Source organism: Nocardia sp. NPDC058705 (assembly GCF_042749305.1).
In the GTDB taxonomy this organism is placed as follows: Bacteria; Actinomycetota; Actinomycetes; order Mycobacteriales; family Mycobacteriaceae; genus Nocardia.
The window spans coordinates 302,578-357,909 of record NZ_JBHYRN010000002.1 but is presented as its reverse complement, the minus strand read 5'-3'; the positions used below and the strand labels follow the sequence as shown (position 1 = coordinate 357,909).

Genomic DNA, 55,332 nt, shown 5'->3' with positions numbered 1-55,332 from the left:
ACCTCGGGTTCCTGCGGGCCGGACCGGGCGCGACCGTCGACAACGTCACCCTGCAGAACGGCTGTGAGCAGGACATCTCCGATCACTTGACCATGATGTATTCGCCACGGGCGACCTCGATCGCGCTGCGTGCTCTGGATCCGGAAGGTAGTACCGCCTTGGCGTGCACATTCAACCCCTGGTTCTTCGGAGGCGGCGGCAGCCTATGACCGGCGACGCAGTGACCTGGCGCGACGCGCCTGAGCTCTCGCCCGACGACCCGTTCTGTGCCACCCCACCCGGCATCGACGCGCTCGCGCCGGGGACGGTGGTGCGGTCGCGGCCGGTGGACGTCGCGTTGTTCGGTGTGGTGCGGCAGCGGATCACGGCCTGGCAATTGCTCTATCGCACCTGTGATCTCGACGGTGCGCCGGAAGTGTCGGTGACGACGGTGCTGCTGCCGTGGGGTGCTCGCGGTCCCCGGCCGCTGGTGTCGTTCCAGTGCGCGATAGATGCTGTTGCGCCGCAGTGCTTTCCGTCCTACGCGCTGCGGCGTGGTGCGTCGACGATCGGTTCCATCGCGCCGCTCGAGTTGCCGATCATCGCGATGGCGTTGGAGCAGGGTTGGGCGGTGTCGGTACCCGATCACGAGGGGTTCGGCGGTCGGTTCGGGGCGGCGCGTGAGCCCGGATACCGTGCGCTGGACGGGATTCGGGCCGCGCTGAACTTCGCGCCGATGGCGTTGACATCGACAACACCTGTTGCCCTGTGGGGCTATTCCGGTGGCGGACTGGCGACCACGTGGGCGGCGGAACTGGCCGAGGAGTACGCGCCGGAGCTGAATATCGTCGGCGCGGCAGCGGGTTCGCCGGTGGGTGACCCGGCCGCCGCGTTCGTGCGCCTCAACGGTGGTTGGTTCGCCGGGTTCCCGGCCGCGTTCGTCGCCGGATTGCGGCAGGCCTATCCCGAACTCGGGCCGATGCTCAACGATCACCTCGACGAGCGGTATCGCGGTCTGCTCGGTGAAGCCGAGGAACGCAGCACCTTCGCGCTGCTGCTGCGGTTCGCCCGCCGCGACATCACACGTCACCTGCGCGGCGGGATGGGGGCGCTGCTCGCCGAACCCGTGCTGCGCCGCATCCTCGCCGACATCGAACCCGGCACTCGCGCGCCCGCCGCACCGCTGCTCATCGTCCAGGGCGTGTACGACGAGGTGATCGCCGTCGCCGATATCGACGCCCACGTGCGGCGCTATCAGCGGGCCGGGGCGACGGTGCGCTACCTGCGGGTACGCCGCGGCTCGCACCTGCCCCTCGAATTCCTCATCGTGCCCGCGATTCTCGACTGGCTCACCAACAGGTTCGCCGCTCTGCCCGCACCGACCGGGACCTGCACCGTCGACTCCGTCGCCCGTTCGCCGCGGGCCCTGCGCACGCACTTCGCGTTCGTGCGGCTGGTGGTGCGCATGCTCGCCGGTCTGCCGATCGGCGGGGGGTTACCGGAACGAACCAGCTTGTGTCACAGCGATACCGAACATGCGCACGTTGTCGATGATGCCTCGATCGCCGTCCGATGTTGAGGTCGTGCACCCGCGGAGGTGGGTGGTGGATCGTGGCTGGGCGATAGTTGTCTTCGGTCCGGTTCGGTCGGCGGCGTGGGTGTCGGTCGAGCTCACAGGTCCGCCACATACCGATCGTCTTCGGGATTCGCTTCGACCGCAGCGAGGTAGGCGTCGAGGCGACGCCGCAACTCGTGCACGGCCGACTCCTGTGCGGCCACCAACTCGTCGACCGTCACGCCACCGATGGAGTGCACGGTCGGCCGGTACGCACAGAGATCACCGCGGTCCGCCTCGATCAGCAATCGCTGCGCGGCATGCTCCTGCTTGTCGATCGCGGCGCCGCGTTGCCGGTTTCGGGTGTCCTCGTCGAGCCGATGCCGGGCCAGTGCGGCGATCAGCGAGTGCCGCCGCCGATCCGCCGCATCGATCTCATCGTCACACCGCCGCCGAGCCTCGACATCGTCGGCAGCCTCGGCCCGAGCGTTGGCAGCGGCCACACTCTCGCGATGCTTCGCCTCACCATCGGCGAGCAGCAGTCGCGCCTGCGCTTCGAAAGCCTCAGCCGTCGTGCGCAAACCGGCTCTCGCATGCGCACTCACCTGAAACACCATCGCCGCGGCGACAGCGAGCCTGCGCGCTGCGTCGTTCCTCGAAGGTGTCATTCCCGCGTTTCCTCACTACCGGCCCGATCCGGGGCCGTCGAGAACATAGATGCGCCACGGCCCGGCAACGGTTCGCCGCGAACCGATCCGCGCCCGCACGGCATCAGTGTCGGTGAGGGGTTTCACCGACGTCGGCGCCATCACCGCGCCGGCCTCGGTGAAGTACTACTGCCCCTGGGAGTGACGGCCGCGCCGACACTGGCCAGGTGGAGCCGCAGGGGGGTTCCACCAGGTCGGGCGCGCCCTCCCAGGGCTTTCCTGAACCCGATTGTCGGACAAGCGCTTTCGGCAATCGGGTTCCTCAGCTCAAACCGGCGACGATCGCGGCCCGCACCGGATCACCGGCGGGCAGGCCCTTGGCCACCCGGCGCCACGCGTTGCGCCCGGCCGTGAGCGAGCAGCGCACCGCGTCGGTGACCGCGGCCGTGTGCGTGGTGCCGAGCGAGGCACCCGGCAGCAGCGAGATCTCGAGATCCTCCGACATCGTGAGCGCCCTGGTAACGACCTGGCCGGTGAGCGTGCCGTCGTCGTCGGCATAGAGCACGACGAGTAATTCGGCGCGCTCGCCACCGACGCTCACCGCCACTCGCACGATGTCGCCCGCCGTGGCCCTGGCGCCGAAGGAGTGCACCGAGATTCGCGTTTGCTCCGCACCGGCAGGCGAGCGGGTGAACTCGATCCCCAATTCCCGGTCGAGCTGTTTCTGCACCGCGCGCGGCGCCGTCGTGTCCGCTTCCGACGAGGCCGCGAGTGGTTGCACGGTCCAGCCGGGCACCGCCATCACCGCCCGGCGCGCACCGAGCTCATCCGAGCCGGTGCCGCCGCGCAACAGCCGCTCGGCGATCCGCGCCCCGGCGGCCGCCGACTCCGCATCGACTTCGGGGCCGTCGGACTCGGCGAAAGCGATCAGCACATCGATATCGACCGGCAGACTCAGGCGGTCCGCCTCATGATCCGGCACCGTCACGACGTCTCCTCGTTGTCCAGGTCGCGGGCGTCGAGCTGTGCGCGCACGGCCGCACGCAGCAACTTCGCGCCCGCCGCGCGTAATCGCTTGACCTTCTCCTGGCTGAACCGCAGATCGCGCGCCACCTCACCGGTGGTCTGCACATCGGTATAGCTGCCGTCCGCGGCGATCACGAAGGTCGCGCGGAGCACCGCCGCGGTCTCCTCGTGGGTGATCGAGGCCAGCGCGTCGCGCAGGACGGCGCGGTCGGCGAGCCGGTTCTCGGTATCGCCGCACCGATGATCTTCCAGGACCAGCACGGCCGATTCGTAGTCGACCCGCTGGCCGGGGTGGCGCTTCTCGGCCGTGCGGCTGCGTCGATCCTGCAGCACCTGCCACTGAAGCTTCTTGAGCACCAGCGCTTTCCAGTGCCGGATCCGTTCGGGGGGCAGCGTCGCGGTGAGTTCGACCATCGTGTCCTGGGCGACGTCTTCGAAGTCGCTGCGCATGTCCGGGTCGATCCGTTCCACCACATACCGCGCCTTGGCCGCCGCGTAGCTCGACATGGTGATCAGATCGGCGCCGAAGATGTGTTCGACGACCGCGGGCCGCAGGTAGTCGGGGACCTCGCTCCACGCGGCGCCGAGCCAGCGATCCAAGGGATCGGAACTCACCTGACACCCCCACTCGACCGCCGACGGGCACCGCATGGCTCGCACTATTGACGCCGTCGATCGTACCCGCGCCGCAGGCCGGGGCCGTGCCAGACCATGTTGCATCGCGGACCCCTCCTCCTCTGCGCCGATGGGCTCCTACACAGATGCGGTTCTCGGCCCGACCGGTTCGTGGGAGTACTACGTGGGGCAGGCGGGGGAGGCGACCATGAACGAGAAGGCGATCTGGCAATACCAGGCCTTCTCGACCTTCCATTTCCCGCCCTCGTCGACGAAGTTCACGATGAGCGGATGCGGCGGACCGTTGTTGATCGAGGCGGTGCCGTCGGCGAGCATGCCGGGCGGTGCGGTCCGGGTTCCCGTGATGGTGATCGCGACGGTGGCGCCGCCCTGGCGGGGTGCGTCGGCGACCCGGTTCGGCAGTTCGGGATCGCTCTCGATGCCCTGGACGAGCTCGAGCTTGTCCGCGTTCGAGACGGACGTGTCGAGCAGGCGCTGCATCAGCAGCCCGACCTCCTCGGCGCTCGGCAGCGGCGGCGGCGCGGAAATCGTTTGCGCTGGCACTGTTGTGGGTGCGGCGGTGGTTTCCCCGCCGGACGAACAACTCGCCGTGATCGGGATCGCGACGAGCAGTGCCGTCGCGATCGAGCTGCGTCGGATGATGTGTCGTCTCGACAACGTGGTCCCCTGGGTAGAACGGTGGGTGCTGAGATGCCATCGTATCGGGGCATGTTCGCGAAGGGTCGGGTGATATCCGGCGGGAGACGGGGGAACGATGACGGTCGAAACGACCGCCCAGCCGGATGACGCGCAGTCCAGCGACGACGCGGTACTGATCGAGCTCACCGGTGCGCCGCAACGGTGGCTCGCCCTGTGCCGCGATGCCGTGGCTGCCGGACCGGAGGCCACGGGCCGGCTGCTCGAACACCGGCGGGAGACGGGTGTGCTGGCCCGGCAGTCCCTCGCCCGGTGGAAAGACCTCGCCGCCGACGACGATCTGCTCGAGGAAGAAGCCGAGGATCCCGACGCGCAGGGCCGCCGGATCACCGCGGATCTGTCCGCCGCACGGGCGATGGCGGTGCTGGCGCAGGCACTGACCGGTTCGATCGACATCGACGATGCGTGCGAGGTCTTCCTCGATCACGCCGAACGCGCCGGTCTGACCTCGGTCGGCACCCAGCTGCTGCCCGCGGGCATTCCGATCACCAGCGACAACGCCCCGCTCGGCGACATCGTGCGCCACCTGCTCGGCCAGGGCGGTCGGCCCGCGCGCGGCTACGCCATCATGGCCGCGCTGGAGCTGGCCGGGCATCGGCTGCCCGTGGTGCGCAGTAGCCGGATCAGCGTGCTGTTCCTGAACTTCGGCGGCGGCGGCGAGGTGGGTGTGCTGCGCCTGGACCAGGTTCGCGGCGGGCCGAGCGGCCTGCATCCCGACCCGGCCAGGACGGGGTTCCTGCAGGCCGATCGCGAATTCACCGACAGCCTCGAAAATGCCTGGCGGATCAGTAGTTTGGCGGCCACCGACGCCTGTGTGCTCTGGTCGGTGTCGACGCACGGCAGCACACCGGCCAACGACATCAACGGTGCGTCGATGGGCGCGGCGATCGCGGTCGCCCTCGACGACCTCGCCCCACGCCACGCGGTGCTGCGCACGCTGCGCCCACGGCGACTCGACCCCGAATGCGCGGTGACCGCCGGACTTTCGGGTGCGAACCTGACCGCGGTCGGTGGCTACGCGGGCAAACTGTCTGCGGCGCAACGCTCATCGCTGCGAGTGGTGGTGGCGTCGGCGGCATATCGCGAAGCCGCCGAGGAAGCACCGCAGAACTACGCCGACCGGATCTCGGCCGCCCGCACGGTCACCGAGGCGATCGCGCGAACCCGCACGCGGGTGAACCTCGCGCTGTGGCTGGTGTCCGGTGCGGCCGTGCTTGCCGTGTTGCTCGCGGTGGTGTCGGTGACCAACCTCGTCCAGCTGCGGATCGAGAACGCCGCCGCGCGGGCGGAATCGAATTCGCGCCTGTTCGCCGGGGTAGCGCGCGGCGGTGGCAACCTCAATCCCGCTCTGTCGCAACAGATCGCACTCGCCGCCTATCGAACCGCCCCGACCGAGGAAGCGCGCTCGGCGCTGTTGGAGAACACCGCGACGAACGCGCCGATCCGGATCAGCCCCGGCGTGGTTCTGGGTCGCGGGGTGATCTTCGACCCCGACGCACCGCGCATCGCGACGACCGCGCGGGGCGATGTGATCGCGATCGGCGAAGGCGACGGCACCGTGGAATTGGTTCGGGTGACCGAGGCGGGCATCGACCGGTGGCCGCGGTTCGACACCGGGAGCGGACACATCCGCGGGATCGCGATGAGCGCTGATCACGAATTATTGGTCGTCGCAGGCGATCTGGGCTCGACACTGTGGAACATTGCCGACCGGGGCGCGCCGCGGCAGATGGCCCAGCTTCCGCTCGCAGGCCGGTTGCCCGCCTCGGTCGCGGTGAGCTCCGACCTCGTCGCCATCGGTACCCACAGTGCGACCGTGTCGGTCTGGCGCCTCGGCGACGATCCCGCGCACCCGGTCGCGTTGCCGACGCTCACGGTCTCGGGACAGCGCGCGGAGGTCGCGCTCAGCGACCGCACCCTGGCCGTGGCGGCGCCCTCGCTGTTCGGCGGGATCTGGACAACCACGGTGCGCGGCTGGAACGTCGACACCCTCGACCGCGATCAGACGCCGGTGTTCGACCGTCGCGTCGAACGACCCGGCGGTGCGGAGGCGCGATCGGTCGAATTCGACGGCGACGGCACCGTGCTGGCCGTCGGCCTCAATCCCGGCGAGGTCGCCCGCTGGAAAGTCGGCGCGGCCACCTTCGAACCGATGCCCGCCGTGACCAGGGGCGCCAACGAATACATCGACGTGTCACTGACCGAGGACGGCCGATCCGCGGTGATCGTCGGCGGCGATACCCGGGCCCGCATCCGCGACCTGGACAGCGGCGAGGAGGTGGTCACGCTGCCGATCGACATGGTCGCCCGTGCGCGCTTCCTACGCGGTGGAAGATCGCTGGTGACAACGAGTTTCGACCACGCGGTGCACGTCTTCGAACTCCCGGGTCCGGTTGTGCCGACCAGCCCGCTGACGCTGTTCCGGTTTCCGCTCGACCAGCCCGTCCTCCCACAGGAGCTGTTCCCACACCTGCGAATGCTGGCCAGAACGCCGTTCGCCACCGACCGGGCGCTGCTCGACGGCGACCCCGCCGGCCTGGTCGATGTCGTCGCGATCGCTCCGGACGCGACCAGAGCGGTGACCAGAACCGAATCCGACATCCAGGTGTGGGACATCGCCGACCCAGCGGCTCCGCGTCGCATCGGCGCCCCGCTCAGCGCGGCCGGTGTCGACACTCGCGCCGTCGTATTCAGCCCCGACGGCAGCCTGGCCATCGGCCACAGCTTGACCCAGAACGTCGACATCTACGACGTCACCGGTGAGCCCAGATTGCGTTCGAGTATCCGGTTCGGTCGTGGCTACCCGACCTCGCTCGCCTTCAGCCCGGACGGCCGCCTGCTCGCCGTCGGCAGCCATCGCACCGGCAATGTCAGCGTCTTCCCGGCCACGCCCGGCGCGGCGGCGATTGCCGAGCTGTCCGATCTGCAGACCCCGGGACAGACGATCTCGCTGGCCCTGAGTTCGCGCGGCATCCTCGCGGTCGGCACCCTCACCGGCGCCTTCGTCTATGAGCTCGGCGCGCCGGGCACTGCGCCGCGCGCCCTGCGGGCCCCCGCGGGCGCCAACGGTTCCGCCGGATCCGTGGCCTTCGACCCCGGCGGAACCCGGCTCGCGATCGACGACATCGTCAGCGGCACCATCCTGCTCTGGGACTACACCGACCCCGTGCATCCCACTGCCTACGCCGCCATCGCCCGAGGCCAGCGCCACCGGCAACCCACGATGCTGGCCTTCGCCGCGGACGGCGCCGTCCTCACCGAGTCCGCGGTCGACGGCACCCTGCGTCAATGGCGCACCGATGCCGCCGTCGAGGCCGACCGTATCTGTGCCAGCGGCACCACCCCGATCACCCGCGAGGAGTGGGCCGTCGCGCTGCCCGGGCACGCCTATGTGAACCCGTGCCCGACTGATTGATTCCTCCGCGACCGACGAGAAGGCCCCACACCCGATGGGTGTGGGGCCTTCTCTCGTCAGTGAGTGTGGGGTGTCCGGGCGGAGGTGTGCTTCGGGCCGCGGGCGTCGCCGCACGGGTGGGAGTCGCGGTTGCCGATGTCGAGGACCTCCGGGCTCGCGTGATCGACCTGCAGGGTGACGTGCTCGATGTGATGGTCGTGGTCGAGCATGTGGGCGATGTCCTCGCGGACCGCGTGGCAGTCGTGGCCGGGCTCGACCAGGACGTGGGCCGACAGCGCGGGGGAACCGGACGTGATCTCCCAGACGTGCAGGTCGTGGATTCGGACCACGCCGTCACGTGCGCGGATGTCGGCGTCGATCTGGGTCGGATCGAGGTAGTCGGGTGCGGCCTCCAGGAAGATTCGGCTCGACGCCTTGATCAGCCCGATCCCGGCCTTGATCATCAGCGCGACCACGATCAGCGTGGCGACCACATCCGCCTGGACCCAGCCGGTGAGGATGATGACCAGACCCGCGACGGCGGTGGCGATGAACGCGAACAGGTCGTTGAGGATGTGCTGGTAGGCGCCCTCGACATTGAGACTGGTGCGATCGGCACGGCTGATCATCCAGGTGGCCAGCACGTTCACGGCGACGCCGACCAGTGCGGTGATCAGCACCAGCCAGCCGTGCACCTCCGGCGGCTCGAACAGCCTGCGGATCGCCTCGTAGCCGAGCCAGAGTGCCAGCAGGAGCAGCGTCAGCCCGTTGGCCTGGGCCGACAGGATCTCGGCTCGCTTCCAGCCGAACGTCATCCGCCCGGTCGCCGGTCGCGCCGCGAGCCGGATCGCCCACAGCGCCAGTGCGATCGAGGCCGCGTCGGTGGTCATGTGCGCGGCATCGGAGAGCAGTGCGAGCGAATCGGCGATGATGCCGACGACTACCTCGCCGATCAGGAAGGTGACGATCACCGCCAGCGCTCCAGCCAGCCAGCGTCGATCGCTGTCGGCCGAAACCTTGTGGTCGTGCCCGTGCCCTGCGCCCATCGCGTTCCCCTCTTCTGCGGTCCGATCGCTCGCAATCATATGCACACATCGCTATGTATGCAATTTGTTCTTGATCGATCATGATCGTCGCTGGTCACCGGTTTGTGGCTTGGTCTGATCCAAGCCTAGGCGCGGGGGCGACGCGGTGGTGCGGCGCGGGTCAGGGGCGCCAGCCGGAGGCGGCCAGCCAGGTCGGCAGATCCTGCAGACCGGGGTGCTCCGCGCGCAGGGCGGCGATGTCGAGTGCCTCGTCGGGGCGCTCGTTGAAGAAGGCGAACATCTTGGCGACCTGCTCATCGAAGGCGCGGACCGCCTCGATCGGCACCTGGAAACTGCGCGCGGGCAGGCTTGCGGCAGCACCGAGCGCCTCGGCGATCTGCGGCGGAGTGAGGCGGTCGCCGGCCAAAGAAACGGTGCGACCCAGGTATTCGGCGGGGCGGCTGAGGGCCAGTGCGGCGAACGCGCCGATATCGCGGACCGAGATCAGCGACATCGGAATATCGGCGCGCACAGCCAGATTCAGGACCAACGTGCCCGAATCGTGAAGCACCGGGCGGTTGAACGAACCGAAGTTGTCCATGAAGAACACCGGCCGCAGGATCGTCGAGGGGAGCTCCTGTGCGGTGAGGTAGGCCTCGAGGTGCTCCTTGGCCGCGTAGTACTCCACGCCCGAGTTCTGGCCCGCCCCACGCAGAGAGCTGTAAACCAGGTGCTCGATACCGCTGTCGCGGGCCAGGTCGATCACCGTTTCGCCGCGCCGCTGTTCGGCGGCGATGCCGGCTTCGGTGATATTGACGCCCTCCATCATGGTCAACATCAGAAACGCGCTCCGGCTGCCGTCGAGGGCAGCCTTGACGCTGACCTCGTCGTCGAGGTCGCCCACCACCAGCTCGGCGCCCTCGGCCTGCAATGCCTTCGCAGCCGCCGACTCGGGGTCTCGTACGAAAGCCCTGACCTGCCTGCCCTTTTCGAGCAGCGCCCGCGTCGTCGCCCGCCCCTGCTGACCTGTCGCACCGATGACCAGAACGGGTCCGTTGTTGGTACTCATCGTCGTACTCCCTTGTCGTGGATGACCTTTCGTAATCACCTCGTGAATACGACGGTAAAGCGGTGCGCTCCGCTGGTCCTGGCACCGATACTGCTACCCAGAACATCACTGTTCGTAGAGACGAACGGAGCGTCATGAGCGAGAATCGCCGCGCGGAACTGGCCGCCTTCCTGCGCGCCCACCGCGCCAGGCTGCATCCCGCCGACGTCGGCCTGCCCGGCGACCTCGAACCCGGCCGCCGCCGCACCCCCGGCCTGCGCCGCGAAGAGGTGGCCGAGCTGGCCGGAGTGAGTCTGACCTGGTACACCTGGCTCGAACAAGGGCGCCGGATCAGCACGAGTTCGCAGGTGATCGATGCTCTCGCACGGGCTTTGCGGCTCGACGAACCGCAGCACCGGCACCTGCGTCGGCTCGCCGACCTCGCCGAACCGAAACTCGCGGCCACGCCGGCGTGCGGCACCGACCGGTTACAGCGGCTGGTCGACGCACTGTTGCCGTGCCCGGCGGTGATCCACGACGCACGGTGGGACTTCGTCGTCTGGAATCGTGCCTTCACACTGGTCAGAACCGACCCGGAGCTGTTGGCGCCCGGGCAGCGAAACCTGTTGTGGTGGATGCTGACCGACCCGGCCAACCGGTCGGCGATGCGCAATTGGGAACGCGCCGCACGCGCGATCCTCAGTCAACTCCGCGGCGTCGTCGGCTCGCGGCCGGACGACGCCCGCCTGGCCGGTTTGGTCGCCGCGCTCACCGTTCACAGCGCCGAGTTCCGCACCTGGTGGGCAGACTACGAGGTCACCGAATTCCGGCCGACCACACTGGGTCTCACGCATCCGACGGTAGGCGAGCTCGACTTGGAGCTGTTCCAGCTGCGCCTGGTCGAGGACCCCGACTTGGTGCTGGTGGTGCAGCGTCCCGCCACCGACGACGACCTGCGCCGGGTGTGCGAACTTCTCGATCAGTCCTGATCAGGGCATCTATTGTGGTAGTGGAATTCAGCATGGTGCCGAGCGTAGGTCGCGGGGCCGCCCAATGAATCACTCTCGAGAGTGAGGTGCGATGGGCTGTTCATCGGACACACTGTGACGTCGTGGGACTACCTCGGAAACACCCGCCACCACTGGACGTAGTGATCGCCGCTGCCGTGACGGCCGCGACCGTCGTGCCCGCGCTCGTCGTCGAGGCACCGTGGTGGGTTGTCGTGTTGTCGGTCCTCGCGTCGGCGCCGGTGCTGTGGCGACGGGTGGCTCCGGTGGGTGTGCTGTGCGTGGTCGGGCCGGCGATCACGGTGCTCGGCTGCGTGCACGCGTTGCCAGTGCTGCCGTTCGGGACGGTTGTCTGCGTGTACACGATCGCGGCCTACTGCTCGGCGCGGCAGCGGCGGATGACCTTCGCGCTGGTCGCGGTGGGGATTCTGGTGTCGCTGTTGGTGCCACGAGAGACCGCCGACTCCTACGCCTACGCCGCGATGTCGTTCATGACGGCGTGGGCACTGGGGTCGGGAGTCCGCGCGAAGCAGGCCCAGATCGACGCACTCGCCGAGCGGACCCAACGCCTCGACGACGAACGCGACGCCGCCGTGGTCCGCGAGCGGCTACGGATCGCCCGGGATATGCACGACGGGCTCGCGCACACGGTCGGTGCGATGATCGTGCGTGCCGAGACCGGTCCGCTGCTCGATCGGGCGGATGCCGACGCGGCTTTCGCGGCGATCGCCGACGGTGGACGTGATGCGCTGCGGGAGCTGCGCCACAGTATCGGTGCGCTCCGCGAGGACGATCCGCCGCATCAGCCAGGGGTGGCCGCCATCGCCGACCTCGTCGCGCTCGCCGAACACGGTGGCCTGGCCGCGCAGTTCACCGAACACGGAGCGCGCGTGCCGATTTCACCCCAAGCCGATGCGGCGGCGTACCGGATCGTGCAGGAGGCGCTGACCAATTCGGGCAAGCATGCGAAGGCGACACGGGTCGATGTGGCGCTGAGCTGGTCAGCGGGTCGGCTCGGTGTTCGCATCGCCGATGACGGCACCCCGGTGGAAGGCGATCGGGTGGGCGACCCCGAAGCGACGGGCTTCGGTTTGGTCGGAATGCGGGAACGGGTACACGCGTGCGGCGGCGTGCTACGGGTGGGGCCGACGCGTTCGGGCTTCGTGGTTTCGGCCGATCTGCCGCTGGCGCAGGGGAGTTGACGATGCGCGTGCTCGTCGTCGACGATCAGGAACTGTTTCGCACCGGGTTTCGGCTCATCCTGGAGTCAGAAGCCGACATCGAGGTGGTGGGGGAGGCGTGCGACGGCGTGGAAGCGGTGACCGCGGCCCGGCGGCTCACCCCCGATGTGGTGGTGATGGACGTGCGGATGCCGCGACTGGACGGCGTCGGCGCCACTGCGCGGATCTGCGCGGAGACCGCGGCAAAAGTACTGGTACTCACCATGTTCGACATCGACGAATACGTCTATGCCGCTTTGCGGGCAGGTGCGAGCGGGTTCCTGCTCAAGGACGCGCGCCGGGCTGAATTGATCAGCGGTGTAAGGGTTGTCGCCGCCGGCGACGCGCTGTTGGCACCCTCGGTGACGCGGCGGCTGATCGCCGAGGTCACCGCCCGGGCGCGCCCACATCCGCAAGCATCCGCGCAGCTGGCCATGTTGACCCCACGCGAACGCGACATCTTGCGAGAACTGGCCGCGGGCCGTTCGAACACCGAACTCGCGTCCCGCCTGGTTGTCACCGAACACACGGTGAAAACCCATGTCAGTTCCGTTCTTTCGAAGCTGGGCCTGCGTGATCGGGCCCAGGCAGTGGTATTCGCCTACGAATCCGGGATAGTGGCCCGAGGGGACAACCAACTGCCGGGCGGCGCGGGGTGATCTCACTCGCGTGAGGGAGACGAGTCCGCTCTTGCGGGCGATGCGCGAGAACCCCCTCCGCCGTGACGATTATCGGGTGACTTCTACTGAAAAGACTGTGCGCAAGGGGTTCTCCGAGCGAGTCGGTCGGCGAGCAACCGGACGGCTGACAGCAGTGTGGTTGGCCGCCACCGTGAGTTCGGCGATGCTGTGGAGTATCGGCACCGGCTTGCATCCGATTCCCGGCATCGCCCTGCTCGCACCACTCCCGGTTCTGTGGCTGGCCCCACGCCACCCGGCTTCGGCGGTATTCGCGGCGGCGGCGCTGTCCTGGCTCGGCGGCAACGTCGGATACTGGTCCTACCTCACCAAGACTTTGGAACAACCGGCGGTGACGGCCGTCGCCCTGCTGGTCGGCAGCGCACTCACGTTCGGGGCTTGCGTGTCGCTCTTCCGGAAACTGTTGATCAGGGACAGGTTCGGGTGGGCAGCGCTCGCCCTACCCGCCGCGTGGACAGCCGCGGAATTCCTGTTCGGACTGGTCGGCGGGATCGGCGCGTGGTGGAGTATCGGATACTCACAGGCCGGGGTGGAGCCGATCATGCGCATCGCTTCGGTGACCGGGGTATGGGGCATCAGTTTTCTCGTGCTGGGGGTGCCCGCCGCAGTGGCCGTAGTGATCGCGCACCGCCCGCGCGCATCGGATAGATCCTGGTCATCGAGGTCGGCGGTGGCGGGCATGGCGGCCCTCGTGCTGATCGCCACGATCGGGGCGGGCCAGTGGTGCTCCGCCGCGGCGAGCGACGGTCCGGTGGCGCGGGTCGGACTGGTCGCGCTCGCACAGCCGCCGATGTATGTCCCCATCGCGTCGCCCGACGGTGCGCGCATGGTCGCCGACGCGATCACCGCCATCAACCAGCTCGCAGATCAAGGCGCGCAAGTCATCGTGTTCTCGGAGAAGGCCTGGCATGCGCGCCGATCCGAACTCTTCCTGTTACGCGACCCGCTCACCGCCGTCGCCCTGCGCCGCGGCGTCCACGTGGTCATAGGCCTGGAACTCGAGCAACCCGATGGCACGGTCAACGCCGCCATCGCCTATCCGGGCGAAACCATCTATGCCAAGCGGTATCTCGTCCCCGGACTCGAATCCGGATTACTACGCGGCTCGGCCGCCGTCCAGATCACCGGCCGCTCCTGGGCACTCGCGATCTGCGCCGACCTCGACCGACCGGCTCTGGTCCGACAGAACCGCACCGACGGCGCGACGCTACTTCTGGCTCCCGCACTGGATTTCAGCGTCGACCACTGGTTACACAGTCGAATGGCGGCAGTACGGGCCGCTGAATCGGGCATCGCTATCGCCCGCCCCGCCCAACTCGGCGAATTGACCGCCATCGACGCCCGGGGCACCGTTCGAGCGTCGGTCCGCACCGACATCACCGAAACCCACACGGCACTGGCCGACATCGGCACCGCTGACGGCCACACGCCCTACGCCCGCTGGGGCGACTGGTTCGGCGCACTGTCTATCGCACTGACCGCGGCCTGCGGACTCGCCACGCTGCGTCGTCCAACCGATTCACCGAGGAGACCTCGTGAATTACTCGATCACTCCTGATCAGGCCAGTCATCGGCAACGACCAACTGGTCCGCGGCCAGGACCAGCGCGTAATGCACGGCGATCACGCCGGGCGGATAGGTCGGCCAGAACGATACGGCCCCGGTCGCCTTGTCGATGACGTACACCGAGCCGCCGATCGGGATCGGCCGATCCGGTGGCGCGTGCAACGGCTGCACCGCGAAGACGGTGAAACCATCGGCGAATTCGATGATCTGCCGGTCGTGCCCCGGCTGATCGGCCGGAAGATGTTCGGCCGCCACTCGCGTGGCCTCGGCCCGGTCGACCGGCGTCTGCGCGTCGGTCGGATATGCATGGATGTCCACGTTGTTCGCTCCTCGCGGCGATTCTCGTCGCCCTGGGTGCGATGGTGCCGGGTTTTGCCGGAAAATGGGCGGCCCCGGAAAAGGAACGAGCCCGGCGTCCCTGCTCCCCCCTCCTGGAGCAGGCCCGGCCGGGCTCGCGAGAAAAGTGTCGCGCGCGGGCCCAGCAGGATCCCTAAGAGTCACTTAACACCGACGTTGTCATCGCCGCGGTCCACCGCGATACCCCCATATGACGGACAACTCCTGCGGAGCGCACTGCGCGCGCCTGTGCACCAGGGACGGGCTCGCCGAGGTGCTGGCCACCGATCGCGGGCTGCTGCACTGGCGGGCGATGCGCAGTCTCGGCGATGCGGGCCTGGCCGAGCACGCGGTACAGGAGACCCTCCTGCGCGGCTGGCGTTCGTGTCACGACTTCGACAGCCGCAAGGGCAGTGTGCGCACGTGGCTGCTGGCGATCGAACGCAATGTCATCATCGACATCGTGCGGGCCCGCGCGGTGCGACCGGGTGATGTGGGATGGGACGACATCACCGAGGTATCCGTCTGTGGCAGTTCGGATTTCGCCGACGGACTGGTCGACGGACTGCTCGTCGACCAGTTGCTGGCCCGGCTCCCGGAACCGCAGCGCGCGGCGGTGACCGAGGTGATCCTGCACGACCGCGGATACCGCGAAGTCGCCGCGGATTTCGGTGTGCCGATCGGGACGGTGAAGACCCGGGTCCACTACGCGTTGCGATCGCTGCGGCAATTGCCAGAAGTTGCCTGACGTCGACCGCTGATCGCTGGTCTGGGCATCCGACCAGCGTCTTTTGATGCTTCCATCCGGTTACATTTCGGTAACTGTGCTTGCCCTGTGGTTGCCAACGTTGCAAGAGTGAACCACTGGGTTTGGTGTTACCAGGTGTTACCAATGGGAAGGGAGGGGTGCTCCGTCCCCGGAGCACCGACCGAACATGCAACCAAACATCATCAAGGCCGGAATCTGCTCTACCGTCTCCGCCGCGGTGGTGGTGTCGCTGTCGGGTTTGGTCCCCGTGACCGCCCACGCCGCCCCGGAACCAGCGACCAGTGAGCAGCTGGCCGGTAAGACGATCTTCCTCGACCCCGGCCACCAGGGGACCGCGCACTCGGAGGACCTGGGCCGCCAGGTCGACAATGGCCGCGGCGGCACCAAGGACTGCCAGACCACCGGGATGACCTCGCTCAACGGGATCCCCGAACACACGATCAACTGGGACGTCGCCCAGCTCGTGCGAGCATCCCTGCAGGCACTGGGTGCCGAGGTGGTGCTGAGCCGCGCCGACGACACCGGCTGGGGCGGCTGCGTCGACGATCGCGCCCGCGCCGCCAACCAGTCCGGCGCCGACGTGGCGGTGAGCATTCACGCCGACAGCGCAGGCCCCGACCAGCACGGATTCCACATGATCGTGCCGCAGCTGCCGATCCCCGACGCGATCGCCGACAAGGCGCAGTCCGGTGGTGGACGCCTGGCGTCGAGCGCGGTCCGCGACGCCTACCTGGCCGCAGGCTTCTCGCCCGCGAACTACGCGGGCGTCAAAGCGGGCCTGCAGACCCGTGAGGACGTGGCAGGCCCGGCACTGACGCAGGTGCCGATGGTGTTCGTGGAGATGGGCAACGGCGCCAATGTCGACGATGCCGCCCGCCTGGAATCGCGCGAAGGTCAGCTCGAACACGCGGTCGCCATCACGACGGGTGTCGTCGGATTCCTGCTCAACAAGCCGATTCCCGCCTTCGCCGCCGCGCCACTACCCGCCCGAGTGCCGGTCGCGACCACGACCCAGACACCGAAGCGCGCACCCGCCGCCGAATCCACCGAGACCCTCGCGCCGACGTCGTCGAGCGAACCGGGCCCGACTGTGAGCCCGAACGGAGGTGCTGCGACGACCGCCCCGCCGCGGCTTCCGAGCGGGTCCAGCGATGACACGCCGCCCTCCGAGGAACCGGCCACGAACGCGCCCGTCGCGCCGGTGCCTGCGCAGGTCCCCGCGCGTGCCCCGATCGCGGATCCGGTTCCGGTAGCCCCGGTCCGTACAGCGGCCCCCGGCGCCCCGGCTCGCACGGCCGAACCCGAGGCGCCTGCCACCACCCCCAAGAAACGCGGCACAACCCCCAAGACCGAGTCGCCCTCGAACGAATCCGAGCTCGACCTGAGCACGCTCGGTGGACCGATCACCACCGTCATGACCTTGTTGATGCCCCTGGCCCAAGCCCTCGGCATGGACGAGTCGACCATCCCCGGCCAGCTGATCAACCTGGTCTACACCCTGGCAGGCATGGTTTTCGGCCCCAGCTGACAGTTGGTCCCGTCCCGCCGCCCACTCCCGCTATGGGGGTGGGCGGTGTGCTGTGCGGCGTCGATTCCTGCGTTCGGCGCGGGGACGGCCGACTTCGGTGCGGCGACGAAGTGGCAGCATGGGCCGGGTGATTCCTGTCGTAATCGTTGCTGGGTTTCTCGGCTCGGGAAAGACGACCATGCTCAACTACCTGCTGCGCAACAACCGGGGCACTCGGATCGGCGTGGTCGTCAACGACTTCGGCGCGGTGAACATCGACGCGATGCTGGTGGCCGGTCAGGTCGACGCGATGGTGTCGCTCGGCAACGGCTGCGTGTGCTGCGCGGTGGACGTCTCCGAACTCGACGACCTGTTCGGCCAACTGGCCCAACCCCGCAGCGCGGTCGACGTGATCGTCGTGGAAGCCAGCGGCCTGGCCGAGCCCCGCAACCTGATCCGCATGGTGATCGCCAACCCGAACCCCCGCATCGCCTACGGCGGATTGGTCGAGGTGGTCGATGCCGAGCAGTTCGCGTCGACCAGTGCACAGCATCCCGAGCTGGTGACACATCTGCGGATGGCCGATCTGGTGCTGGTGAACAAGGCAGACCGAGTAGCCCCCGAGGCGCTGACCGCGCTACGCGAACAGATCACCGAGTCGGTCGGGCAGGTGCCGGTCTACGCGACAACCCATGGCCGCATCGACCCCGGCCTGCTGTTCGACGACCGCGGGCCGGAACAGCCGAAAGTGGCCCAGCAGTTGAGCTTCGACGCCCTGCTCGACGACCACGATCACGACGACCCCGACCACCACCATCTCCACGACGATTATGTGTCCGTGTCGTTCACCAGCGAGCAAGCGCTGAATCCCCGTGCGCTGGTGAGCTTCCTGGAGGACCCACCGCCAGGCCTGTTCCGCGCCAAGGGATGTGTGGCTTTCGCGGTGGCGGGAGAGCGGCGCAAGTTCGAACTACACCTGGTCGGCCGACATATCGTCTTCACGCCCGGAACCTGGGCCCGCGGTGAACAACGCGTCTCGAGCCTGGTGCTGATCGGTGCCGCGCTCGATGCCGACGCCGCACTGAAACGCTTGCACGACACCGTCTTCGAGGCAGACACGCTCATGGACGAGCAGTCGATGCTCGGCGTCTGGCGCTACACCCCGAGTGCGGACTAGCCGCAGGCGTTGACCCACTCCGACAGCCCGTCGGCGAACAACTGCCGCTTCCAGATCGGCACTTCGTGCTTGATCCGGTCGACCAGCTCGGCACACACCGTGAACGCCTCCGCCCGATGCGGCGCCGCCACCGCCACGACGATCGCCAACCCGCCGATCGTGAGCGGCCCGACCCGATGCGTCGCCGCGACCGGAAGTCCGCTCGCCTGTGCGACCTCCGCGCAGATCGCGTGCAGGAAGCGCTGGGCCTGGGGGTGCGCGGAGTACTCCAGCGACGTCACCGCCTGCCCGCCGTCGTGGTTGCGCACCTTGCCGGTGAACACCACGACAGCGCCGAATTCCGGTCCGTCGACAGCCTTTTCGACGGCGAGGGGGTCGAGGTCCTGATCGCTGATCGTTGCCAGCCGAACCGCACCGAAGTCACTCATGGTTGCCGCCTCCGGCTACTTGCGCGAGCAGATGATCCAGTAGCGGTTCCAGCACCGCGATCCCGTCCTTCACGCCGCCGGGCGAACCGGGCAGGTTCACGACAACGGTCCGTCCGGCCAGCCCGGCCACGCCGCGACTCAGCGCGGCGAGCGGGAACTTCGCGGTCCCACGCTGCCGGATCGCATCGGCGACACCGGGCAGCTCGCGATCGAGCACGGCACGGGTGGCCTCGGGCGTCGCGTCAGTGGGTGAGGCACCGGTCCCGCCGGTGGTGACGATGAACGCGGGTGCCCCACTCAATGCGTCGGTCAGCCCGGCGGCGATGTCGGCATCGGCATAGACCAGCGGGCCGCGCACCGAAAAACCTCGGGAGGTAAGCCAATCGGCAAGGACCGGGCCGGTAGTATCGGTACGGGTTCCGGCGGCGCTGCCGGTAGACGCGACCACAACGACGGCCGTTCGTGAAATATCCTGTGTGCCAACGGATTCAGCTTCGGCGAGTGTCGCAACGCCGGCAACGCCGAGCGCGCCCGCGTTGCCGTTGGCTCGAACGTCCGCGGCGGCGGTGGTCACCGGCGGCGCGGATTCGACTTCGGCGGATGCGGCGTCGGCTGGAGTCGGTGCGGATACATTGTCGCCGCGAACCTCGGGGCGCACCCAATGCCCGTGCTTGCCACCCTCTTTGGTGACCAGCCGCACCCCGTTCATCACCGCGGCGGGATCCACCGCCTTCACCATGTCGTGCAAAGTGAGGCCTGCGACAGCGACAGCGGTCAGCGCTTCCATCTCGACCCCGGTCGGGCCCTTGGTCTTAGCGGTCGCCTCGACGGTGATCGAGGTCTCGGTGAACCCGAACTCCACCTTCACCGACGACAACGCCAGCTGATGACACAGCGGAATCAACTCGGAAGTCTTTTTCGCACCGGCGATTCCGGCCAACCGTGCGGTCGACAACACATCGGCCTTCGGCATCCCCTCGGCCCGCACCAGCGCGATCACCTCGGCCGTGGTCTGCAATTCGCCTGCGGCGACAGCGATCCGGGTGGTGTCGGCTTTCGCGCTGACATCGACCATGCGCGCCCGACCCTCACGGTCGACGTGGGACAACTCGCTCATAGCCACAAGATTCGCACAGGGGCACCGGCGGCCAGCGAGGTGACCTCGGCAGGCACGTCGACGAGCACATCGGCCCAGGCCATCCCCGCGATCAGATGCGAGCCGGGACCAGAGATCACTTCCACCCCGTCCTCGGTCGACAGGCCGCGCAGGAATTGGCGACGACCGGCGGGGGAGCGCACCGGCGTCAGCAGCGTCATCTCGCGGCTCGCCACCTCCGGCAGCCCGGCCAGCGCGCGCACGGCGGGACGCGCGAACACGGTATAGGACACCATCGTGCTCACCGGATTGCCCGGAAAACTGAGCACGGGCACCTCGTCGACCACGGTGTATCCCTGCGGCCCGCCGGGTTGCACCGCGACCGATCCGAAGGTGCCACCGAGCGGCCCCAGCACATCCTTGACCACCTCGAAATCGCCCTTGGACACACCGCCGGAGGTGAAGACCAGGTCGGCGACGGCGGTCGCGGCGTGCAGCACCGAGGTGAACAGCGCGGGGTCATCGGTGCTGTGCGCGATGTCGGCCACGTCCACACCATCGGCGCGCAACGCGGCGGCCAGGGCAATACCGTTCGAGTTGTAGATCTGACCCGGAGCGAGGGTGCTGCCTGCGGGCTGTAGCTCGTCACCGGTCGTGATGCAGACGGCACGTAATCGAGTCAGCACCGGAACCGTCGGCAGTCCGACGGCGGCCAGGGCCGCGATGTGCCGGGGCGCGAGGACGGTTCCGGCGCGCGCGACCAGTTCGCCGGTTCGCACATCGGTACCGGCCTCGCGCACGAATTCACCACGGCCGCGGCCACGTTCGATCACGATTCGATCGGCACCCGCCTGCACGTCCTCGACCGGCACCACACAATCGGCGCCGGGCGGCATCGGCGCACCGGTCATCACCTTCAACGCCGACCCCGCGGGCAACGCGTCGGTGCCCGCCTTACCTGCCGCGACCACACCGACGACGGGCAGCGTCACGGGCGTCACGGCGACATCGGCCGCCCGAACGGCGTAACCGTCCATCGCCGAATTGCGGAACACCGGCAGATCGATCGGCGACACCACATCGGCCGACAGGGTGCGGCCGAGCGCATCGGGAACCGGCACCTGCTCGTCAGAGCGGCCGGCGAGATGGGCCAGCAACGCGGCGACGGTGTCGCGGTACTCGTCGACGCTGCGTGCCGACGCGGTGGCGGGCCGGGGAGTCATGCTGCCAGCCTAATAGGCGCAGTTACCGAACTCGGGTGCGTGGCCCGGTGCGCAAGGTGCCGACCGCCGCTCACGGTGGCGGATTGCCCGCGGTGAGCTGACGAGTTCGCGACGAATCGGCCCGGCGCCCCGAATGTGACGGGCCCTACGGGTCATACTGTAAGGATGACGCTGGTCGAGATGGGGATCCCCGCTGTGCGATCGGAGCGGCCGTCCCTGGACGGCAGGCCCGAGACGCCGTTCCTCGTCGACCGCTTCGGCCGGATCGCCCGCGACCTGCGCGTGTCCATCACCGAGAAATGCTCGCTACGCTGCACCTATTGTATGCCCGAAGAAGGCCTGCCGCCGATCCCTCGCGAGGAACTGCTCACCGCCGACGAGATCGTGCGCCTGGTGTCGCTGGCAGTGCGCGAGCTGGGTGTGAAGGAAGTGCGGTTCACCGGCGGCGAACCGCTGATGCGCCGTGAGCTGGAACAGATCATCGCGGGCTGTCACGAGGCGGTGCCCGGCACGCCGCTGGCCATGACCACCAACGGGGTCGGCCTGGAACACCGCATCCACAAGCTCGCCGCGGCTGGTCTGACCAGGGTCAATGTCTCCCTCGACACCGTCGACCGGGAAGATTTCACCCGCCTCACCCGCCGCGACCGCCTGGAATCGGTTCTCAACGGCATCCGTGCCGCGCGCGACGCGGGCATGGCGCCGGTGAAGGTCAACGCCGTGCTGATGCGCCAGAACCTGGCGGGCGCGGCCGACCTGCTCGCCTGGTGCCTGGCCGAGGAATGTGAACTGCGATTCATCGAGGAAATGCCCCTCGACGCCGACCACGAGTGGGCCCGCGATCACATGGTGACCGCCGCCGACCTCCTCGAAGTCCTCGGCGAACGTTTCACCCTCACACCCACCGCCCGTGCCGACCCGTCGGCTCCGGCGGAGAAATGGCTGGTCGACGGCGGCCCGGCGACCGTCGGCATCATCGCCACGGTCACCCGCAAGTTCTGCGACAGCTGCGACCGCACCCGGCTCACCGCCGACGGCATGCTGCGCTCGTGCCTGTTCAGCGACCAGGAATTCGACGTGCGCACCGCCTTGCGGGCCGGCGCCGACGACGACGAGGTCGCCGAACTGTGGCGCGGCGCGATGTGGCAGAAATGGGCCGGTCACGGTATCGACGCCGCCGGTTTCGTCCCCCCGGAACGCACGATGGGAGCCATCGGTGGTTGAGGTCCGCTATTTCGCCGCCATCGCCGACGCGGTCGGCAAGAACACCGAATCACTCGACCTCCCCGCCGGCGCCACCGTCGCCGACCTGCGCGCCACCCTCGCCGCCACCTACGGCTCCGACATCGACGGCCTCGTCGGCGTCTGCGCCTTCCTGATCGGCGACGAACTCACCCGCGACCCCTCAGCTATGCTCCGCGACCGAGTGGACGTCCTCCCGCCCTTCGCCGGCGGCTGATCATGGTCCAGAGCGAGGCCCATGACGTGCCGACCTACCTCGCTGAACTCCCGGACGATCGTCGCGAGGCCGTCACCAGATTGCGTGACCTGTGCCTACAGGAGCTGCCCGGCTTCACCGAGGTGATGGCCTACGGCATGCCCACCTACGAACGCGACGGCACCCCCGAAGTCGCCGTGGCCAGCCAGAAGCACTACATCTCCGTCTACCTGCTCCGCTCCGACATCCGCGAAGCCTTCACCGAACGCCTCGCAGCCCACGACATGGGCAAAGGCTGCCTACGCTTCCGCAAAGAACCGGACTACGACTTGGTTCGAGACCTGTTGCGCGCCACCGCATCCGGTGACGGCTCGGTGATCTGTTGAGCCTCAACGGGATTCGCGCCGCATCGTAGATCTCGCTACGCTCCTCGACGTGCCGGGGGCCCGGCGTGCGTTTCGAGAAAGTGTGTGTGCGGTGTCGCTGGGGACGGTCGTGGTCATGGTGGTGATGGGTGTGCTCGCGTATCAGCGCGGGTTCAACCCGTTCGCGTGGATTCTCGCTGCGGGGTGCTTGGGGGCGCTCGTGTTGTTCTTCTTGCCCTCGGCGAAGGAGGCCGGTCTCGATGCCGAGGCCAAGCGGGTGCGCACACAGCGCGGCAACCTCGTCGGCGGCTGCTTGACCGGGCTGACGTTGCTGGCCTGTCTGGTCGGGTTCGTCGTCGGACTGACCGAGGCGATGTCGGCCTAGCGCCACCAGGTGTCGAGGGGGGTTACCGGGACGGTGCGCTTGTGGCGGGTGTTGGTGAAGATCGTTTCCAGGCGGGTTGCCACCTCGGCGGTGACGTCCTTGCCTTCGAGGTAATCGTCGATTTCGCTGTAGCGCAGGCCGAGGGCGTCCTCGTCGGCCAGCGCCGGGCGGTCGTCCTCGAGGTCGGCGGTGGGGACCTTGGACCAGATGCTCGAGGGTGCGCCGAGTTCCTGCAGCAGGGACGCGCCCTGGCGTTTGGTGAGGCCGGTGAGAGGCGTCAGGTCGACACCGCCGTCGCCGAACTTGGTGAAGAACCCGGTGACCGCTTCGGCCGCGTGATCGGTGCCGACCACCAGCAGGCTTTCCTGGCCCGCGAGGGCGTACTGCGCGACCATCCGCTCGCGCGCCTTGATGTTGCCGCGCACGAAGTCGCGCAGGCGCTCGTGATCCAGCGCGCCCGCGACCTCGATACCGATCGCGTCGGCGCTGGGCCGAATGTTCACCACGACCGTGCGATCGGGGTCGATGAAGTTCAGCGCGATCTGCGCGTCGTGCTCGTCGGCCTGCACGCCGTAGGGCAGTCGCACCGCGAGGAATTTCGCCTCGACACCGTCGGCCCGCAGCTCCTCGACGGCCAGCTGGCACAGCCGCCCGGCCAGCGCGCTGTCCTGCCCGCCACTGATCCCGAGCGCGAACCCCGTGGCCGGTGTGGTGGCCAGGTAGTCCTTCAGGAAGTCGACACGCCGCCGGACCTCCTGCTTCGGCTCGATCTCGGGCAGCACACCCAGTTCGGCAATGATCTGTTCACGCAGTGTCCCCATGCCGTCTCACTCTACTTGGGAGACAGGCGAAACGACCCGGCGAACGAGCCATTCCCAGTTGTCGCCGATCTGCTCGCGCGGGTAGCCGAGCACCTCGACCTGATGGATCACCAGGGCCGCCGACAGCGTGGACAGCAGCGAGTCGGCGATCAGCGGGATCTCGCCGTCGATCCGGGTCGCGCGCAGCAGCAGCACGACGTGCGCCTTGTGCAGGGCGTACGGTCCGGCGCCGAAACGCCCGTCCGCCTCCGCGGCGCGGTGCAGATCGCCTTCGACCTCGATGTCGAGCAGCCGGGTCCGTCCGAACGCGATCAGCCGGTCGATCGGACTCGCCCCAGGTCCCAGGGGCGCGGGTCCGAACATGAACGCGGCCTGGAACTTCTGCTCGGAGTGATCGAGCAGAGCGAGCATCAGCCCGGTGCGATTGCCGAATCGGCGGAAAACAGTCCCCTTGCCGACCCCCGCGCGCTTGGCGAGCGCGTCCATCGTGAGCCCATCGACACCGTGTTCGCGCACCAACTGCTGCGCCGCGTCGAGCAGCAGCGCGCGATTGCGGGCGGCGTCGGCACGTTCGACCGGCTCCGCGCTGCCGGGCAGCGGCCGCCCGATTCCCAGCAGCGGCGGCTCGTCGGACTTCGGTGTGCTGTAGCTCACGCCGCTCACTCGCCCTCCACGGGAAGTAATCGGACCGCAGTCCGGTTAATGCTGGATAGAACTTGGATCACCCCACTGAGTACACCAGGAGTCGCCATGAGCGAGACCCGCATCCTTACTCTCGTCGGAAGCCTGCGCGCGGGCTCGATCAACCGCCGCCTGGCCGAGGCTGCCGCGCAGACCGCGCCCGCCGGCGTCGACATCACCATCTACGAGGGCCTCGGCGAGCTTCCGTTCTACAACGAAGACCTGGATGTGCCCGGTGTGGTGCCCGCGCGGGCCGAGGCGTTGCGTGCCGCCGTCGCCGAAGCCGATGCCCTGCTGCTGGTAACCCCCGAGTACAACGGCACCCTGCCCGCCGTGCTGAAGAACGCCATCGACTGGGCCTCGCGTCCGTACGGTGCCGGCGCGATCAAGGGCAAGCCGGTCGCCGTGGTGAGCGCGTCGATCAGCCCGAACGCGGCAGCGTGGGCGCACGGCGACGCGGTCAAGGCGGTCGGCGTGGCGGGCGGCATCGTCGTCGAGTCGGCCACCGCGCAGTTCGCCACCGTCGGCGAGCGCTTCGGGCAGACCCATCCGGCACAGGACGCCGAGGCGCTGACCCAGCTCGGCGCGACCGTGCACGAGTTGGTCACCGCCGCGAACGGCACGCTGATCTCGGCGTGAGCTGGGCGTTCGGCCGGGGCGTCGCATCCATCGCGGATGCGACGCCCCTTCGCTGTCTGCGAAGTTTGCTGAAGACTCGCCGGGAGACGAAATTGTGATCTGAACCACCGTTCTCCCTGCTGGCCGGGCATCCGTCCTGGGACTTACCGCGTAGGAATTACATCCGTGCGACTCGCAACACCTTGTGTTGTTCCAATCTGTCGGCCACTAGGTGTAGTGTCTGTCGTACTGGAAGACGGTGTGGAGCCACCACTGATCGGGCCCAAGGGAAGGGGTTGCGAGCAGGGCTTTCTTCGCCAGATCCAGGAGTTTGCGCAGCATCACCCGTTCGTGCATTGCATACGGATCACAGGCTGTGGATCAGGCATAGGAGAGAGGGACTTCCATCATGACCATCACCGTGTACACCAAGCCCGCTTGCGTGCAGTGCAACGCCACCTACAAGGCGCTCGACAAGGTCGGCGTGGACTACGACGTCATCGACATCTCGGAAAACGACGAGGCGCGTGACTTCGTGATGGCGCTGGGTTACCTGCAGGCGCCGATCGTCGTCGCGGGTGACGATCACTGGTCGGGCTTCCGTCCCGACCGCATCAAGGCGCTCGCCGTCGCGGCTGCATAATAGTCACCGACGCGAAGCGTTCCTCAGATGCGCATGGCCGGAGCGCAGGCGGAGGTACGCGTAATTCGCGCCGGTTCGCCGGTAAGGAGGCGCCATGCCCGAGCAGACGACTCCGGGCGGGCTGGTCTACTTCTCCAGCGCTTCGGAGAACACTCATCGTTTCGTCGAGAAGCTCGGTCTCCCGGCAACTCGACTTCCACTACACACCACCGCTGAATCGCCGCGGATCGACGAACCCTACGTGCTGATCACCCCCACCTACGGTGGTGGTCGGCACGTCATGGGCGGAGAACGTCCCGACAAGGACCTCGTTCCACGGCAAGTCGCCAAGTTCCTCAACGACCCACACAACCGCGCACTGCTGCGCGGGGTGATCGCGGCCGGAAACACGAACTTCGGCGATACCTATTGCGTTGCAGGAGACATCATCTCGCAAAAATGTGGGGTGCCGTATCTGTATCGCTTCGAACTCATGGGAACCGCTGAGGACGTCGCGCGCGTCCGAGAGGGATTGGGATTGTTTTGGCAACAGCAACCACAGCACCGGCAGGCAAGTCAGCACGCTTAGAGCAGTCGGCGGTGCGCGGCGAGCCCGGCGAGGTCATGGACTTCCATGCCCTCAACGCCATGCTGAACCTGTACGGCCCCAACGGCGAGATCCAGTTCGACAAGGATCGCGAGGCCGCGCACCAGTACTTCCTGCAGCACGTGAACCAGAACACCGTCTTCTTCCACAACCTGGACGAGAAGCTGGATTACCTGGTCAAGGAGAACTACTACGAGGTAGAAGTCCTCGACCAGTACAGCCGCGAGTACATCAAGTCGCTGTTCCAGCGGGCCTACGCCAAGAAGTTCCGGTTCCCGACCTTCCTCGGCGCGTTCAAGTACTACACCTCGTACACGCTCAAGACCTTCGACGGCAAGCGTTACCTGGAGCGGTTCGAGGACCGTGTCGTCATGGTCGCGCTGACGCTGGCCGCCGGTGACGAGGTGCTGGCGAACAACCTGGTCGACGAGATCATCGACGGCCGTTTCCAGCCCGCCACCCCCACCTTCCTCAACTCCGGCAAGAAGCAGCGCGGCGAGCCCGTGTCCTGCTTCCTGCTGCGCATCGAGGACAACATGGAGTCCATCGGGCGCTCCATCAACTCTGCGCTGCAGCTGTCCAAGCGCGGCGGCGGTGTCGCCCTGCTGCTCAGCAACATTCGTGAGCACGGCGCCCCGATCAAGAAGATCGAGAACCAGAGCTCGGGTGTCATCCCGATCATGAAGCTCCTGGAAGACTCGTTCTCCTACGCGAACCAGCTGGGTGCGCGTCAGGGTGCGGGCGCGGTGTACCTGCACGCCCACCACCCCGACATCTACCGCTTCCTCGACACCAAGCGCGAGAACGCGGACGAGAAGATCCGCATCAAGACGCTGTCGCTGGGTGTGGTGATCCCCGACATCACCTTCGAGCTGGCGAAGAAGAACGAGGACATGTACCTGTTCTCGCCGTATGACGTCGAGCGCATCTACGGTGTGCCGTTCGCCGATGTGAACGTCACCGAGAAGTACTACGAGATGGTCGACGACAAGCGCATCCGCAAGTCCAAGATCAAGGCGCGCGAGTTCTTCCAGACGATCGCCGAGCTGCAGTTCGAGTCGGGCTACCCCTACATCATGTTCGAGGACACGGTGAACCGGGCCAACCCGATCAAGGGCAAGATCACCCACTCGAACCTGTGCTCGGAGATCCTGCAGGTCTCCACCCCCTCGGAATTCAACGACGATCTGTCGTATTCCAAGGTGGGCAAGGACATCTCGTGCAACCTGGGTTCGCTCAACATCGCCAAGGCGATGGACTCGCCCGACTTCGGTCAGACCATCGAGACCTCGATCCGCGCTCTCACCGCCGTCTCGGACCAGACGCACATCTTCTCGGTGCCGTCGATCGAGCAGGGCAACAACGAGTCCCACGCCATCGGCCTCGGCCAGATGAACCTGCACGGCTACCTGGCGCGTGAGCGGGTCCACTACGGCTCCGAAGAAGGTGTGGACTTCACCAACATCTACTTCTACACCGTTGTCTACCACGCGATTCGGGCCTCGAACCTGATCGCCAAGGAGCGCGGCACCGCCTTCGGTGGCTTCGCCGACTCCAAGTACGCCAGCGGCGAGTACTTCGACAAGTACACCGAGCAGGCCTGGATTCCCAAGACCGACAAGGTGACTCAGCTGTTCGCCGACGCCGGCGTGCGCATCCCCACCCAGGACGACTGGCGCCTGCTCAAGGCCTCGGTGCAGGAATACGGCATCTACAACCAGAACCTGCAGGCCGTCCCGCCGACCGGCTCGATCTCCTACATCAACCACTCCACCAGCTCGATCCACCCGGTGGCGTCGAAGATCGAGATCCGCAAGGAAGGCAAGATCGGCCGCGTCTACTACCCGGCCCCTTACCTGGACAACGACAATCTCGAGTACTACGACGACGCTTACGAAATCGGCTACGAGAAGATCATCGACACCTACGCCGCGGCCACCCAGCACGTGGACCAGGGCCTGTCACTGACGCTGTTCTTCAAGGACACCGCCACCACCCGCGACCTCAACAAGGCGCAGATCTACGCCTGGCGCAAGGGCATCAAGACGCTCTACTACATCCGCCTGCGTCAGATGGCCCTCGAGGGGACTGAGGTGGAGGGTTGCGTCAGCTGCATGTTGTGAGCTGAGCTAACGATTAAGGGCGGTCTCCTCGGGAGACCGCCCTTTTCGCGTCAGTGGGCACTGTCGAAGAGGTTGAAGCAGGACCAGCCGCCTCTGAACCACTGGACGACCAGTTGCCAGGTCGATGGGTAGGTGCCGTCGGCGTAGCGCAGGCGCAGGCCGTATCGGCACTTGCCGATGGTGGTTCGGGTGTGGCGTTGGATGACCGTGCGGTGCAGGAAGGACGCGCCGAGCCAGGCGAGGATGCCGTACAGGACGGCGGTTGCGCCGGGCGCGAGGTACCAGGCGGTGGCGCCGATTGCGGCGTGCAGGGTCATGTCGATGAGGAATGCGGGGATCACGCCGGTCTCGTCGCCGCTGGAAGTGCGTGCGGTGAGCGGGAATTCGTCGTTCGGGTGGCTGGTTTTGCGCGTCTCGGGTGCGATGAACCCGGGTTGCGCGTCGTATCCACGGTTCCTCACCGCTTGCCGAGGCGGTGCTGCATTGCTCATGTGGCTCAGCGTGGTCGACGCCGCTTAACAAGCACCCGCTGCTGACCTTGCCGACCTGATCAGCGACACTTCGCGACCTCGAGGGGGGCCTTGTGGTTGCCGCCGTCCTAGGTTATGGTCGGTTCGACTAATAATGAAGGCGAGAACATGAACGTGCTGGATCTGGTTGCCGCACTGCAACAACCGTTGTTCACCCTGCTCGGGACGGCGGTGAGTTGGACCGAGGTGCTCGGGTTCGGCAGTGGCGCGTTGTGCGTGTGGTTGGTCGCTCGTCAGCACATCGCCAACTGGCCGATCGGCATCGCTAACAATGTGTTCTTCATTCTGTTGTTCACGCAGGCAGGGCTTTTCGCCGATGCGGGATTGCAGGTGGTGTTCATCGCGCTGGCCGGGTACGGGTGGTGGACGTGGGCGCACGGGTCCTCGCGCACCGAGCCGCTGCCCGTCCGTCGCACGACGCGGCTCGAATGGGTGGCGCTCGCGATAGGTGGCGTGATCGGAACCGCCGCGATCACCGTGCTGCTCGACACCGCCACCGAGTCCACCGTGCCGTTCTGGGACGCGCTGACCACAGCGTTGTCGCTGATGGCGACCTATGGGCAGTGTCGTAAACGGCTGGAGTCGTGGTGGTTGTGGATCGCGGCCGACCTCGTCTACATCCCGCTCTACATACACAAGGGGCTGTTGCTGACGGCGTTGTTGTATCTCGGATTCCTTGCGCTGTGCGTGCGCGGATTGATTGCTTGGCGGCGGGATGTGGTCGAAGCGCGGGTGGTGGTCGCGGCATGACTCGATACGGGCACGGGCTGGTTCTCGGCAAGTTCTATCCGCCGCATATGGGTCATCACCATCTGGTTCGTACCGCCGCCGCTCGCTGTGACCGGTTGACCGTCCTGGTCTGCGCCTCGTCGGTGGAGTCGATCCCGCTGGCCGACCGAGTTGCCTGGATGCGCGAAATGCATTCGGAGCCCGCGATTTCCATTGTCGGCGCTGTCGACGATGTGTCGATGGACATCACCGATCCTGCGATCTGGGATGCGCATATGGCCGTGTTCTTCGCTGCGGTTCCTGATCCTGTCGATGCGGTCTTCACCTCGGAGGCTTACGGCGAGGAGCTGGGTCGGCGCTTCGGTGCCGACTCGATCTGCGTCGACCCGCAGCGACTCCGTCATCCGATCTCGGCGACCGCGATCCGCCGAAATCCCCTCGCGCACTGGGATTTCCTGTCGCCGCCGGTCCGCGCCGCCATGACCAAGCGAGTGGTGGTACTCGGTGCGGAGTCGACCGGAACGACGACCATCGCCAGGGCACTCGCCCAGCACTACGGCGCGGGCTACGTCCCCGAATACGGCCGCGAATACAGCGAACGAAAGCTGGCCGCGCTCGGTCCGGACGGGCATTGGTCCGACGTCGAGTTCACCTCGCCGGAATTCCCGCTGATCGCCGCCCGTCAGCAAGCGGCGGAGGATCGCGCTGCCCGCGACACCGGCCCGGTGCTCGTCTGCGATACCGATGCTTTCGCCACGACCATCTGGCACGAGCGCTATCTCGGCCACGCCCATCCCGGCATCGTCGCCGAGCGCCGCCAGCACCTGTGGTTGCTCACCGACCATGTCGGCGTCCCGTTCGAAGACGACGGTCTGCGCGACGGCGAGCATCTGCGACCGTGGATGACCGGCCGGTTCCGCGAGGAACTCACCCGCACCGGAAGGCCGTTCGCGATGCTGACCGGTCGGCACGACCAGCGCCTCGCTACCGCAGTCGCGGCCGTCGACGAGCTGCTGGCTGCGGGCTGGGCCATCGCGGACCCGCTGCCGGAGCGTGCGACAAAGTGAACGAGCGTGCACCTAGTCTGCTGACCTGGCAAGCGGGTGCGTGTTCGTCACAGCCGAGGGGGGTGCTCGTGGTGATCGGCCCAAGTCTTGTCCAACGACGGCACCGGCCGGTTGCCCGCCTTGTTAACGTGGCCGCGTTTTGCGATGCACGGTGAGAGGGAGCAGATGAAGCGCGCGCTCATGGCGGTAGCGGCCGGGGGATTGGCGCTGGCGGCGCTCGTCGGATGTTCGAGTGACGAGTCCGCGGAAGCGAAAGTGTTGTTCGAGCCGTGCGCCGGGGTTACGGCGGACGCACTGCAGAAGGCCGGTGCCGACCCCGCGACGAAGGTTCCCGCGGGTGCACCCGCCGCGGGCTGGCAGACCTGTGAATGGACCGGCGCCACCGTCCACCTGAAGGTGTTCTCGACCTCGAGAACCCTCGAGGAGTTCGAAAAGGAATCAGGCGCAACAGCTTTCACCGACGAAACCGTCGCGGGCCGCGCGGGCCGCCGCCTGGCCGCCGCCGCTGCCCCCAACTCCTGCGATGTCCTGTTCTCCGCCGACCAAGGCGTGATCCGCATGGTCGTGGTGAACAACGCCACCGAACCGGCCACCGACCCCTGCACCGCCCTGCGTCAGATGGGCGAATCGATCGTCCCGACCTTCCCTGCATAGCCCTGCCGCTGTGGGTTATGCCAATGCTGGGATCACCTCGCGTTCGAAGAGTTCGATGCCGGAGGTGTCGTAGGCGGCTTCGGGGAAGTTGAGGATGGAGTAGCCGAGGCCGAGATTCTTCAGCTCCGTGAGGCGTTCGATGATCTGTTCGGGGGTGCCTGCGGCGGCGCTGGTCGCGAACTGCTCGTGGACATAGGTTTTCGCTTCGTCGGCGCCGAGGAAGGGGGTGAAGCGTTCGATGACAGTCGAAATGCGTTCTTGTACTTCGGTTTCGGTGGTGCCGACGATGGCGTTGAAGTTGGAGCTGCGGGTGATCGCGGCGAAATCGGTGCCGACCTCGGTGCAGTGTTGGCGCAGGATGTCGGACTTGCGGGTGAACTCTTCGGGCTGGCCGCTGAAGTTGGTGTAGTTCGCGTACTTCGCCGCGATGCGCAGGGTCTTCTTCTCGCCACCACCGGCGATCCAGATCGGAATTCCGTTCTCCTGCAACGGACGTGGGTGCACGATGGCGTCGTCGACCTGGTAGTACTTGCCGTCCAGGGTGGTGCGGCCGGTCTGCCAGGCCTGGCGGAAGATCTGCACGCCTTCGTCGAGGCGGCCGAGGCGCTCACCGGCGGACGGGAAGCCGTAACCGTATGCGCGCCACTCGTGTTCGTACCAGCCGCCGCCGATGCCCATCTCCACCCGGCCGCCCGAGATGAGGTCGACGGTGGCCGCCACCTTGGCCAGGTAGGCGGGGTTGCGGTAGCTCATGGCAGTACACATCTGGCCCAGCCGCACCCGGGACGTCGTGGCCGCGAACGCCGCCATCAGCGTCCACGCCTCGTGCGTCGCCTCGTCGGTGGGGACCGGCACGGTGTGGAAGTGGTCGTAGACCCAGATCGATTCCCACTCGGTGCCCGCGTCGAACCGCTGAGCCAGCTCGCGCATCACCGACCACTGATCGGCCGGTTCGATACCGACCAGATCCAGCCGCCAGCCCTGGGGAACGAAGATGCCGAAGCGCACAGGTTTTCTCCTGGAGTCATAGAACCCGAGCGGCGCCACCCGCCGCGTCTGTCGAACTCCACTGTTCCACTTCCACGCGCCCAGGCAACCATTCCACGCGCCCCGCGCTGAACCCTGGACCGGCCCTTATGCACCGAAATTCACTTGGCACGCGGGGAAACCCGGGGCATGCTTGCTCTCGTATGAACAATATTTCCCCACCCCACCTCGGCGTCGACTTCGGCCGAGTGATCCAGGGGGCCGCCCTCACCCCGGGCGCCGCGGACACCGCTTTCCTGTCCGGCGGCTTTGGCGAAGCGATGAGCACACCGCCCAGCCCCGACGCCTTCGAAGTGCTCGCCCGGCTGGTCGACAGGGTGCACGGCAACGCCTGGGTGATCTCGAAATGTGGCCCGCGCATCGAGCAGCGAACCAGGCAGTGGCTCGACCACCACGACTTCGCCGCCCGCACCGGCATCCCCCGAGAACACCTGCGCTTCTGCAGAACTCGCGCCGACAAGGCACCCCACTGCGCCGACCTCCGCATCACCCACATGATCGACGACCGGCTCGACGTCCACCGATACTTACGCGACCTCGTACCCCGGTTGTATCTGTTCGGCGCGCAGACCGCGCAGGTCCCGGCTTGGGTGACCCACACGCCCGACTGGTCTGCGGTCGAGCGGGTGGTCGGTGCGGATCTGGATCAGGCGGTGGGGTCGCCGTAGGAGGCGGCGATGTCCTTGCTGCTCGGCCAGCGGCTGTAGGTCGGGGATTGGGGCCAGCCTTCGGGGCTGTCCTGCCATTCCTCTTGGCGGCCGTAGGGGAGGGCGTCGATGAGGCCGAAGCTGTAGGCGAGTTGTTCGGTGCCGCGGCCGTCGGTGTGCCAGGTGCGGTAGACGGTGTCGCCGTCGCGCAGGAAGGTGTTCACGGCGAAGCCGGCGTCGGGGCCTGCGCCCATGTCGGCGCCGAAGGGGCTGTCGGCGGTCGAATACCAGGTCATCGTGTTGCCGACGCGCTTCTTGTAGGCGAGTACCTCGTCCATCGGCCCCTGCGTCACGATGACGAATCGCGCGTCGTAGTCGGCGAGAAAATCCAGTCGTGCGTACTGCGCGGTGAGGCCGGTGCACCCGGGGCACTGCCAGGTGTTCCCTGGCGTCCACATGTGGTGATAGGTGATCAGCTGGGAGTGGTCGTCGAAGACCTCGGCGAGCGAAACATCGCTGCCGTCTTCGGCTTTCAGTGTGTAGTCGGGCAGCCGGACGGCGGGCATACGGCGTCGCTGAGCGGCGACGGCGTCGAGTTCGCGGGTCGCGGCCTTCTCTCGAATCCGGAGCTGATCGAGTTCGGCCTGCCAGGCGTCCTGATCGACGATGGTGGGCAATGCGGTCATGGTTGAGCCACCCTTCGATGTGTACGGCGTGCACATTTGCTATGTTCACACCGTATACTTCGTCGAAAGGGAGTTCAAGGGTTGGCCTATCACCATGGTGACCTCGCGGCGGCGCTGGTCGAGGCGGGTCTGGAACTCACCAGATCCGGCGGCCCCGACGCGCTGACGATCCGCGAAGTCACCCGCCGCGTCGGCGTCACACCCAACGCCGCCTACCGGCATTTTCCCGACCGGCAAGCCCTGCTGCGGGCGGTCTCGGCCGCGATCGAGTCCAGGATGGCCGCGGCGATGGTGCGCAGCCCGACGGCGCCGCGGGCGAGCCTGCGCTCGGTCGGCCTCGGCTATATCGGCTTCGCGCTGACCGAACCGGGCTGGTTCGCGGTCGCGTTCTTCGGTGTGGGCGACACCTCGCCCGAGTCGGTCGTCGACTCGCCCGCCTACCTCGCACTCGCCGACGCGCTCGACATGATGGTGCACATCGGCGACCTCGCCCCCGCGGCGCGGCCCGGCGCGACCTGGAGTTGCTGGTCCACCGTGCACGGCTTCGCGGAACTGGCGTTGCGTGGGCCGCTGCGGCACCTGGACCGCGCCGAGCTGTGGCCGCTCGCCGAACAGGCCGTCGACACTGTCATCGCGGGACTGCCGTCGACGGTGTGACCGGTGCCACTGTGACCAGTGGTACGCAAGGTCGAGATGAAACGTGTGGGCCTCGCATGTAGTCTCATGGGCGGAAGGGTGCGCCCGGGTGGGCACGCCAAGCGATCCGCGGAGTAATCACCCGCGGCGACTGCGAGGAGGTGGGGTTGCGATGCGCAACGAACCCCCCAGTCGAAGGCCGCGCGGCGTCGCCCCTTCGCTCTCGCACCACACATCCTGACCCGTTCGGTCCGGTCGGTGCGTTCCGGCCTCGGCGGTGGACGCCCCGCGGTGTGAACCACCGTCACTCGTTCCACTTCTCGCCCATCCTGTAGCTGTGCCGCAGGGGTGTGCGCTGTAACGCCAGAGGACTCGATCATGTCGAACGTCGATCTCGTCACCATCCGTCACGTACCCACCGAAACCGTTGTGCCCGAGGTGATTTCGCCGCGCCGGGCCGTCGAAGACCACGCGGTCACCGAGGCGCTGGAGATCCTGTCCGAATCGGTGCGCGACATCGTCGAAACCCACCGGGTCTGCGGCGGCCTCGACTGGCTCGACAACCGTCCGCCGCACGTGATCGCCGACGCGCTGGCCCGCATGGATGCCGTGCAGGCCGGCGTCGTGTTCCGGCTGCTCGACAAGGAGCGCGCGCTCAGCGTGTTCGAAGAGCTCGAGCCCGTCGACCAGCAGCAGATCCTGCAGGGCCTGCGCGAGAAGAGCTTTCGCGATCTCGTCGAGGCGATGGACCCCGACGACCGCGCCCGCATGCTGCACGAAGCGCCCGCCAAGGTCGCCAAGAAGGTCCTGGCCGGGCTGAGCCCGCGCGAGCGCCGGATGACGGCCACGCTGCTCGGCTACCCCGAGGGCTCGGTCGGGATGTACATGACGCCGGAAGTCGTTGCGCTGCCGGACAATCTGACCGTCGCCCAAGCACTGGGTTGTGTGCGCGCCAAGGGCGGCAACGCCGAAACGGTCTACACGCTGCCCGTGGTCGATCGCGGCCGCCGCCTCACCGGCATAGTCGAACTGCGTGAGCTGGTGCTGCATTCCCCGGACGCGATGGTGTCCGAACTCGTCGTCACCGAGCCGCCGTTCGTGCGCGCCACCGATGCCGCGGAGAAGGCCGCCCGGCTGATGAGTTCCACCAACCTCATCAACCTGGTGGTCGTCGACAGCGAGGATCGGGTGGTCGGGCTGCTCACCATCGACGACGCGATGGAAGTGCTCGAGGCCGCCGACAGCGAGGACGTCGCCAAGCAGGCCGGTTCGGCACCGTGGGAGGGCCACTACATGGCCGCCAAGGTGTTCCAGCTGGCGCGCTACCGGGCGCTGTGGCTGACGCTGCTGCTGTTCGCGGCCACGCTGACCGTGAGTGTCACCGACATGTTCGCCTCCACCCTCGAACAGGCCGCGAGCCTCGCGCTGTTCATCCCGCTGCTGATCGGGGCAGGTGGCAACGCGGGCGCGCAGGCGGCGACGGCGTGTGTGCGTGCGCTGGCGGTCGGCGAGGTGCGGGTCTCGGATCTGTTCAAGGTGATCTGGCGTGAATGCCGCGTGGGGCTGGTGCTCGGCAGCATGCTGGCCGCCGCGGGTTTGCTGATCGGCACCGTGTTCGTCGGGCCGAAGATCGCCATCGTCGTGGCCATCACGCTGGTGGTCATCTGCGGTTGGGCGGCGACCATCGGCGGCACGATGCCGTTGCTGGCCAAGAAGTTTCGCATCGACCCCGCCGTTGTGTCGGCGCCGATGGTGACCACGCTCGTCGATGCGACCGGGCTGATCATCTACTTCACCACGGCCAAGCTGGTGCTGGGAATCTAGCGCTGCGGGAAGAGCGTGAGCGCCTTGCCCATGACGTCTTTCGCGACGTCGTCGGTCTTGGCGACCACCTCCACCACCGGGACGCGCCTGCCGAACGCGGTGGATTCGGCGGGCAGTTCCGGGCCGACGGCCGCGGTGTAGATCGGGATCGAGCTGTCGTAGACCGAGACCGAGCGGTGCACCGTTCGTCCGTCGATGTGGTCTTCGGTGCTGTTGGCGGCGAGGTACTCGGGCACCCGATACTCATAGCTCACGGTGATCTTCTCGCCGCGGTAGCTGAACAGGCACTGGGTCAGGCGTTGCTCGGGATCGGGGACGGCGTCGGGGAGTTTCGTGCGGACCGTGCACGGGTCGGCGCCGAGCAGCACGGTCGGCGCGGTGTCGGGGGAGGTGCCCTGCGGAGGCGACTGCCGCCAGCGGTCGAGCATGCCGGGCATCAGCTCGTCGGCGACCGTGCAGGGGTTCTTGCCGGGTGCGGAAAGGCCGAGGTAGAAGGCGGCGCTCGACGGAAACTGCGCGGTTGCACCGCAGGCGCGGGGCTCGCCGGTGTCACGGTCGGGGATGGTGCGTACGGTCGCGTCGCCGATCGGTCGAACGAAGCCCTTGCCGCCCGATGAGACATCGCTCAACAGGGTCGCGTGCCAGGTCAGCGTCGAGCCCTCCCCGGCTTTGTCGCTGCCGAGAACGGCCCGGCACGAATCCAAGCCGACCGTCACGCTCTTGACCTCGCCGAGGGTGGCGAGGGTTTCGCGGGGCAGCAGCGCGCACACGTCGACCTGGCGGGTGGCCTGGGCTACCGCGTCTCGCTGTGGCTGATCCTGCGGGACCTTCGACCAGAACTCCGGCGGCTGGGCGGGAATCACCGGTGCGGGCGGTGGCGGCAACTTCCCGTAATCGGGTGGGTCGCCCGCGTCGTCGCCCCCGCATCCGGCGCACACGAGCAACGCGGCAGCGGCCAGCGCCATCCTGCGATACATCCGCACCCCTGTCCTCGGCAGATCCGGGCCCGGACACGCGCCCGACCACCGAGTCTGCCCGCGACGGCAACCCACGCGCAAACATCGGGCGAGGTCGTTCTCAGAACGTTGTCACCGCACCAGCGGCAGGGTTTCGCGCATGACCTTCTCCGCGATCGTGGAGTCAGCCGTGACCGAGACGGTCGGCACGCGGCGGCCGATCAGCGCGTCGGTCGGCCCCGGTGCCAGGCCCGGACCGACAACGGCCGACAGCGAGGCCATATCGGCCTGCGCGGTGTCGAACCGGTACACCTGCCGGGAACCGACAGTGAAGGCAGGAGCGTCGTCGATGATGGAGCGTTCCTCGTTGTAGTCGTAGGTGACGATCGCGTCGCGCCCGCCGACGCTCACCTTGCAGGTGATGACACCCTGATCGGCGACCGGAACCAGGACACCGAGCGCCGACGCGACCGCGCACGGATCGGCCCCGGTGATCACCGTCCGATCCGAGTCCGGCGAGGTCCCCTGCGCCGGTTCCTTCCGCCACTCGGTCAACGCGATCCGCAACAGCGCCTTCGCCGACGTGCACGCATCCTGCGGCGCCCGCACACTGAACGACAGATCGGCCCCCGCCTCGAACCGCGCCCACGCCTGACACGCCCCACGCACCTGCGGATCGGCCGACGACGCGGGTTCGTCGTTGAACAGCACCCGCACATCCCCCATCGACTCCTCGTCCACGGGCCCGTCCATGCTCGGCTCACCCTCGAACATCACCCCGGTACTCCAGGTCGCGTCGATCCCGGTGAGATGGCCGTCGACAGCGATATTGAGTCGACACTGATTCGGGTGCACGTTCTCGACGTCGCGCACGGTCCCGAGGCCGCCCAGTGCCGCGCGGGGCAGCAGTGCGCACACATCGATCGCCCTGACCTTGCGCAGTACAGCGACCTTCGCCGGATCGGAATCCGCTGCGGTAGACCAGAATCCGCCTCGGGGCATGGAGTCCGGTGCGGGTTCGCTCCCGCAGGCGACCAACGTCAGCGCCGCGATGGCGAGCAGGATCAGCTGTCGCACAGGGATTCTCCTTGTCCGGATCAGGTGGCGGGAAACAGTTCGGTAGTCGAGCGGAGGACGGACTCGAGAGCGGCACGATCTTTGCCGAAGACCTGGACCGTCGGGACGTTCGGGCCGAGGAGTTCGGAGCCGGGCCCCGGCAGCGCGGGGCCGACAACGGCTGTGTAAGAGGCGTATTCGCCGGCGTTGGACGGGGAGGCGTAACTCGGGTGGCCGTTGACGACGAAGATGGGCTCCCCGCTGCCGGTGACTTCTCGGGGCGTGAAGCTGTAGTCCACGTCGATGGCCGCACCTCGGAAAGTGAACTGGCAGGTCCACATTCGCAGATCGAGAACCGTGACCGCAGCGTTGAGCTTGGCGGCGACCTCGCACGGGTCTTTGCCGCGCAGTGCGGTCGGCGGAGTATCTGGGGAGGTGCCGTGCGCTGGCTCGCTCGCGAGTCCGCCCATCGCGCGAGCCAGCGCGGCCTCGGCAGCCGGGCACGGTTCGGTGCCGAGCGGTGTTCGCACGCTCACCGGGAGCGTGGTCGTATTCGCGAAAACCGCGGTGGCGAGACAACTTCGGTCCAGCTGTCCCTCGCGGAGGGGGCCGTTGTCGAGGTCGCCCAGAGTCCCGACGGTGATGCCGTCGACCTCTTCCCGTTTGGATTCGCCCCAGCCGTACCCCGTCGGCGCAACACCGATGGCCCAACTGACCGAGGTGCCCTTGCCGCTCTCGGTGGAGTCGAACGTCGCCTCGCACCTGCTCGGTCCGCGGTTCTCGACCTCGATCAACTTTCCGAACTTCGCGAGATCGGCGCGCGGCACCAGCGCACAGGGGTCGATCGCACGCAGCCGCCGCAGGAGCTCGAGGCGCTGGTCATCGGTGGTCGGCGCGGTCTTCCAGAATTCAGGCATCGCGGAAGCGGCCTCGATCGGTGTGGCCGCACGCTGCTTCGGCAGGTTCTCCTGGCAGCCGGTGAGCCCGATGATCACAGCGGCGGCAGCCGCGCAACGACGCAACAGCATCGACAAATCCCCCTCGCGCGAGACACCTCCCGCTCCTACAGACCCACTTCGGCCTCCCAGTGTGCCGGAATTGGCACCCCACGCCCGCACCGGGCCCAGGTGCGCCGGGCAGTGGTGGCGCTCACCGGGTGAGGTGGGTGTTCGTCCGCATGTGGCGAATCACTGGCGATGCGATGGTGGTGTGGCGGCGATCGTGGCGCACAATGGGGGCCGCGTGTGTGGTGTGGGTATTCGGCCGGTCAGGTCGGGTTCGGCGCACCGCAACACAAGCTGTAGTGCTCCCCGAGACTGTCACCCACTACGAGTAGTGTTCTGGGTGAACAGGCCCGTGCACGGCGGCGGGTGGCGGGTCATCAGGTCTGGCGGAAAGGTGTGGAGGCGGAATGAAGCTCATCGATCGGGCGTCGGCCATCAATTGGAATCGGGTGCCCGATGAGAAGGATGCCGAGGTCTGGGACAGGCTGACCGGCAACTTCTGGTTGCCAGAGAAGGTCCCGGTGTCCAACGACATCCCGTCCTGGAACACCCTCACCCCCGACGAGAAGCAGCTCACCATGCGGGTCTTCACCGGCCTGACGCTGCTCGACACCATCCAGGGCACCGTCGGCGCGGTCTCGCTGATCCCCGACGCGATCACCCCGCACGAGCAGGCGGTGTACACCAACATCGCGTTCATGGAGTCGGTGCACGCCAAGAGCTACAGCTCCATCTTCTCCACCCTGTGCTCCACCAAGGAGATCGACGAGGCGTTCCGCTGGTCGGAGGAGAACCGCAACCTGCAGCGCAAGGCCGAGATCGTCCTCGGCTACTACAACGGTGACGACCCGCTCAAACGCAAGGTGGCCTCCACGCTGCTGGAGAGCTTCCTGTTCTACTCCGGCTTCTACCTGCCGATGCACTGGTCCTCGCGGGCCAAGCTCACCAACACCGCCGACATGATCCGCCTGATCATCCGCGACGAGGCCGTGCACGGGTACTACATCGGCTACAAGTACCAGAAGGGCCTCGAGCAGGTCACCCAGGCCGAGCGCGACGAGCTCAAGAACTACACCTTCGAGCTGCTGTTCGAGCTCTACGACAACGAGGTGGACTACACCCAGGACCTCTACGACGAGGTCGGCCTCACCGAGGACGTCAAGAAGTTCCTGCGCTACAACGCCAACAAGGCGCTGATGAACCTCGGCTACGAGGGCCTGTTCCCGAAGGACGAGTGCGAGGTGAACCCGGCGATCCTGTCGGCGCTGTCGCCCAACGCCGACGAGAACCACGACTTCTTCTCGGGCTCGGGTTCGAGCTACGTCATCGGCAAGGCCATCAACACCGAAGACGAGGACTGGGAGTTCTGAGCGAACTCTGTCAGAACGGCGGCGGAGCATTCCGTCGCCGTTCTGCTATTGCTGGGACGTCGCCCGGGTGAATCGCGCGGCGAGCAGGCGCAGGTGCTCGACGAGTTCGGGGCCGTGTTCGATGTCGAAATCGGTGTCGAGGGCGCCGAGCAGGAAGGTCAGGCCGCGCGGATTGTCGGCGCCGATCTCCAGGCGGCAGGTGTCGGCGTCGATCGGTTCGACGGTGCCGTAGGTGGCCGCGGAGCGGGCCTGTTCGGAGTCCGCGGGGACGTGTAGTCGCACGACGGCGCGGTAGGGCCAGAGCTGGGCGACGCCTTTCGCGACGTGCGCCGCGGCATCGCCACCGGGGATCTCGCGCGGTGAAAAGCGCGGGCCCACTGGGATTTTCGGTGACATGCGGTCCACCCGGAAGGTGCGCCAGTCGTCGCGGTCGATGTCCCAGGCCACCAGGTACCAGCGTGGTCCCCAGGTGACGAGTTCGTGCGGTTCGGTTTCGCGACGGGATTCGCGGTTTCCGCTGCGGTAGTCGAATCGCAGGCGCTGTCGATCGCGGCACGCGGCCGCGATGGCGGACAGCACCGCCGGATCGACATCGACGCGAGCCCGGCCGGGGGTCTGCACGTTCGAGACCTGCATGGCTTGGACTCGGTGTCGCAATCGCGCGGGCAGCACCTGCTCGAGTTTGACCAGCGCGCGCAGCGCGGTCTCGCCGATCCCGCTCACCCCGCTGATCGACGCCGTGCGCAGGGCGATCGTCATCGCGACGGCTTCCTCGTCGTCGAGCTGCAACGGCGGCAGCTGCGCCCCCGCCGCGAGGTGGTAGCCGCCGTCGATGCCCTTCACCGCGCGCACCGGATAGTCCAGCGCGCGCAGCTTGTCGATATCGCGGCGCACCGTTCTGGTGCTGACCTTGAGCCGCGCGGCGAGCTCGTCGCCGGACCACTCGCGCCGGGTCTGCAGCAGGGAGAGCAGCCGAAGTAGCCGCGCCGAAGTCTCTTTCACGAATTCGACTCTGCCAGTTCTATAGGACAGAAGGTGTCCGCTTGTGGTCATACCGTTGTAGTCATGAGCAACGACATCACCCCGTTCCACATCGACATCGCGCAGTCCGACCTGGACTACCTGGCGGCCCGGCTGACCGACGCGCGCTGGCCCGCCGAGCAGCCCGGCGCGCAGTGGAGTCGCGGCGTGCCGGTCGCGTACCTGCGCGAGCTGGCCGAGTACTGGCGCACCTCCTACGACTGGCGCGCGGCCGAGGCGGAACTGAACAAGTTCGCGCAGTTCACCACCGAGATCGACGGCCAGCGCATCCATTTCCTGCACGTGCGTTCGGCGAATCCCGATGCCACGCCGCTGATCCTCACGCACGGCTGGCCGGGGTCGGTCGTCGAATTCCTCGATGTGATCGGCCCGCTCACCGACCCCGCGGCCCACGGTGGCGATCCGGCCGACGCCTTCCACCTGGTGATCCCGTCGCTGCCCGGCTTCGGCTTCTCGGGCCCGGTCGCCGACGAGGGCTGGGATCCGGCCCGGATCGGTAAGGCGTGGGTCGAGTTGATGAGCAGGCTCGGGTACGAGAGCTACGGCGCGCAGGGCGGTGACTGGGGTGCGTTCGTCACGCCCGAGGTGGGGCGCGCGGGTGGTGACAAGGTGATCGGCGTGCACGTCAACGCCGCGACCTTCGGCTACATCCCGTTCGGTCCCGTCTCCGACGAGGAGAAGGCGACGATGACCGAATCCGAACTCGCCCGGCTCGACCGCCTCGCCCTGTTCAAGAGTGAGGGCAACGGCTACTTCCAGATCCAGGCATCGCGCCCGCAGACCATCGCCTACGGCCTGCACGATTCCCCGATCGGCCAGCTCGCGTGGATCGTGGAGAAGTTCAAGGAGTGGACGTTCCCGACCACTGGCCTGCCCGAGGACGCCGTGGATCGGGATCGGCTCCTGACCAACGTGATGCTGTACTGGCTCACCGGCACCGCGGGTTCGTCGGCCGCGCTGTACTACGAGGCCACCCACGTCCGCTCCTGGGAGACCGCACCGCTGACCACTCCCGTCGGCGTCGCGGTCTTCGCCGAGGACATCGCGATCCGCCGCTACGCCGACCCGGCCACCGACGTCGTGCACTGGTCGGAGTTCGACCGTGGTGGCCACTTCGCGGCGATGGAGGTGCCGGAGCTACTGGTCGACGACGTTCGCGCGTTCTTCCGCGGGCTGCGCTGATCAGCGATCCCAGGGCGCCCGCAGCGACGGGTCGTCGAAGGCCTGCGCCGCGTCCCGGTAGAGCTCGGCGATCCGATGCTTCACCGTGGCGCGGTCGGCCTCGGAGATGTGTGCCTCGCCTAGGCGCGATGCGGCGTTGGTGACCGCGTGGAAGACCCGGGTCGGTTTGCCGTCGATGATGTCGGCGACCGGGAACTTGTAGTCGGCCTCGGTGGCCGGATTGCCGCCGGGCTTGCGATACAGGTAGATGCTCGCCATCTTGGTTGCGTCGCCATCGGCCCATTTCAGGGCGTCGTGCTCGGCTTTGGGCCCGCTCCACTTGTGATCGCGGGGCGCCCACGGCAGATCGAGATCGGCGGCGTTGTCGGGCGCGGGCGGGACCTGATCGTCGGACTGCTGAGCCACGTTTTCCTCCTCGAGCGCTGGGCGGGAAGAGCTGCTCACCATCGTAGCAATCGGGCAGCTACCAGCGGTTTTCTCAGTGCCGGAGGGTGCGGAGGCCGTGCACGGCCAGCCGCACGCGGTTATCGGCGCCGGTCTTGGTCATCAGATTCGCGACATGGGTTTTCACGGTGGTGATGCCCATGTTGAGGTGCGCGCCGATCTCGGCGTTGGACAGCCCGTCGGCGAGCAGCCGCAGGACTTCGCGTTCGCGCGGAGTCGGTTCGGGACCGTCCGGGACGGCCGGTGGAGCGCGGTGGTCGAGGGCCGCCCCGACGACGCGACGCAGCACGTCGGGGGAGAACACCGGGTCACCGTCGGCGGCGCGGCGGATGGCGTCGAGCAGTTGGGTGGGGTGGGCATCCTTGACGAGGAATCCGCACATGCCCGCGTGCAGGGCCGGGTAGAGGTGCTCGTCGTCGTCGAACGTGGTCAGGGCGAGAATTCGGGTGACGGGGCGCATGGCGAGGATCTGCCGGGTGGCCGCGATGCCGTCGGTGCCGGGCATCCGCAGGTCCATCAGGACGACATCCGGGCTGGTGCGCGCGGCCAGACGCACCGCGTCGGCGCCGCCGGTCGCCTCGCCGACCACGTCGAGATCGGGCGCGGTCTCGCACAGCATGCGCACACCCGCGCGCACCAGCTGCTGGTCGTCGACGATCAGAACGCGCACGGTCATGCGACTGCTCCCAGTGGCCAGCGCGCCGCGAGTCGCCAGCCGTCGGCATGCGGACCGGCTTCCAGTGTTCCGCCGAGCAGAGTGAGCCGTTCCCGGAGACCGACCAGGCCCAGCCCGGTGCCGGAGCCGGTCGATGCGGCGCCGCCGCGATCGCGGACTTCGAACGAGACTGTGTCGCCGACGATTACGCGCAGGTCTGCCTTGGCCAGTGGGCCGGCGTGGCCTGTGACATTGGCCAGTCCTTCCTGGGTCAGGCGCAGCAGCGTCAGCGCCGAGACCGGATCGACGACGGCCACCGCGTCGTCCACCTGGGCGGTGACGTCGAGCCCGGTGCGTCGGGCGCGGTCGACGACCTCGCCCAGAGCCTGCGCCAGAACCGAAGGCGCGACGAAGGGTTCGTGCGTGGGATCGCGCAGCACGGTGACAAGTTTGCGCAGATCGGTGAGCGCCTCCCTGCTGGTGGCATCGACATCGTCGAGCACCTGCAACAGGGCAGTCGGTGCATCGGTGAAGGCGTGCCTGGCCGCGCCCACCCGCAATACTGTCGACGAAACATGGTGGGCGACAAGGTCGTGCAGCTCGCGGGCGATGGCGGTACGCTCGGCGATCCTGGCCGCGGCGATCTGCTGCTCGCGGTGTGCGGCCAGGTCGGCAGCGGTGCGCGCCGCACTGCGCTGCGCGGTCCATGCCGTGCCGAGCAGGATGCCGATCAGCACCGGGACCAGCGCCATCGTCACCGCGCGGTACAGCATGACCGCGGTGCCGCCGGTCGAATGCAGCAGATAGACCGCGGCGAGCAGTGCCGCGGCGGGCACGGCGAGCCTGCCGCCACGGCGGGCGGTCAACTCGGCCAGCGCGAACGCGGCAGCGATCTTGGCGACCGCGGGCCCGCTGTCGCCGATCACGAACCCGAGCGCGAGCAACCCCGACGTGGCCAGCGAAGTGACCAGCGGCGCTCGCACTCCGAGCGCGGTGACGCTCACCGCGGCGAGGCCGATCAACCAGTCCGTGGCGCTCGGGTCATCGGCGAGCAGCAGCAGATAGCCGACGGCAAGACCTACCAGCAGCGTCACCCGAACGGGCACCATCCGCGCACCGAGCAGTGATTCCGACACCGCTCCATCATGCCCCGATTCCGGGCGGTTGTTCTTCCTCCCTGGGGAGGAGGCGCGCTCCTGCTTGCGGCCGTGCGGGTCGGACTCGAGGCGGAAGTCAGCGCAGCGCCCGGCGTGGAGGCTGGACCCATGACAAACGACGACAACATCGAATCCGGTTCGGGCCCAGCACGATCCACCAGCCGACGCGGGATGCTCGGGATGATGGCGGGCGGGCTTGCCGTCGGCGCCGCCACCGGTCTGGCGGGCGGTGTCGCCCTCGGGTCCGGCGCCAACCCACCCCTACTGCCGGGCCGGACCGAACGATTCGCAGGCAAGTGCGTGCAGATCACCGGCGCCACCTCCGGCATCGGCGCCGCCGCCGCGCGGTTGTTCGCCGCGGAAGGCGCGCGCGTCGCGTTCTGTGGTCGCCGGGTGGATCGCGGCCGCGCGGTGGAAGCGCAGATCAGAAGCGCTGGGGGCGAGGCCACGTTCATCGCGGCCGATGTGCGCGACGAGCAGCAGGTGCGGGCTTTCGTCGACACCGCCGCCGATACCCACGGCGGCCTCGACATCGCCTTCGACAACGCCGGGATCAGCGTGCAGCGCAAACTGCACGAATACACCGCCGAGGAATTCGACCGGGTGCTCGACACCAACCTGCGCGGCGTCTTCCTCGCCATGAAATACCAAGTGCCACACCTGCTTCGCCGGGGCGGCGGGGTCATCGTCGTCACCTCGTCGAGCAATGCGCTGGCCACCGACGCCAATCGGGGCGCCTACACCGCGAGCAAGCGGGCACTGGTCGGCCTGGTACAGGGCGCGGCACTGGACTACGCGGCCGACGGTATCCGGGTGAACGCGCTGGTCCCCGGCACCACAGACACCGAACTCGTGCGCGGCCTCAGCCCCATCGGCGGCCTCCCCGACGACGCGTACCGGGTCGCGATGAAACAGTGGGCGTCGAGCAATGTGCCGGGTCTGGGGCGGTTGGCGACTCCGGAGGAGATCGCGGCGTTCGCCTTGACCCTTGCCTCACCCGAGCACCCGTATCTGACGGGCGCCCAGTTGGTGATCGACGGTGGGAAAACCGCCCACGCCTGACGGTGGCGACCCCTCGCCGCCACCGTCGAGCGTCAGCGCAGTGCGGCCAGGCCGCGGCGGTCGATCTTGCCGGTCGGGGTGCGGGGGAGGTCGTCGACGAACAACACGTCGCGGGGGGCTTTGAAGCGGGCGAGGTGGGTTTTCACGTAGGCGCGGACGGTGTCGGCGTCGAGGTCGGCTGCCGCGACGACGAACGCGGCGAGTCGCTGGCCGAATTCTTCGTCGGGGACACCGATTACGGCCGCTTCGGTGATCGAAGGGTGCTTGTAGAGCAGGTCTTCGATTTCGCCGGGGAAGACGTTCTCGCCGCCGGAGACGATCATGTCGTCATCGCGGCCGTCGATGAAAAGCCTTCCCCCGGTGTCGAAATGGCCGAGATCGCCGGTGCTCATCAGGCCGCCGCGAATCTGTTTGCCGCCGCCGCCCGAGTAGCCGGCGATGGCGATGGAGTTGCCGACGTGGACGGTGCCCACCTTGCCGGGTTCGGTGACGAGAGTGTCGCCGTCGTAGAGCGCGACGGTGATACCGACCGGCGCCTTGCCGACGGTTCCGGGGGCGGCGATCCAGTCCTGCGGGGTGGCGATGGTGGCGGTGCCGGTTTCGGTGCAGCCGTAGAAGTTGTAGATCACCGGGCCGAAGGCCTCGATGGCCCGCGTACCCAGCGACGACGGCAGTGCGGCACCCGCGGTGAAGACGATCCGCAGCGAGGTGGTGTCGTTGGCGGACAACGCATCCGGGCCGAGATCGAGAATCCGGCGCAGCATCGTCGGGACCAGCACCACCATGTCGGCGCGATGCTCGGCGATCTGGGCCAGCGCACGGGCGGCGTCGAACCTGCCGTGCAGCACGATCGTCGACCCCAGATTCAGTGACAGGATGAACTGCGACAGCGCGGTGCCGTGGAACAGCGGCGCGCACAGCAGCACGGTCTGGCCTCGGCGCAACGGCACCCGGTCAACGAATTGCGCTGCGGCCAAGGGTGATTCGACGCGACGCGGCGCACCCTTCGGAGTGCCGGTCGTGCCGCCGGTGAGCAGCACGAACCCCGCTTGTTCAGTCGGCGCGGGGAGGGGCTTGCCACCGGGCGAGGCGTCCGCTTCCAGCAGCGCGATATCGTCGGGCAGATCCTCGGCCAGCGCGGACAGACTCGGGTCGAGAACCAGGGCACGAACCTCTTCCCTGGCCAGCACGTCACGCAACTGTGCCGCCCCGAAGCCGGTATTGAGCAGCACCAGCCGGGCGCCGAGTTTCGCTGCGGCGGCCATGGTTTCGACCAGCAGCGCACCATCAGGGCAGAGCACACCGATGGTGTCGTCGGCATCGAATCCGGCGGCGTGCCAGCGGGCGGCGATCGCGTCGGTGCGGGCATCGAGTTCGCGGTAGGAGATTCGCCGCTCACCGTCGACGAGGGCGATCCGGTCGGGGGTTCGTCGCGCGGACGTGCGGATGCCGCCCGCGATGGGGCCATAGGCGCGCATCGTGGCGGCGGTACGCACGACCTGGGGTGGATTGCGCAGGTCGATGATCCCGGCCCGCTGCATGACGCGGATCTGGCGCAGCGAGGTCCGCGCGGTGTGCGCGAGGGTGGAGATGTTCATGAGTCCTCCTGGTCAGCAGGTACGGGGGAGAGTGGGGCCGCCGCGTAGTTGCAGGCTCAGCCAGCCCATCGCGGCGGGGATGCCGGTGACGGCGGCGATGAAGTGCTCCGACAGCGGGATCGGCAGGAAACGCAGGTCGGCGCCGGTGCGGCAGTACCGGTCGATCAGCGGTCCGGCGGTGGTTTCGTAGGGGAGGATCTCGTCGGTCGTGGAATGCCACATCAGCAGCGGCATGCGCGGCGGGATGTCGTCGCGTCCGGGTGTGGTTTCCTCGAGCAGGGCGAGTAGGCGCGGGTCCTGCAGTGCGGCAGGATCTTTCAGATAGTTGACGATCTGCTTCAAGGTGCCGGTGGCGCCGATCGTGTAGACGCAGCGATTTTCCAGGTCGCGCAGAATGTCGAGGCCCTCGTCGGTGACGAGCTCGCTCAGGTTCACCACATCGGGGAACTCCCGCGACAGCGCGAGCAGCACGGTCCACACACCCCAACTGGTGAGGTTGAGCTCTCGCCTGGCCCCGACCTCGACGATCGCCCGCTTCTCCGACGGCACCCCACCCGCCGCGACGCCGAGGATCGGCAACTCGGGCGCGTAGGTGGCGTGCAGTTCCGCCGCCCAGGTGCTCGCGCTACCGCCGCCGGAATATCCGTAGAGGCCGACGCCCGAATCAGCCAGTCCCAATGTGGGATCCGACTTCGCGGCCCGGATTCCGTCGAGCACCATGTGCCCCTCGGCCGGGGTCAGCCAGAAATTGTGCTGGCCGTCGAAATCGGGGATGGTCACCGCCATACCCTGCTCGAGGAAGTACTGGATGATCGCGATCTCCTTGAACGTGCCCGCCCGCAGCGTGTAGGACGGATTGCAGACGGGGGCAAGGGAATCGATCGCCTCCTGGAACGAAACCAGCGGACGGGGACTACCCACCCACGGGATGCCAGGCGTGAGCACGGTCGTCGCGGTGACCAGGGGATTGCCGCGAGAGTCGCTGCTGCGGTAGAGGATCTGACGTGCGGCAACGGGGATCGGTATGCCGAGGGCGTAGGACTGGACGTCCCTGGTGCGCACGATCTGGCCGTTGGCCAGCTCCGCGAGATTGTCCGGTGCCGAATACCACGGGTCATCGCGCGGATCCTGCAGTGGCAGAAGGTCGTACACCTGCGGCTCGCTGGGCAGCACCTGCGCGACAGCGGGCGCGGCCGTGACGGCGAACAACGCGACGACGATCAGCGCCCCGCGACGCAACGCCCTCAACATACCCGCGGCCCGGCATCGGCACCGGCGGTGACGGCGAGCAGCCAGGCGACAGTGCCCAGCTCGGGAACGATCTCGGCGCTGATGCGTTCGGTCGCAGGGACTTTGAACATCCGCATGTTCACGTCGCGCGCGCAATAGGTGCGCGCGATGTCGTCGATCGCCAGTTCGGCGGGCAGCAACTGATCGGTGGTGGAGTGCCACATCAGCAAGGGGATGTCCGGGGTGTTCTCCGGTCTGCCGAAGCTCGCCTCCGTCAACGCGGCCCGCACGGCTGGATGGCTCAGTGCCGCTTGTGGATCGGTGAGGTAGTCGGCCACCGGACGCAGCAGCGTCGAGACGAACGTGGTGTAAAGGCAGCGGCCGTTCATCTCCGCCGCCACCTCGCGACCCTCGGGTGTGAGGTACTGCTGCAGAGCCTGATCGAACTCGGGGTATTCGCGGGCGAGCCCGAGGATCGCGAGCCAGCCGGTGAAGTTGGCCTGCGGCTGCTGACCCGACACCGCGAACGGCGCGATCGCGACCTTGTCGCCGGGAATACCGCCCTGCGCGCTGCCCCGAATATCCAGCTCCGGCGCATAGGAACGCCGCTGCTCGGCCACCGCCGCGCCCGCCGCCAGGAACTGGCCGAGCAGGCTGATCTCCTTCTGGATCCCGGCGCGCAAAGGATCACGTCGCCGTTGGCATAGGCGCCGAAATCGGCTGGATCGGCGTACCAGGGGTCGTTGTCCGGGGTGGGGATCGGCACCACCGCCGGATACACCTGCGACTCGCTCGGCAGTTCGGGGAGCTCCTCGGCGGCGGCTGGTGCGGCGAGTGCCGCGACGGCGAGCAGCGGCACGGCGGCCGCGCTCCAACGTCGGGGGGAGGGTGGTGGTGGCCGTGCGGCGCTGCATGGCAACTCCTTCAGTAGGTGATGCTGATTACAGCACGACGTCTTATTAGAAACAAGGTTCCTTGTTACAATTGGATGATCGGTATGCTGAGCTGCGTGACGTCGATCTCCAAGAGCGCGCAGCCCCGATCCGCAGGCGGTCGCCGGATCCAGGGTTTGGACGCCGAGCAGCGCAAAGCCCGCAGGCGCGATCAGATCCTGGCGGCCGCGTTCGAACTGATCGCCGAAGACGGGTACGTCAACACCGCGATCGAACAGATCTGCCAGACCGCTTTCGTCGGCAACAAGGCCTTCTATGAACTGTTCGACAGCAAAGAGGCCTGCTATCTAGCCCTTCTGCAACAGCTCAGCGACCGCTCGCAGCAGGCGGTCGCCGCCGCACTGCTCGAATCCTCGGGCGAGCGCGACGAACTGGTCTCGGTCGTCATCTCCGCCTTCGCCCACTCACTCGTCGACGACCCACGCGTGGCGAAGGTGACTTTCGGTGAGGCCAGCGGCATTTCGGCCAACGTGGAAAAGCAGCGCCGCACCAACCGTCGCTGGGCCGCCCAGTTCCTCGAAACCCTGTGGCGCGAAAACGGATTCGTGCCCGAGGGTGGGATCGATATCGACCTGCACGCGCTGGCGGTATCCACCATCGGCGGTCTGTTCGACACCGTCGCCGACTGGCTACATCACACCGACGCCGGTACTTCGGGTGAAATCGACACGCTGATCAGGGATCTCATGGCATTTGCCGACATCGTGCACTTGGGTTTGGCAGCCGCCGGGGCGCGCTCAGCAGGCTGAGGGCGCTGACCACGCCGACCCGAGCAGCAAACTGGCCGCCCGGGCACGAACAAGCGAAATTTGCTCCCCCCCCCCCTCGAAGATTGACGTTCTGGCCGAGTGCTGCTGGTGATGCTTGCGGTAGCGCAGGGTGGGAGTCTCGATGACGACGCCCGGTGCCAACGCCGAGGCCGACATCAGTAGTGCGGTGTCCTCCATGCCGCGAAGCGCCGCCCAACCGCCCGCAGCGAGCAGCAGGTCTCGCCGCCACATCACTCCGGCCGGGTGGACCGGCAGACGGTAGGTGTCGGCCGTGGTATCCCAGGTGTCGAGCAGCGCGCCCCGGGCAAGCAAGCCCGTGCGGAAATCCCAAGGGAACGTCCTCAACTCGCCCGAGGCGAGCAGGTCGCGGGCCGGGCCCACTGCGAATCCTGCGGTGGGTTCGGCATCGAGGGCCGCGCTGAGCTCGGCCAGGCAGGTCGGTTCGAGTTCGTCGTCGGCGTCGAGATTCTGGACCAGCGCGGCGGTGATCCGACCGAGGGCGACGTTGCGGGTGATCGCCGGTCCCTCACGTGTTCCGTTGAACGCCAACCGAAGTCGGGGATCATCGGTGGCGCCACACTTGATCAGGGATGCGACCACCTCGGGGGAGCGCGCGCCGTCGACCTGTACGCACCAGGTCCAGTCGGTGTGGGTCTGGGCGCACAGCGATTTCCACGCATCGGGCAGGTAGCGGGCGTACCCGGCGTGTACCGCCGTCAGCACCGCGATCTCCACGATCGACCACTCTGCCATGTCGACGTTGCGTGGAACCCTGTGGTAATCAGTGACATTGATCATCCGGTGAGACGGCAGGTGAGGGGACGTTCATGGATCACGCACTGATCGAATCGACGTTGGATGCGCTGGTCGCGGCGAATTCGCGGGCGCTGGAACGCGAATGCGAACAGATCGCCCTGCAGTATCTCGCCCAGCAGGTGGAACCGCAGTTCGACGTCGACTCCGCGGACTTCGACCGCGATCCGCGCCTGATCTGTGCCGACCGCTACTGGAACCATCGGTTCCGCGCCGAACCGACCCTCTACACCGCCGTGCACTGCGCAGGCTGGATGGGCGATCACATCGCGGCGGCGGTGCACGAGCCGATCCGCGAGAAATGGGCGCTGGGCTATGCGTTCATCACCCGCGATTCGGTGGAGTCGGCCGACGAGATCTCCGATGCGACCGCCGACATCGTCGCCGCCGACGACAGCAGCTGCAACAAGGCCTATTTCGCGACGCTGTACCACGCGGGCAAGTTGCGGGCAGACTTCCTCTTCGACGAACTCGCGCAGTTCCTCGACTCGTCGCTGCTGGCCGTATCCACCGGGCCGCACCGGGAGTCGGTGCTGTTCAACGCCTTACGGGCGTTCGCGGCATTCGGTAGCCACCGCACCAATGCCCGATTCGCGTGCGAACTGTTCGAGCAGGTGTGGAGCGCACCGCACCGCACCTTCGCCGCGACCGACGTCGTCTTGAACGGGCTCGCGGTCAGCGCCGACTTCCCTGGCAGAGGTGAATTGCTGCGCGACCGCGCGGCCGAGGCCGTCGCGGCCTATCCCGGCAGTCACATCCTGACCTACCGGTTGGCGACCGGGCGATGGTGGTGCGGCGAGTACGACGCGGCGGCGATCGACATCGACGAAGCCCTTCGCCTGCTTCCCGCCAACGGTTGGCGGGTGAGTCATGAACTGCTGCAAGGGCAATACATCGCCCGGCGAGACGCGATCGAGGCTGCCCGAGTCCAGGACGGGCAGGCGCGGGCCGACCGAGACCGCGGCGAACGCACCGAGGCGGAAATCGGTCGCCTCGCCGAATCTGTCCGAGGTTCTGTGGTGCGGGCAGTCGAACTGGTATCGGTATTCGCCGCCGTCATCGCCTTCGCGGTCGGCTCACTCAACATCTCCCTCAACGGCAACCTGTCTCTCGGCGGCCGGTTGTGGATCGTCGCCGAACTCGGCGGTGGGCTGGCACTGTTCGCCCTGATCGTGGTCGGTGGGACGTGGGTGATCAGCGAGCGGCTGGCCCGACGATCACGTTGAGCTGCTCGGCTCCGGTGAGTCGACAGCCGTCCTCATGCCGATGCCCTCGATTGCGCGGAGACGTTCAGGCCGTGGAGGAATGACAGAGCGCAGTGGGCGACGGGCTCGGGGTGGGTCCACCACACGCCGTGGCCTGCGGTCGGACCGGCGATCACCGCGGAGACACCCGCTGCGCCGGATAGGCGCTCGGCCAGGGCTGAGGCGTCATCGGCGGTACCACCCGCTTGGTCGGCATGACCGCGCAATACCAGTGCGGGGCACTGTATTTCGTGTAGCCGGTGAGTGATCTCGTCGCGGGTGGCGAGCGTTTCCCAAGATGCGGTGGTGCGGGTGCGGTGGGGGTCGCTCAGCCAGCGGGTGATCCAGGGCTCCTGGTCTTCGGGCAGACCGCCGATGAGGAGTGGGGCGAGCGCGCGGGCCTGCGGTTCGAGGAGGGCGCCTGGATCGGTCCATGCGGCGGCCATCGCCTGGTACTGCGCGGTTTCATCGGCAGTGTTCGCGCGTGCCGCGGTCGAAGCCAGGATCAAGGCTTTGGTGCGCTCCGGATAGCGCAAGGCGAAGCGGAGCGAGGTGTAGCCGCCCTGGCTCATCCCTCCGAGGGTGACCGGACCGGGGATGGCGAGGTGGTCGAGGACAGCGGCGATGTCGTCGGCGAGATCCCAGTAGGTGAAGGACTTGGTGGGATCGGTTTCGGTGCCACCGAAACCGCGAGCATCAACGGCGATGACACGAAAATCGTTCTCCACGAACGCATCTCGAGTGCGATCGAACATGGTTCCGTCCATCAGAAACCCGTGAGACAGCACAACCGGTCGGCCCACACCGGTATCGGTGAAGTGGATGTCGGCGTGGTCGCGGTGCACATGCATGGTCGAACTCGCTCACTAGAAGTCGGGCGGTGGGTTGCCTCGGACGTTCCCCCAGAGGTACTGCAATCGTTCACCAGTGCGGCGTCGGCCGGGCGGGTATCGCATGATCAGATCTGCACGGTAGGTCGCTCTGGATCGTGGGCACGTTGCTCGGAGTCGGGTCACCACGGCGAACCCGGTTGCCTCCCGATATACCGAAATCTGTCAAGTCCACTGGATTGGGATCCGGCTTCCGCGGAGTAGCCCCGGATCACGGTGCGAATCCGATGATTCGGGGAGTGGATCGGGGTCCCTCGCAGAAGATGAGGGTGGCGCCGGGTGCGGCCGTGACCCTGTGTGGCGAGCACGATTCGAGTGCTCGATCAGGGGTGTTGTCCACGAGATCGGTGCGTTGCCAGGTTTGTAACTTGTCGGCTTGGACGCTGATCAACGCGTCGGCGGTCAGGAGAACTTCGGAGGCGGTGATCTCACGTGGGGAGAGGTTGACGAGGTGTGATCGGCTCGGGTCCTTGGCGTCTGTCAGTGTGACGGGCCCCGTGTCAGGTTTTCCGACGATGGTGCCGGTCGGCGGGTCTGCGGCGATCACCGTGAAGGGTCCGGAGATCGGGGCAGTGGGCAGCGCCTCAGGGGAGGCGAAGTGCAGGTGGTCGAAGGGGGCGCTGGTCCAGTCGATCGAGACGATCTCGTCGACGACGGACAGAACCGCCGGCCTGTTGGCGGGGTGCGGTATGTCGCGTCGGCTGATCGTCTCGCCGGTCGCCGGGTCGAAGGCGATGACTCGGGACTCTTCTGCCAGGGAACCGCCGCACATCGACACCTGATAGATCGCGCGTACGGTGACCGCGATCCGGGGAGCCGCGTCTCGGCAGGAGGTTTCGTCCGACGGTGACCACATTCGCCGTCCGGTGCGGGCCTCATATCGGACGAAGGTGTGCCCCGTTTCCCTGATCAGCAGCGATGGCAGCGGATCATTCGTGGTCCGGAATCGGTCTTGCTGCCCGGCGTCGCGAGCGAATTCGGAGTCAGTCCACAGTGTTTCGCCGGTTGACGCGTCGAATGCCATCCAGCCCAGGTTGTTCCAATAGGTGACCACGACATTCTCGGATGGAATCGACTGCATGTAGTCGGGGTTGTGTCGGACACCGTGATCGGCGGCTTTCGGGCGGAGGTAGTGCCAGCGCGGCGTTCCGGTGGCCCCGTCGTACGCGGTGAGGCCTTCTCGCGATCCGACGATAAATCCGTTGCCGCCGACGACTACCCAGCGACTGTCGATCAGGTCGACGCGGAATCGCTCGACCCCCAAGCGATCCGGGGTCGATGCGGTAGGAGTTCGTATGGCCGTGCTGTGGTCGATGAAACGAGTGTCATCACCGGCACGCAACGCGAAACCGGTCGCTGCCGCGCAGACGAGCATGCCGACCGCGGCCGAGGTC

General features: G+C 67.5%; 57 protein-coding genes (2 of these 57 cut by a window edge). 29 read left to right on the top strand and 28 right to left on the bottom strand.

The window, feature by feature from the left end:
• Together ACFW6D_RS04795 and ACFW6D_RS04790 are read left to right on the top strand one after the other, a co-directional pair.
• On the top strand, positions 1 to 209 hold the end of the coding sequence (locus tag ACFW6D_RS04795; protein ID WP_379324793.1) for an esterase/lipase family protein. Its footprint begins 940 nt before the window's first position; 209 of the gene's 1,149 nt are visible here — the last part of the coding sequence; its start codon lies beyond the left edge, outside the window; the stop codon is at positions 207 to 209.
• On the top strand, positions 206 to 1,558 hold the full coding sequence (locus tag ACFW6D_RS04790; RefSeq protein ID WP_379324791.1) for a lipase family protein: 1,353 nt from the start codon (positions 206 to 208) through the stop codon (positions 1,556 to 1,558). The genes ACFW6D_RS04795 and ACFW6D_RS04790 overlap by 4 nt, the downstream gene beginning before the upstream one ends.
• 92 nt (positions 1,559 to 1,650) lie before the next feature.
• Here ACFW6D_RS04790 and ACFW6D_RS04785 read toward each other — a convergent pair whose 3' ends face one another.
• The 4 genes from ACFW6D_RS04785 to ACFW6D_RS04770 all read right to left on the bottom strand — a co-directional run bounded on the left by ACFW6D_RS04785 (position 1,651) and on the right by ACFW6D_RS04770 (position 4,500).
• Positions 1,651 to 2,202 carry a hypothetical protein gene (locus ACFW6D_RS04785; protein ID WP_379324789.1) on the bottom strand — a complete coding sequence of 184 codons (552 nt, stop codon included), beginning with the start codon at positions 2,200 to 2,202 and terminating at the stop codon, positions 1,651 to 1,653.
• A gap of 301 nt (positions 2,203 to 2,503) precedes the next feature.
• Entirely contained in the window at positions 2,504 to 3,169 is a 666-nt protein-coding gene (locus ACFW6D_RS04780; RefSeq protein WP_379324787.1) for a hypothetical protein, read from the bottom strand.
• Positions 3,166 to 3,822, bottom strand: coding sequence for a hypothetical protein (locus ACFW6D_RS04775; RefSeq protein WP_379324785.1), 657 nt, complete (start codon positions 3,820 to 3,822; stop codon positions 3,166 to 3,168). The genes ACFW6D_RS04780 and ACFW6D_RS04775 overlap by 4 nt, the downstream gene beginning before the upstream one ends.
• Before the next feature lie 180 nt (positions 3,823 to 4,002).
• On the bottom strand, positions 4,003 to 4,500 hold the full coding sequence (locus ACFW6D_RS04770) for a hypothetical protein (protein ID WP_379324783.1): 498 nt from the start codon (positions 4,498 to 4,500) through the stop codon (positions 4,003 to 4,005).
• A gap of 97 nt (positions 4,501 to 4,597) precedes the next feature.
• Between ACFW6D_RS04770 and ACFW6D_RS04765 the strand changes: the two genes are divergently transcribed.
• Positions 4,598 to 7,954, top strand: coding sequence for a WD40 repeat domain-containing protein (locus tag ACFW6D_RS04765; RefSeq protein ID WP_379324781.1), 3,357 nt, complete (start codon positions 4,598 to 4,600; stop codon positions 7,952 to 7,954).
• 56 nt (positions 7,955 to 8,010) lie between these two features.
• On the opposite strand, the gene ACFW6D_RS04760 is transcribed toward ACFW6D_RS04765, so the two are convergent.
• Positions 8,011 to 8,979, bottom strand: a complete 969-nt coding sequence (locus ACFW6D_RS04760) for a cation diffusion facilitator family transporter (protein ID WP_379324779.1) — start codon at positions 8,977 to 8,979, stop codon at positions 8,011 to 8,013.
• 160 nt (positions 8,980 to 9,139) lie between these two features.
• The gene (locus tag ACFW6D_RS04755) at positions 9,140 to 10,027 is read right to left on the bottom strand and encodes an NmrA/HSCARG family protein (protein WP_379324777.1); all 888 of its coding nucleotides are present in this window, start codon (positions 10,025 to 10,027) and stop codon (positions 9,140 to 9,142) included.
• A gap of 134 nt (positions 10,028 to 10,161) precedes the next feature.
• Here ACFW6D_RS04755 and ACFW6D_RS04750 point away from each other — a divergent pair, with 134 nt between their 5' ends.
• From ACFW6D_RS04750 to ACFW6D_RS04735, 4 genes are all read left to right on the top strand, one after another.
• Complete coding sequence (locus ACFW6D_RS04750) at positions 10,162 to 10,995, top strand: helix-turn-helix transcriptional regulator (protein WP_379324775.1); 834 nt, start codon at positions 10,162 to 10,164, stop codon at positions 10,993 to 10,995.
• 122 nt (positions 10,996 to 11,117) lie between these two features.
• Positions 11,118 to 12,215 carry a sensor histidine kinase gene (locus tag ACFW6D_RS04745; RefSeq protein ID WP_379324773.1) on the top strand — a complete coding sequence of 366 codons (1,098 nt, stop codon included), beginning with the start codon at positions 11,118 to 11,120 and terminating at the stop codon, positions 12,213 to 12,215.
• Positions 12,212 to 12,892 carry a response regulator gene (locus tag ACFW6D_RS04740; RefSeq protein WP_379324771.1) on the top strand — a complete coding sequence of 227 codons (681 nt, stop codon included), beginning with the start codon at positions 12,212 to 12,214 and terminating at the stop codon, positions 12,890 to 12,892. The genes ACFW6D_RS04745 and ACFW6D_RS04740 overlap by 4 nt, the downstream gene beginning before the upstream one ends.
• A gap of 76 nt (positions 12,893 to 12,968) precedes the next feature.
• Entirely contained in the window at positions 12,969 to 14,489 is a 1,521-nt protein-coding gene (locus ACFW6D_RS04735) for a nitrilase-related carbon-nitrogen hydrolase (protein ID WP_379324769.1), read from the top strand.
• Here ACFW6D_RS04735 and ACFW6D_RS04730 read toward each other — a convergent pair.
• Positions 14,480 to 14,815 carry a hypothetical protein gene (locus ACFW6D_RS04730; protein WP_379324767.1) on the bottom strand — a complete coding sequence of 112 codons (336 nt, stop codon included), beginning with the start codon at positions 14,813 to 14,815 and terminating at the stop codon, positions 14,480 to 14,482. The genes ACFW6D_RS04735 and ACFW6D_RS04730 overlap by 10 nt on opposite strands.
• 229 nt (positions 14,816 to 15,044) lie before the next feature.
• Between ACFW6D_RS04730 and ACFW6D_RS04725 the strand changes: the two genes are divergently transcribed.
• The 3 genes from ACFW6D_RS04725 (at position 15,045) to ACFW6D_RS04715 (ending at position 18,286) form a co-directional block, all read left to right on the top strand.
• Entirely contained in the window at positions 15,045 to 15,581 is a 537-nt protein-coding gene (locus ACFW6D_RS04725) for a sigma-70 family RNA polymerase sigma factor (protein ID WP_379324765.1), read from the top strand.
• 187 nt (positions 15,582 to 15,768) lie between these two features.
• Positions 15,769 to 17,130, top strand: a complete 1,362-nt coding sequence (locus tag ACFW6D_RS04720) for an N-acetylmuramoyl-L-alanine amidase (RefSeq protein ID WP_379324763.1) — start codon at positions 15,769 to 15,771, stop codon at positions 17,128 to 17,130.
• Positions 17,131 to 17,248: 118 nt separating this feature from the next.
• Positions 17,249 to 18,286: a CobW family GTP-binding protein gene (locus tag ACFW6D_RS04715; RefSeq protein WP_379324761.1), complete on the top strand. Its 1,038-nt coding sequence runs from the start codon at positions 17,249 to 17,251 to the stop codon at positions 18,284 to 18,286.
• Here the strand turns inward: ACFW6D_RS04715 and ACFW6D_RS04710 are convergent.
• The 3 genes from ACFW6D_RS04710 to glp are packed head-to-tail and all read right to left on the bottom strand — an operon-like array spanning position 18,283 to position 21,033.
• Entirely contained in the window at positions 18,283 to 18,714 is a 432-nt protein-coding gene (locus tag ACFW6D_RS04710; RefSeq protein WP_379324759.1) for a molybdenum cofactor biosynthesis protein MoaE, read from the bottom strand. The two genes, ACFW6D_RS04715 and ACFW6D_RS04710, sit on opposite strands and share 4 nt — an antisense overlap.
• Positions 18,707 to 19,831: a bifunctional molybdenum cofactor biosynthesis protein MoaC/MoaB gene (gene moaCB, locus ACFW6D_RS04705; RefSeq protein WP_379324757.1), complete on the bottom strand. Its 1,125-nt coding sequence runs from the start codon at positions 19,829 to 19,831 to the stop codon at positions 18,707 to 18,709. Before moaCB ends, ACFW6D_RS04710 begins: the two co-directional genes overlap by 8 nt.
• Entirely contained in the window at positions 19,828 to 21,033 is a 1,206-nt protein-coding gene (gene glp, locus ACFW6D_RS04700; protein ID WP_379324755.1) for a gephyrin-like molybdotransferase Glp, read from the bottom strand. The genes moaCB and glp overlap by 4 nt, the downstream gene beginning before the upstream one ends.
• Positions 21,034 to 21,198: 165 nt before the next feature.
• On the opposite strand from glp, the gene moaA reads away from it, so the two are divergent.
• The 4 genes from moaA (at position 21,199) to ACFW6D_RS04680 (ending at position 23,221) form a co-directional block, all read left to right on the top strand.
• Positions 21,199 to 22,257, top strand: coding sequence for a GTP 3',8-cyclase MoaA (moaA, locus tag ACFW6D_RS04695; RefSeq protein WP_379324753.1), 1,059 nt, complete (start codon positions 21,199 to 21,201; stop codon positions 22,255 to 22,257).
• On the top strand, positions 22,250 to 22,492 hold the full coding sequence (locus ACFW6D_RS04690; RefSeq protein ID WP_379324751.1) for a MoaD/ThiS family protein: 243 nt from the start codon (positions 22,250 to 22,252) through the stop codon (positions 22,490 to 22,492). Before moaA ends, ACFW6D_RS04690 begins: the two co-directional genes overlap by 8 nt.
• 2 nt (positions 22,493 to 22,494) lie before the next feature.
• Entirely contained in the window at positions 22,495 to 22,857 is a 363-nt protein-coding gene (locus ACFW6D_RS04685) for an iron chaperone (RefSeq protein ID WP_379324749.1), read from the top strand.
• 91 nt (positions 22,858 to 22,948) lie between these two features.
• Complete coding sequence (locus tag ACFW6D_RS04680; protein ID WP_379324747.1) at positions 22,949 to 23,221, top strand: hypothetical protein; 273 nt, start codon at positions 22,949 to 22,951, stop codon at positions 23,219 to 23,221.
• Here the strand turns inward: ACFW6D_RS04680 and nadE are convergent.
• Positions 23,218 to 24,042, bottom strand: coding sequence for an ammonia-dependent NAD(+) synthetase (nadE, locus tag ACFW6D_RS04675; protein ID WP_379324745.1), 825 nt, complete (start codon positions 24,040 to 24,042; stop codon positions 23,218 to 23,220). The genes ACFW6D_RS04680 and nadE overlap by 4 nt on opposite strands.
• Positions 24,043 to 24,048: 6 nt before the next feature.
• Positions 24,049 to 24,696, bottom strand: coding sequence for a TetR/AcrR family transcriptional regulator (locus tag ACFW6D_RS04670; protein ID WP_379325039.1), 648 nt, complete (start codon positions 24,694 to 24,696; stop codon positions 24,049 to 24,051).
• 96 nt (positions 24,697 to 24,792) lie between these two features.
• Here ACFW6D_RS04670 and ACFW6D_RS04665 point away from each other — a divergent pair, with 96 nt between their 5' ends.
• The 4 genes from ACFW6D_RS04665 to nrdE all read left to right on the top strand — a co-directional run bounded on the left by ACFW6D_RS04665 (position 24,793) and on the right by nrdE (position 28,693).
• The gene (locus ACFW6D_RS04665; protein ID WP_379324743.1) at positions 24,793 to 25,362 is read left to right on the top strand and encodes an NAD(P)H-dependent oxidoreductase; all 570 of its coding nucleotides are present in this window, start codon (positions 24,793 to 24,795) and stop codon (positions 25,360 to 25,362) included.
• A 388-nt stretch (positions 25,363 to 25,750) separates the two neighbouring features.
• Positions 25,751 to 25,984, top strand: coding sequence for a glutaredoxin-like protein NrdH (gene nrdH, locus ACFW6D_RS04660; RefSeq protein ID WP_358063548.1), 234 nt, complete (start codon positions 25,751 to 25,753; stop codon positions 25,982 to 25,984).
• A gap of 94 nt (positions 25,985 to 26,078) precedes the next feature.
• A complete protein-coding gene (gene nrdI, locus ACFW6D_RS04655; RefSeq protein ID WP_379233573.1) occupies positions 26,079 to 26,552 on the top strand; it encodes a class Ib ribonucleoside-diphosphate reductase assembly flavoprotein NrdI in 474 nt (157 codons plus the stop codon).
• A gap of 35 nt (positions 26,553 to 26,587) precedes the next feature.
• Positions 26,588 to 28,693 (top strand): class 1b ribonucleoside-diphosphate reductase subunit alpha, encoded by a 2,106-nt coding sequence (gene nrdE / locus ACFW6D_RS04650; protein ID WP_379325038.1) that lies wholly within the window; start codon positions 26,588 to 26,590, stop codon positions 28,691 to 28,693.
• Between the two features lie 50 nt (positions 28,694 to 28,743).
• Here the strand turns inward: nrdE and ACFW6D_RS04645 are convergent, their stop codons facing one another.
• Entirely contained in the window at positions 28,744 to 29,184 is a 441-nt protein-coding gene (locus tag ACFW6D_RS04645; RefSeq protein ID WP_379324741.1) for an RDD family protein, read from the bottom strand.
• Positions 29,185 to 29,331: 147 nt separating this feature from the next.
• Here ACFW6D_RS04645 and pnuC point away from each other — a divergent pair, with 147 nt between their 5' ends.
• The 3 genes from pnuC to ACFW6D_RS04630 all read left to right on the top strand — a co-directional run bounded on the left by pnuC (position 29,332) and on the right by ACFW6D_RS04630 (position 31,673).
• Complete coding sequence (gene pnuC / locus ACFW6D_RS04640) at positions 29,332 to 29,973, top strand: nicotinamide riboside transporter PnuC (RefSeq protein ID WP_379324739.1); 642 nt, start codon at positions 29,332 to 29,334, stop codon at positions 29,971 to 29,973.
• Positions 29,970 to 31,019 carry an AAA family ATPase gene (locus ACFW6D_RS04635; RefSeq protein ID WP_379324737.1) on the top strand — a complete coding sequence of 350 codons (1,050 nt, stop codon included), beginning with the start codon at positions 29,970 to 29,972 and terminating at the stop codon, positions 31,017 to 31,019. Before pnuC ends, ACFW6D_RS04635 begins: the two co-directional genes overlap by 4 nt.
• 165 nt (positions 31,020 to 31,184) lie before the next feature.
• Positions 31,185 to 31,673 (top strand): DUF3558 family protein, encoded by a 489-nt coding sequence (locus ACFW6D_RS04630; RefSeq protein ID WP_379324735.1) that lies wholly within the window; start codon positions 31,185 to 31,187, stop codon positions 31,671 to 31,673.
• A gap of 15 nt (positions 31,674 to 31,688) precedes the next feature.
• Here the strand turns inward: ACFW6D_RS04630 and ACFW6D_RS04625 are convergent, their stop codons facing one another.
• Positions 31,689 to 32,681, bottom strand: a complete 993-nt coding sequence (locus tag ACFW6D_RS04625; RefSeq protein ID WP_379324733.1) for an LLM class F420-dependent oxidoreductase — start codon at positions 32,679 to 32,681, stop codon at positions 31,689 to 31,691.
• Positions 32,682 to 32,863: 182 nt separating this feature from the next.
• Here ACFW6D_RS04625 and ACFW6D_RS04620 point away from each other — a divergent pair, with 182 nt between their 5' ends.
• Positions 32,864 to 33,388: a hypothetical protein gene (locus ACFW6D_RS04620; RefSeq protein ID WP_379324731.1), complete on the top strand. Its 525-nt coding sequence runs from the start codon at positions 32,864 to 32,866 to the stop codon at positions 33,386 to 33,388.
• Here ACFW6D_RS04620 and ACFW6D_RS04615 read toward each other — a convergent pair.
• On the bottom strand, positions 33,367 to 34,053 hold the full coding sequence (locus ACFW6D_RS04615) for a DUF899 family protein (RefSeq protein ID WP_379324729.1): 687 nt from the start codon (positions 34,051 to 34,053) through the stop codon (positions 33,367 to 33,369). The two genes, ACFW6D_RS04620 and ACFW6D_RS04615, sit on opposite strands and share 22 nt — an antisense overlap.
• A gap of 81 nt (positions 34,054 to 34,134) precedes the next feature.
• On the opposite strand from ACFW6D_RS04615, the gene ACFW6D_RS04610 reads away from it, so the two are divergent.
• Together ACFW6D_RS04610 and mgtE are read left to right on the top strand one after the other, a co-directional pair.
• Positions 34,135 to 34,710: a TetR/AcrR family transcriptional regulator gene (locus tag ACFW6D_RS04610; protein WP_379324727.1), complete on the top strand. Its 576-nt coding sequence runs from the start codon at positions 34,135 to 34,137 to the stop codon at positions 34,708 to 34,710.
• A gap of 357 nt (positions 34,711 to 35,067) precedes the next feature.
• On the top strand, positions 35,068 to 36,513 hold the full coding sequence (mgtE, locus tag ACFW6D_RS04605) for a magnesium transporter (RefSeq protein WP_379324725.1): 1,446 nt from the start codon (positions 35,068 to 35,070) through the stop codon (positions 36,511 to 36,513).
• On the opposite strand, the gene ACFW6D_RS04600 is transcribed toward mgtE, so the two are convergent.
• From ACFW6D_RS04600 to ACFW6D_RS04590, 3 genes are all read right to left on the bottom strand, one after another.
• A complete protein-coding gene (locus ACFW6D_RS04600) occupies positions 36,510 to 37,490 on the bottom strand; it encodes a peptidase (protein WP_379324723.1) in 981 nt (326 codons plus the stop codon). The genes mgtE and ACFW6D_RS04600 overlap by 4 nt on opposite strands.
• Positions 37,491 to 37,601: 111 nt before the next feature.
• Positions 37,602 to 38,546, bottom strand: coding sequence for a hypothetical protein (locus ACFW6D_RS04595; RefSeq protein ID WP_379324722.1), 945 nt, complete (start codon positions 38,544 to 38,546; stop codon positions 37,602 to 37,604).
• A gap of 20 nt (positions 38,547 to 38,566) precedes the next feature.
• On the bottom strand, positions 38,567 to 39,553 hold the full coding sequence (locus ACFW6D_RS04590; protein WP_379324720.1) for a hypothetical protein: 987 nt from the start codon (positions 39,551 to 39,553) through the stop codon (positions 38,567 to 38,569).
• A gap of 383 nt (positions 39,554 to 39,936) precedes the next feature.
• Between ACFW6D_RS04590 and nrdF the strand changes: the two genes are divergently transcribed.
• A complete protein-coding gene (gene nrdF, locus ACFW6D_RS04585; RefSeq protein ID WP_379233549.1) occupies positions 39,937 to 40,899 on the top strand; it encodes a class 1b ribonucleoside-diphosphate reductase subunit beta in 963 nt (320 codons plus the stop codon).
• A gap of 45 nt (positions 40,900 to 40,944) precedes the next feature.
• Here nrdF and ACFW6D_RS04580 read toward each other — a convergent pair whose 3' ends face one another.
• Complete coding sequence (locus tag ACFW6D_RS04580) at positions 40,945 to 41,901, bottom strand: helix-turn-helix transcriptional regulator (protein ID WP_379324718.1); 957 nt, start codon at positions 41,899 to 41,901, stop codon at positions 40,945 to 40,947.
• A 63-nt stretch (positions 41,902 to 41,964) separates the two neighbouring features.
• On the opposite strand from ACFW6D_RS04580, the gene ACFW6D_RS04575 reads away from it, so the two are divergent.
• Positions 41,965 to 43,122: an epoxide hydrolase family protein gene (locus ACFW6D_RS04575; RefSeq protein WP_379324716.1), complete on the top strand. Its 1,158-nt coding sequence runs from the start codon at positions 41,965 to 41,967 to the stop codon at positions 43,120 to 43,122.
• Here the strand turns inward: ACFW6D_RS04575 and ACFW6D_RS04570 are convergent, their stop codons facing one another.
• The 3 genes from ACFW6D_RS04570 to ACFW6D_RS04560 form a co-directional block, all read right to left on the bottom strand.
• Positions 43,123 to 43,527: a hypothetical protein gene (locus tag ACFW6D_RS04570; protein WP_379324714.1), complete on the bottom strand. Its 405-nt coding sequence runs from the start codon at positions 43,525 to 43,527 to the stop codon at positions 43,123 to 43,125.
• Between the two features lie 73 nt (positions 43,528 to 43,600).
• Positions 43,601 to 44,242 (bottom strand): response regulator, encoded by a 642-nt coding sequence (locus ACFW6D_RS04565; RefSeq protein WP_379324712.1) that lies wholly within the window; start codon positions 44,240 to 44,242, stop codon positions 43,601 to 43,603.
• The gene (locus ACFW6D_RS04560) at positions 44,239 to 45,357 is read right to left on the bottom strand and encodes a sensor histidine kinase (protein WP_379324710.1); all 1,119 of its coding nucleotides are present in this window, start codon (positions 45,355 to 45,357) and stop codon (positions 44,239 to 44,241) included. Before ACFW6D_RS04560 ends, ACFW6D_RS04565 begins: the two co-directional genes overlap by 4 nt.
• A 129-nt stretch (positions 45,358 to 45,486) precedes the next feature.
• On the opposite strand from ACFW6D_RS04560, the gene ACFW6D_RS04555 reads away from it, so the two are divergent.
• Positions 45,487 to 46,440 (top strand): SDR family NAD(P)-dependent oxidoreductase, encoded by a 954-nt coding sequence (locus tag ACFW6D_RS04555; protein ID WP_379324708.1) that lies wholly within the window; start codon positions 45,487 to 45,489, stop codon positions 46,438 to 46,440.
• A gap of 32 nt (positions 46,441 to 46,472) precedes the next feature.
• On the opposite strand, the gene ACFW6D_RS04550 is transcribed toward ACFW6D_RS04555, so the two are convergent.
• The 3 genes from ACFW6D_RS04550 to ACFW6D_RS04540 are packed head-to-tail and all read right to left on the bottom strand — an operon-like array spanning position 46,473 to position 49,951.
• Positions 46,473 to 48,038 carry an AMP-binding protein gene (locus ACFW6D_RS04550; protein ID WP_379324706.1) on the bottom strand — a complete coding sequence of 522 codons (1,566 nt, stop codon included), beginning with the start codon at positions 48,036 to 48,038 and terminating at the stop codon, positions 46,473 to 46,475.
• Positions 48,039 to 48,050: 12 nt separating this feature from the next.
• Positions 48,051 to 49,277 (bottom strand): lipase family protein, encoded by a 1,227-nt coding sequence (locus tag ACFW6D_RS04545; protein ID WP_379324704.1) that lies wholly within the window; start codon positions 49,275 to 49,277, stop codon positions 48,051 to 48,053.
• Positions 49,278 to 49,282: 5 nt separating this feature from the next.
• On the bottom strand, positions 49,283 to 49,951 hold the full coding sequence (locus ACFW6D_RS04540) for a lipase family protein (protein WP_379324702.1): 669 nt from the start codon (positions 49,949 to 49,951) through the stop codon (positions 49,283 to 49,285).
• A 326-nt stretch (positions 49,952 to 50,277) separates the two neighbouring features.
• On the opposite strand from ACFW6D_RS04540, the gene ACFW6D_RS04535 reads away from it, so the two are divergent.
• On the top strand, positions 50,278 to 50,970 hold the full coding sequence (locus tag ACFW6D_RS04535) for a TetR/AcrR family transcriptional regulator (RefSeq protein WP_379324700.1): 693 nt from the start codon (positions 50,278 to 50,280) through the stop codon (positions 50,968 to 50,970).
• Here ACFW6D_RS04535 and ACFW6D_RS04530 read toward each other — a convergent pair.
• Positions 50,959 to 51,744 carry a glycosyltransferase gene (locus ACFW6D_RS04530; RefSeq protein WP_379324698.1) on the bottom strand — a complete coding sequence of 262 codons (786 nt, stop codon included), beginning with the start codon at positions 51,742 to 51,744 and terminating at the stop codon, positions 50,959 to 50,961. The two genes, ACFW6D_RS04535 and ACFW6D_RS04530, sit on opposite strands and share 12 nt — an antisense overlap.
• Positions 51,745 to 51,818: 74 nt before the next feature.
• Here ACFW6D_RS04530 and ACFW6D_RS04525 point away from each other — a divergent pair, with 74 nt between their 5' ends.
• Positions 51,819 to 53,030 (top strand): hypothetical protein, encoded by a 1,212-nt coding sequence (locus ACFW6D_RS04525; protein WP_379324697.1) that lies wholly within the window; start codon positions 51,819 to 51,821, stop codon positions 53,028 to 53,030.
• 32 nt (positions 53,031 to 53,062) lie between these two features.
• Here ACFW6D_RS04525 and ACFW6D_RS04520 read toward each other — a convergent pair whose 3' ends face one another.
• The gene (locus tag ACFW6D_RS04520; protein ID WP_379324695.1) at positions 53,063 to 53,899 is read right to left on the bottom strand and encodes an alpha/beta fold hydrolase; all 837 of its coding nucleotides are present in this window, start codon (positions 53,897 to 53,899) and stop codon (positions 53,063 to 53,065) included.
• Positions 53,900 to 54,149: 250 nt separating this feature from the next.
• On the bottom strand, positions 54,150 to 55,332 hold the 3' portion of the coding sequence (locus tag ACFW6D_RS04515; RefSeq protein WP_379324693.1) for a PQQ-binding-like beta-propeller repeat protein. It continues 497 nt past the right edge of the window; only the last 1,183 of its 1,680 coding nucleotides appear in the window; the start codon falls outside the window, past its right edge; the stop codon is at positions 54,150 to 54,152.

Bases quoted from the DNA above. Each gene is read 5' to 3' on its own strand.
- ACFW6D_RS04760 (WP_379324779.1), bottom strand. From the start codon at position 8,979: ATGGGCGCAGGGCACGGGCACGACCACAAGGTTTCGGCCGACAGCGAT.
- ACFW6D_RS04635 (WP_379324737.1), top strand. From the start codon at position 29,970: ATGACTCGATACGGGCACGGGCTGGTTCTCGGCAAGTTCTATCCGCCG.
- ACFW6D_RS04750 (WP_379324775.1), top strand. From the start codon at position 10,162: ATGAGCGAGAATCGCCGCGCGGAACTGGCCGCCTTCCTGCGCGCCCAC.
- glp (WP_379324755.1), bottom strand. From the start codon at position 21,033: ATGACTCCCCGGCCCGCCACCGCGTCGGCACGCAGCGTCGACGAGTAC.
- nrdE (WP_379325038.1), top strand. From the start codon at position 26,588: ATGGACTTCCATGCCCTCAACGCCATGCTGAACCTGTACGGCCCCAAC.
- ACFW6D_RS04710 (WP_379324759.1), bottom strand. From the start codon at position 18,714: ATGAGTGACTTCGGTGCGGTTCGGCTGGCAACGATCAGCGATCAGGAC.
- ACFW6D_RS04530 (WP_379324698.1), bottom strand. From the start codon at position 51,744: ATGGCAGAGTGGTCGATCGTGGAGATCGCGGTGCTGACGGCGGTACAC.
- nadE (WP_379324745.1), bottom strand. From the start codon at position 24,042: ATGGGGACACTGCGTGAACAGATCATTGCCGAACTGGGTGTGCTGCCC.
- ACFW6D_RS04565 (WP_379324712.1), bottom strand. From the start codon at position 44,242: ATGACCGTGCGCGTTCTGATCGTCGACGACCAGCAGCTGGTGCGCGCG.
- mgtE (WP_379324725.1), top strand. From the start codon at position 35,068: ATGTCGAACGTCGATCTCGTCACCATCCGTCACGTACCCACCGAAACC.
- ACFW6D_RS04590 (WP_379324720.1), bottom strand. From the start codon at position 39,553: ATGCTGTTGCGTCGTTGCGCGGCTGCCGCCGCTGTGATCATCGGGCTC.
- ACFW6D_RS04785 (WP_379324789.1), bottom strand. From the start codon at position 2,202: ATGACACCTTCGAGGAACGACGCAGCGCGCAGGCTCGCTGTCGCCGCG.
- ACFW6D_RS04685 (WP_379324749.1), top strand. From the start codon at position 22,495: ATGGTCCAGAGCGAGGCCCATGACGTGCCGACCTACCTCGCTGAACTC.
- nrdI (WP_379233573.1), top strand. From the start codon at position 26,079: ATGCCCGAGCAGACGACTCCGGGCGGGCTGGTCTACTTCTCCAGCGCT.
- ACFW6D_RS04645 (WP_379324741.1), bottom strand. From the start codon at position 29,184: ATGAGCAATGCAGCACCGCCTCGGCAAGCGGTGAGGAACCGTGGATAC.
- ACFW6D_RS04575 (WP_379324716.1), top strand. From the start codon at position 41,965: ATGAGCAACGACATCACCCCGTTCCACATCGACATCGCGCAGTCCGAC.
- ACFW6D_RS04620 (WP_379324731.1), top strand. From the start codon at position 32,864: ATGAACAATATTTCCCCACCCCACCTCGGCGTCGACTTCGGCCGAGTG.
- ACFW6D_RS04550 (WP_379324706.1), bottom strand. From the start codon at position 48,038: ATGAACATCTCCACCCTCGCGCACACCGCGCGGACCTCGCTGCGCCAG.
- moaA (WP_379324753.1), top strand. From the start codon at position 21,199: ATGACGCTGGTCGAGATGGGGATCCCCGCTGTGCGATCGGAGCGGCCG.
- ACFW6D_RS04755 (WP_379324777.1), bottom strand. From the start codon at position 10,027: ATGAGTACCAACAACGGACCCGTTCTGGTCATCGGTGCGACAGGTCAG.
- nrdH (WP_358063548.1), top strand. From the start codon at position 25,751: ATGACCATCACCGTGTACACCAAGCCCGCTTGCGTGCAGTGCAACGCC.
- ACFW6D_RS04520 (WP_379324695.1), bottom strand. From the start codon at position 53,899: ATGCATGTGCACCGCGACCACGCCGACATCCACTTCACCGATACCGGT.
- ACFW6D_RS04630 (WP_379324735.1), top strand. From the start codon at position 31,185: ATGAAGCGCGCGCTCATGGCGGTAGCGGCCGGGGGATTGGCGCTGGCG.
- ACFW6D_RS04725 (WP_379324765.1), top strand. From the start codon at position 15,045: ATGACGGACAACTCCTGCGGAGCGCACTGCGCGCGCCTGTGCACCAGG.
- ACFW6D_RS04600 (WP_379324723.1), bottom strand. From the start codon at position 37,490: ATGTATCGCAGGATGGCGCTGGCCGCTGCCGCGTTGCTCGTGTGCGCC.
- ACFW6D_RS04790 (WP_379324791.1), top strand. From the start codon at position 206: ATGACCGGCGACGCAGTGACCTGGCGCGACGCGCCTGAGCTCTCGCCC.
- ACFW6D_RS04715 (WP_379324761.1), top strand. From the start codon at position 17,249: ATGGGCCGGGTGATTCCTGTCGTAATCGTTGCTGGGTTTCTCGGCTCG.
- ACFW6D_RS04525 (WP_379324697.1), top strand. From the start codon at position 51,819: ATGGATCACGCACTGATCGAATCGACGTTGGATGCGCTGGTCGCGGCG.
- ACFW6D_RS04555 (WP_379324708.1), top strand. From the start codon at position 45,487: ATGACAAACGACGACAACATCGAATCCGGTTCGGGCCCAGCACGATCC.
- moaCB (WP_379324757.1), bottom strand. From the start codon at position 19,831: ATGAGCGAGTTGTCCCACGTCGACCGTGAGGGTCGGGCGCGCATGGTC.
- nrdF (WP_379233549.1), top strand. From the start codon at position 39,937: ATGAAGCTCATCGATCGGGCGTCGGCCATCAATTGGAATCGGGTGCCC.
- ACFW6D_RS04665 (WP_379324743.1), top strand. From the start codon at position 24,793: ATGAGCGAGACCCGCATCCTTACTCTCGTCGGAAGCCTGCGCGCGGGC.
- ACFW6D_RS04615 (WP_379324729.1), bottom strand. From the start codon at position 34,053: ATGACCGCATTGCCCACCATCGTCGATCAGGACGCCTGGCAGGCCGAA.
- ACFW6D_RS04720 (WP_379324763.1), top strand. From the start codon at position 15,769: ATGCAACCAAACATCATCAAGGCCGGAATCTGCTCTACCGTCTCCGCC.
- ACFW6D_RS04765 (WP_379324781.1), top strand. From the start codon at position 4,598: ATGACGGTCGAAACGACCGCCCAGCCGGATGACGCGCAGTCCAGCGAC.
- pnuC (WP_379324739.1), top strand. From the start codon at position 29,332: ATGAACGTGCTGGATCTGGTTGCCGCACTGCAACAACCGTTGTTCACC.